The 55,177-nt window shown below is 55.6% G+C and carries 58 protein-coding genes and 1 other RNA gene (1 of these 59 running past the window's edge); 23 read left to right on the top strand and 36 right to left on the bottom strand.

Annotated features, from left to right (window positions below):
* Nucleotides 1–93 precede the first annotated feature (93 nt).
* From nifD to BJL95_RS02660, 8 genes are all read left to right on the top strand, one after another.
* Entirely contained in the window at nt 94–1,578 is a 1,485-nt protein-coding gene (gene nifD, locus BJL95_RS02695) for a nitrogenase molybdenum-iron protein alpha chain (RefSeq protein WP_064027246.1), read from the top strand.
* A gap of 154 nt (nt 1,579–1,732) precedes the next feature.
* A complete protein-coding gene (gene nifK / locus BJL95_RS02690; RefSeq protein ID WP_064027248.1) occupies nt 1,733–3,304 on the top strand; it encodes a nitrogenase molybdenum-iron protein subunit beta in 1,572 nt (523 codons plus the stop codon).
* Nucleotides 3,305–3,364: 60 nt separating this feature from the next.
* Entirely contained in the window at nt 3,365–3,586 is a 222-nt protein-coding gene (nifT, locus tag BJL95_RS02685; RefSeq protein ID WP_064027250.1) for a putative nitrogen fixation protein NifT, read from the top strand.
* 3 nt (nt 3,587–3,589) lie between these two features.
* Complete coding sequence (locus BJL95_RS02680; protein WP_064027252.1) at nt 3,590–3,790, top strand: 4Fe-4S binding protein; 201 nt, start codon at nt 3,590–3,592, stop codon at nt 3,788–3,790.
* 4 nt (nt 3,791–3,794) lie between these two features.
* On the top strand, nt 3,795–4,493 hold the full coding sequence (locus tag BJL95_RS02675; RefSeq protein ID WP_064027254.1) for a NifB/NifX family molybdenum-iron cluster-binding protein: 699 nt from the start codon (nt 3,795–3,797) through the stop codon (nt 4,491–4,493).
* Complete coding sequence (locus tag BJL95_RS02670; protein ID WP_064027256.1) at nt 4,490–4,756, top strand: DUF6129 family protein; 267 nt, start codon at nt 4,490–4,492, stop codon at nt 4,754–4,756. The genes BJL95_RS02675 and BJL95_RS02670 overlap by 4 nt, the downstream gene beginning before the upstream one ends.
* Nucleotides 4,757–4,763: 7 nt before the next feature.
* Nucleotides 4,764–5,528 carry a 4Fe4S-binding leucine-rich repeat protein gene (locus BJL95_RS02665; RefSeq protein WP_064027258.1) on the top strand — a complete coding sequence of 255 codons (765 nt, stop codon included), beginning with the start codon at nt 4,764–4,766 and terminating at the stop codon, nt 5,526–5,528.
* Nucleotides 5,521–6,483 (top strand): hypothetical protein, encoded by a 963-nt coding sequence (locus BJL95_RS02660; protein WP_064027260.1) that lies wholly within the window; start codon nt 5,521–5,523, stop codon nt 6,481–6,483. Before BJL95_RS02665 ends, BJL95_RS02660 begins: the two co-directional genes overlap by 8 nt.
* A 142-nt stretch (nt 6,484–6,625) precedes the next feature.
* Here BJL95_RS02660 and ssrS read toward each other — a convergent pair.
* From ssrS to BJL95_RS02645, 3 genes are all read right to left on the bottom strand, one after another.
* Nucleotides 6,626–6,805, bottom strand: a non-coding RNA gene (ssrS, locus tag BJL95_RS02655) — 6S RNA.
* Nucleotides 6,806–6,825: 20 nt separating this feature from the next.
* Nucleotides 6,826–7,122 (bottom strand): cell division protein ZapA, encoded by a 297-nt coding sequence (locus BJL95_RS02650; RefSeq protein ID WP_064027262.1) that lies wholly within the window; start codon nt 7,120–7,122, stop codon nt 6,826–6,828.
* Nucleotides 7,119–7,346 carry a TIGR02449 family protein gene (locus tag BJL95_RS02645; RefSeq protein ID WP_064027264.1) on the bottom strand — a complete coding sequence of 76 codons (228 nt, stop codon included), beginning with the start codon at nt 7,344–7,346 and terminating at the stop codon, nt 7,119–7,121. The genes BJL95_RS02650 and BJL95_RS02645 overlap by 4 nt, the downstream gene beginning before the upstream one ends.
* Before the next feature lie 107 nt (nt 7,347–7,453).
* Here BJL95_RS02645 and BJL95_RS02640 point away from each other — a divergent pair, with 107 nt between their 5' ends.
* Genes BJL95_RS02640 through ubiH form a run of 3 tightly spaced genes read left to right on the top strand, consistent with a single transcriptional unit; the run spans nt 7,454 to nt 10,514 of the window.
* A complete protein-coding gene (locus BJL95_RS02640; protein ID WP_071155264.1) occupies nt 7,454–7,981 on the top strand; it encodes a UPF0149 family protein in 528 nt (175 codons plus the stop codon).
* Between the two features lie 10 nt (nt 7,982–7,991).
* Nucleotides 7,992–9,299, top strand: coding sequence for a Xaa-Pro aminopeptidase (gene pepP, locus BJL95_RS02635; protein ID WP_071155262.1), 1,308 nt, complete (start codon nt 7,992–7,994; stop codon nt 9,297–9,299).
* Nucleotides 9,300–10,514, top strand: coding sequence for a 2-octaprenyl-6-methoxyphenyl hydroxylase (gene ubiH / locus BJL95_RS02630; RefSeq protein WP_064026837.1), 1,215 nt, complete (start codon nt 9,300–9,302; stop codon nt 10,512–10,514).
* A gap of 40 nt (nt 10,515–10,554) precedes the next feature.
* Here the strand turns inward: ubiH and yeiP are convergent, their stop codons facing one another.
* The 8 genes from yeiP to BJL95_RS02580 form a co-directional block, all read right to left on the bottom strand.
* The gene (yeiP, locus tag BJL95_RS02625) at nt 10,555–11,121 is read right to left on the bottom strand and encodes an elongation factor P-like protein YeiP (RefSeq protein ID WP_064026840.1); all 567 of its coding nucleotides are present in this window, start codon (nt 11,119–11,121) and stop codon (nt 10,555–10,557) included.
* 3 nt (nt 11,122–11,124) lie between these two features.
* Nucleotides 11,125–11,853 carry an arginyltransferase gene (locus BJL95_RS02620; protein WP_071155260.1) on the bottom strand — a complete coding sequence of 243 codons (729 nt, stop codon included), beginning with the start codon at nt 11,851–11,853 and terminating at the stop codon, nt 11,125–11,127.
* Nucleotides 11,841–12,533: a leucyl/phenylalanyl-tRNA--protein transferase gene (gene aat / locus BJL95_RS02615; protein WP_071155258.1), complete on the bottom strand. Its 693-nt coding sequence runs from the start codon at nt 12,531–12,533 to the stop codon at nt 11,841–11,843. The genes BJL95_RS02620 and aat overlap by 13 nt, the downstream gene beginning before the upstream one ends.
* 126 nt (nt 12,534–12,659) lie before the next feature.
* Nucleotides 12,660–13,001: a hypothetical protein gene (locus tag BJL95_RS02610; protein WP_064026847.1), complete on the bottom strand. Its 342-nt coding sequence runs from the start codon at nt 12,999–13,001 to the stop codon at nt 12,660–12,662.
* Between the two features lie 284 nt (nt 13,002–13,285).
* Entirely contained in the window at nt 13,286–13,906 is a 621-nt protein-coding gene (gene ureG / locus BJL95_RS02605; protein ID WP_064026849.1) for an urease accessory protein UreG, read from the bottom strand.
* Between the two features lie 117 nt (nt 13,907–14,023).
* Entirely contained in the window at nt 14,024–14,698 is a 675-nt protein-coding gene (locus tag BJL95_RS02600; RefSeq protein WP_071155256.1) for an urease accessory protein UreF, read from the bottom strand.
* Entirely contained in the window at nt 14,688–15,119 is a 432-nt protein-coding gene (ureE, locus tag BJL95_RS02595) for an urease accessory protein UreE (protein ID WP_064026853.1), read from the bottom strand. The genes BJL95_RS02600 and ureE overlap by 11 nt, the downstream gene beginning before the upstream one ends.
* A 1,138-nt stretch (nt 15,120–16,257) precedes the next feature.
* Nucleotides 16,258–17,163: a hypothetical protein gene (locus BJL95_RS02580; RefSeq protein ID WP_071155250.1), complete on the bottom strand. Its 906-nt coding sequence runs from the start codon at nt 17,161–17,163 to the stop codon at nt 16,258–16,260.
* Between the two features lie 429 nt (nt 17,164–17,592).
* On the opposite strand from BJL95_RS02580, the gene BJL95_RS24425 reads away from it, so the two are divergent.
* The 3 genes from BJL95_RS24425 to BJL95_RS02565 all read left to right on the top strand — a co-directional run bounded on the left by BJL95_RS24425 (nt 17,593) and on the right by BJL95_RS02565 (nt 19,547).
* Nucleotides 17,593–18,150: a hypothetical protein gene (locus BJL95_RS24425; RefSeq protein WP_139306097.1), complete on the top strand. Its 558-nt coding sequence runs from the start codon at nt 17,593–17,595 to the stop codon at nt 18,148–18,150.
* Nucleotides 18,151–18,538: 388 nt separating this feature from the next.
* Nucleotides 18,539–18,895 (top strand): hypothetical protein, encoded by a 357-nt coding sequence (locus BJL95_RS02570; RefSeq protein ID WP_064026868.1) that lies wholly within the window; start codon nt 18,539–18,541, stop codon nt 18,893–18,895.
* Nucleotides 18,896–18,980: 85 nt separating this feature from the next.
* Nucleotides 18,981–19,547, top strand: a complete 567-nt coding sequence (locus tag BJL95_RS02565) for a hypothetical protein (RefSeq protein ID WP_071155246.1) — start codon at nt 18,981–18,983, stop codon at nt 19,545–19,547.
* Nucleotides 19,548–19,640: 93 nt separating this feature from the next.
* Here BJL95_RS02565 and ureC read toward each other — a convergent pair whose 3' ends face one another.
* From ureC to ureA, 3 genes are all read right to left on the bottom strand, one after another.
* Nucleotides 19,641–21,422, bottom strand: a complete 1,782-nt coding sequence (gene ureC, locus BJL95_RS02560; protein WP_071155244.1) for an urease subunit alpha — start codon at nt 21,420–21,422, stop codon at nt 19,641–19,643.
* Complete coding sequence (locus BJL95_RS02555; protein WP_071155242.1) at nt 21,419–21,736, bottom strand: urease subunit beta; 318 nt, start codon at nt 21,734–21,736, stop codon at nt 21,419–21,421. The genes ureC and BJL95_RS02555 overlap by 4 nt, the downstream gene beginning before the upstream one ends.
* A 129-nt stretch (nt 21,737–21,865) precedes the next feature.
* Nucleotides 21,866–22,168 carry an urease subunit gamma gene (gene ureA / locus BJL95_RS02550; protein WP_020482653.1) on the bottom strand — a complete coding sequence of 101 codons (303 nt, stop codon included), beginning with the start codon at nt 22,166–22,168 and terminating at the stop codon, nt 21,866–21,868.
* Between the two features lie 132 nt (nt 22,169–22,300).
* On the opposite strand from ureA, the gene BJL95_RS02545 reads away from it, so the two are divergent.
* Nucleotides 22,301–22,552, top strand: a complete 252-nt coding sequence (locus BJL95_RS02545) for a type II toxin-antitoxin system Phd/YefM family antitoxin (protein ID WP_071155240.1) — start codon at nt 22,301–22,303, stop codon at nt 22,550–22,552.
* Nucleotides 22,549–22,809: a Txe/YoeB family addiction module toxin gene (locus BJL95_RS02540; RefSeq protein WP_071155238.1), complete on the top strand. Its 261-nt coding sequence runs from the start codon at nt 22,549–22,551 to the stop codon at nt 22,807–22,809. The genes BJL95_RS02545 and BJL95_RS02540 overlap by 4 nt, the downstream gene beginning before the upstream one ends.
* Nucleotides 22,810–23,253: 444 nt before the next feature.
* Here the strand turns inward: BJL95_RS02540 and BJL95_RS02530 are convergent, their stop codons facing one another.
* The 9 genes from BJL95_RS02530 to BJL95_RS02495 form a co-directional block, all read right to left on the bottom strand.
* Nucleotides 23,254–24,417: a HEPN domain-containing protein gene (locus tag BJL95_RS02530; RefSeq protein WP_071155234.1), complete on the bottom strand. Its 1,164-nt coding sequence runs from the start codon at nt 24,415–24,417 to the stop codon at nt 23,254–23,256.
* Nucleotides 24,418–25,094: 677 nt separating this feature from the next.
* Nucleotides 25,095–25,940, bottom strand: a complete 846-nt coding sequence (locus BJL95_RS02525; RefSeq protein WP_071155232.1) for an urease accessory protein UreD — start codon at nt 25,938–25,940, stop codon at nt 25,095–25,097.
* Between the two features lie 92 nt (nt 25,941–26,032).
* Nucleotides 26,033–26,344, bottom strand: coding sequence for a GIY-YIG nuclease family protein (locus BJL95_RS23550; RefSeq protein ID WP_083385576.1), 312 nt, complete (start codon nt 26,342–26,344; stop codon nt 26,033–26,035).
* A gap of 257 nt (nt 26,345–26,601) precedes the next feature.
* Complete coding sequence (locus BJL95_RS02520) at nt 26,602–27,375, bottom strand: ABC transporter ATP-binding protein (protein ID WP_071155230.1); 774 nt, start codon at nt 27,373–27,375, stop codon at nt 26,602–26,604.
* Complete coding sequence (gene urtD, locus BJL95_RS02515) at nt 27,375–28,094, bottom strand: urea ABC transporter ATP-binding protein UrtD (RefSeq protein WP_368086596.1); 720 nt, start codon at nt 28,092–28,094, stop codon at nt 27,375–27,377. The genes BJL95_RS02520 and urtD overlap by 1 nt, the downstream gene beginning before the upstream one ends.
* Nucleotides 28,095–28,180: 86 nt before the next feature.
* Entirely contained in the window at nt 28,181–29,299 is a 1,119-nt protein-coding gene (gene urtC / locus BJL95_RS02510; RefSeq protein WP_071155226.1) for an urea ABC transporter permease subunit UrtC, read from the bottom strand.
* A 1,017-nt stretch (nt 29,300–30,316) separates the two neighbouring features.
* Entirely contained in the window at nt 30,317–31,894 is a 1,578-nt protein-coding gene (urtB, locus tag BJL95_RS02505) for an urea ABC transporter permease subunit UrtB (protein WP_083385573.1), read from the bottom strand.
* Between the two features lie 321 nt (nt 31,895–32,215).
* Nucleotides 32,216–33,514: an urea ABC transporter substrate-binding protein gene (gene urtA / locus BJL95_RS02500; protein ID WP_064026572.1), complete on the bottom strand. Its 1,299-nt coding sequence runs from the start codon at nt 33,512–33,514 to the stop codon at nt 32,216–32,218.
* Nucleotides 33,515–33,640: 126 nt separating this feature from the next.
* A complete protein-coding gene (locus BJL95_RS02495; protein WP_071155224.1) occupies nt 33,641–34,894 on the bottom strand; it encodes a hypothetical protein in 1,254 nt (417 codons plus the stop codon).
* 239 nt (nt 34,895–35,133) lie between these two features.
* Between BJL95_RS02495 and BJL95_RS02490 the strand changes: the two genes are divergently transcribed.
* The 6 genes from BJL95_RS02490 to BJL95_RS02465 all read left to right on the top strand — a co-directional run bounded on the left by BJL95_RS02490 (nt 35,134) and on the right by BJL95_RS02465 (nt 43,258).
* Complete coding sequence (locus BJL95_RS02490) at nt 35,134–35,919, top strand: hypothetical protein (RefSeq protein ID WP_175463632.1); 786 nt, start codon at nt 35,134–35,136, stop codon at nt 35,917–35,919.
* A gap of 333 nt (nt 35,920–36,252) precedes the next feature.
* Entirely contained in the window at nt 36,253–36,681 is a 429-nt protein-coding gene (locus BJL95_RS02485; protein WP_071155222.1) for a DUF29 domain-containing protein, read from the top strand.
* Between the two features lie 510 nt (nt 36,682–37,191).
* Complete coding sequence (locus tag BJL95_RS02480; RefSeq protein WP_071155220.1) at nt 37,192–38,181, top strand: hypothetical protein; 990 nt, start codon at nt 37,192–37,194, stop codon at nt 38,179–38,181.
* An 88-nt stretch (nt 38,182–38,269) separates the two neighbouring features.
* Nucleotides 38,270–38,809, top strand: coding sequence for a transposase (locus tag BJL95_RS02475; RefSeq protein WP_083385571.1), 540 nt, complete (start codon nt 38,270–38,272; stop codon nt 38,807–38,809).
* A gap of 145 nt (nt 38,810–38,954) precedes the next feature.
* A complete protein-coding gene (locus tag BJL95_RS02470; RefSeq protein WP_071155218.1) occupies nt 38,955–42,332 on the top strand; it encodes a response regulator in 3,378 nt (1,125 codons plus the stop codon).
* On the top strand, nt 42,329–43,258 hold the full coding sequence (locus tag BJL95_RS02465; protein WP_064026086.1) for a response regulator transcription factor: 930 nt from the start codon (nt 42,329–42,331) through the stop codon (nt 43,256–43,258). The genes BJL95_RS02470 and BJL95_RS02465 overlap by 4 nt, the downstream gene beginning before the upstream one ends.
* Before the next feature lie 61 nt (nt 43,259–43,319).
* Here the strand turns inward: BJL95_RS02465 and fabG are convergent, their stop codons facing one another.
* The 6 genes from fabG to BJL95_RS02435 all read right to left on the bottom strand — a co-directional run bounded on the left by fabG (nt 43,320) and on the right by BJL95_RS02435 (nt 47,773).
* The gene (fabG, locus tag BJL95_RS02460) at nt 43,320–44,048 is read right to left on the bottom strand and encodes a 3-oxoacyl-ACP reductase FabG (protein WP_071155215.1); all 729 of its coding nucleotides are present in this window, start codon (nt 44,046–44,048) and stop codon (nt 43,320–43,322) included.
* A complete protein-coding gene (gene fabD, locus BJL95_RS02455; RefSeq protein ID WP_071155213.1) occupies nt 44,041–44,997 on the bottom strand; it encodes an ACP S-malonyltransferase in 957 nt (318 codons plus the stop codon). The genes fabG and fabD overlap by 8 nt, the downstream gene beginning before the upstream one ends.
* A 1-nt stretch (nt 44,998) precedes the next feature.
* Nucleotides 44,999–45,967 carry a beta-ketoacyl-ACP synthase III gene (locus BJL95_RS02450; RefSeq protein WP_071155211.1) on the bottom strand — a complete coding sequence of 323 codons (969 nt, stop codon included), beginning with the start codon at nt 45,965–45,967 and terminating at the stop codon, nt 44,999–45,001.
* On the bottom strand, nt 45,964–46,992 hold the full coding sequence (gene plsX, locus BJL95_RS02445) for a phosphate acyltransferase PlsX (RefSeq protein WP_082885389.1): 1,029 nt from the start codon (nt 46,990–46,992) through the stop codon (nt 45,964–45,966). Before plsX ends, BJL95_RS02450 begins: the two co-directional genes overlap by 4 nt.
* Before the next feature lie 84 nt (nt 46,993–47,076).
* Entirely contained in the window at nt 47,077–47,259 is a 183-nt protein-coding gene (rpmF, locus tag BJL95_RS02440) for a 50S ribosomal protein L32 (protein ID WP_064026096.1), read from the bottom strand.
* A gap of 1 nt (nt 47,260) precedes the next feature.
* Nucleotides 47,261–47,773: a DUF177 domain-containing protein gene (locus tag BJL95_RS02435; protein ID WP_064026098.1), complete on the bottom strand. Its 513-nt coding sequence runs from the start codon at nt 47,771–47,773 to the stop codon at nt 47,261–47,263.
* Nucleotides 47,774–47,841: 68 nt separating this feature from the next.
* Between BJL95_RS02435 and BJL95_RS02430 the strand changes: the two genes are divergently transcribed.
* Nucleotides 47,842–48,420: a nucleoside triphosphate pyrophosphatase gene (locus BJL95_RS02430; RefSeq protein WP_071155209.1), complete on the top strand. Its 579-nt coding sequence runs from the start codon at nt 47,842–47,844 to the stop codon at nt 48,418–48,420.
* A gap of 13 nt (nt 48,421–48,433) precedes the next feature.
* Here BJL95_RS02430 and BJL95_RS02425 read toward each other — a convergent pair whose 3' ends face one another.
* The 7 genes in view from BJL95_RS02425 to dusA are tightly spaced (at most 40 nt apart) and all read right to left on the bottom strand, a layout consistent with a single transcriptional unit that may run on beyond the window.
* A complete protein-coding gene (locus BJL95_RS02425) occupies nt 48,434–49,291 on the bottom strand; it encodes an HDOD domain-containing protein (protein WP_064026102.1) in 858 nt (285 codons plus the stop codon).
* 5 nt (nt 49,292–49,296) lie between these two features.
* Nucleotides 49,297–49,872, bottom strand: a complete 576-nt coding sequence (locus tag BJL95_RS02420; protein WP_139306094.1) for a lytic transglycosylase domain-containing protein — start codon at nt 49,870–49,872, stop codon at nt 49,297–49,299.
* 12 nt (nt 49,873–49,884) lie between these two features.
* The gene (gene purT, locus BJL95_RS02415; RefSeq protein ID WP_071155207.1) at nt 49,885–51,087 is read right to left on the bottom strand and encodes a formate-dependent phosphoribosylglycinamide formyltransferase; all 1,203 of its coding nucleotides are present in this window, start codon (nt 51,085–51,087) and stop codon (nt 49,885–49,887) included.
* Nucleotides 51,087–52,679: a DNA mismatch repair protein MutS gene (locus tag BJL95_RS02410; RefSeq protein WP_071155205.1), complete on the bottom strand. Its 1,593-nt coding sequence runs from the start codon at nt 52,677–52,679 to the stop codon at nt 51,087–51,089. Before BJL95_RS02410 ends, purT begins: the two co-directional genes overlap by 1 nt.
* A 36-nt stretch (nt 52,680–52,715) precedes the next feature.
* The gene (hemH, locus tag BJL95_RS02405) at nt 52,716–53,693 is read right to left on the bottom strand and encodes a ferrochelatase (RefSeq protein ID WP_071155203.1); all 978 of its coding nucleotides are present in this window, start codon (nt 53,691–53,693) and stop codon (nt 52,716–52,718) included.
* Nucleotide 53,694: 1 nt separating this feature from the next.
* Complete coding sequence (gene folE, locus BJL95_RS02400; RefSeq protein WP_071155201.1) at nt 53,695–54,240, bottom strand: GTP cyclohydrolase I FolE; 546 nt, start codon at nt 54,238–54,240, stop codon at nt 53,695–53,697.
* A gap of 40 nt (nt 54,241–54,280) precedes the next feature.
* A protein-coding gene (gene dusA, locus BJL95_RS02395) for a tRNA dihydrouridine(20/20a) synthase DusA (RefSeq protein WP_071155199.1) crosses the window boundary here: on the bottom strand, nt 54,281–55,177 show its 3' portion. Its footprint extends 90 nt past the window's final position; 897 of the gene's 987 nt are visible here — the last part of the coding sequence; the start codon falls outside the window, past its right edge — the gene reads right to left on this strand; its stop codon occupies nt 54,281–54,283.

Genomic DNA, 55,177 nt, shown 5'->3' with positions numbered 1-55,177 from the left:
TAGAAACCGGCGGGCGGCTTGCCGTCCGCCACCCTATCTGTTCCCAAAAACTGTCTGTTGGGGGATTGCCCACGACATTAGGAGGATAACATCATGGCAGCCATGACAAGAGAAGAGACCGAAGCGCTGATCGCAGAAGTGCTGGAAGTCTATCCCGAGAAAGCCAAAAAAGACCGCGCGAAACACTTGGCGGTCAACGACCACGAGTTGGAAAAATCCAACAAATGCATCACTTCAAACCGCAAATCGTTGCCGGGCGTAATGACCATTCGTGGTTGCGCGTATGCCGGTTCCAAAGGTGTGGTTTGGGGCCCGATCAAGGACATGATCCATATTTCCCACGGTCCAGTCGGTTGCGGTCAATATTCCCGCGCCGGCCGCCGTAACTATTATGTCGGTACCACTGGTGTCAACACCTTCGGTACGATGAACTTTACCTCCGATTTCCAAGAGAAAGACATCGTATTCGGCGGCGACAAAAAACTGGCCAAATGTATCGATGAAATCGAAGCTTTGTTCCCTTTGCACAAAGGCGTTTCGATTCAATCCGAGTGCCCGATCGGTCTGATCGGCGACGACATCGAAGCGGTTTCCAAGGTTAAATCCAAAGACATCGGCAAAACCGTTGTACCAGTGCGTTGCGAAGGCTTCCGCGGTGTTTCCCAATCTTTGGGTCACCACATCGCCAACGACGCCATCCGCGACTGGGTTTTGGATAAAAGCGACGGCAAACAACCCGCTTACGAGGTCGGTCCATACGACGTAGCCGTGATCGGCGACTACAACATCGGTGGCGACGCTTGGGCTTCGCGTACCCTGTTGGAAGAAATGGGCCTGAAAGTGGTCGCGCAATGGTCCGGCGACGGTACCATCGCTGAGATCGAAAACACCCCGAAAGTGAAATTGAACTTGATCCACTGCTACCGTTCGATGAACTACATCGCTCGGCATATGGAAGAAAAATATTCCATTCCCTGGATCGAGTACAACTTCTTCGGCCCGACCAAAATCGCCGAATCGTTGCGTAAAATCGCCGCTCACTTCGACGACAACATCAAACAAGGCGCGGAGCGCGTGATCGCTCGCTACAGCGCGGAATACGAAGCCGTTATCGCTAAATACAAACCGCGTCTGCAAGGCAAACGCGTGATGTTGTACATCGGCGGTTTGCGTCCTCGTCACGTGATTGGCGCCTACGAAGACTTGGGTATGGAAGTGGTTGGTACCGGTTACGAGTTCGGTCACAACGACGACTATGATCGTACCATCAAGGAAATCGGCAACGCCACGTTGTTATATGACGACGTTACCGGCTACGAATTCGAAGAGTTCGTCAAAAAAGTTCAACCTGACCTAATTGGCTCCGGTATTAAAGAAAAGTACATTTTCCAAAAAATGGGTATCCCATTCCGGCAAATGCACTCTTGGGATTACTCAGGCCCATACCACGGCTACGACGGCTTCGCCATCTTCGCCCGCGATATGGACATGACGCTGAATAACCCATGCTGGAAACAAATCAAGGCGCCTTGGAAAACCGAAGCGTCTGAGAGCGAAGCGGTAAAAGCGGTCGCTTAATAGCGAATGCGATGATGCCGTAGGGCACGCACCATCGCTCCTCGGGGCAATGGGCGTACCCTGCCTTTCGAAGATCGGGCTGCCTGGACAAAGCAGCCCGACTAAATCCAATCAACGCCGGACCACAGATTAGTGGCGCGTTTAGGAGATTATCATGAGCCAAAATGTCGACAAAATAGCCCCTAGTTATCCCTTGTTTCGAACCGACGAATACAAGGAAAATCTTGCCAACAAACGCGCGATGTACGAAGAGCGTCACCCGCAAGATACCATTGACGAAGTATTCGAATGGACGACGACTAAGGAATATCAAGAATTGAACTTCAGCCGCGAAGCGATCACGATCAATCCGGCTAAAGCTTGCCAACCGCTGGGTGCCGTGTTGTGCGCTCTGGGTTTCGAAAAAACCATGCCGTATGTCCACGGTTCGCAAGGTTGCGTGGCTTACTTCCGTACCTACTTCAACCGCCATTTCAAAGAGCCGGTTTCCTGCGTTTCCGACTCCATGACCGAAGACGCGGCGGTATTCGGTGGTCAGAAAAACATGTTCGCGGGTTTGGAAAACGCCAAAGCCCTGTATCAGCCGGACATCATCGCGGTATCCACCACTTGCATGGCGGAAGTTATCGGCGACGACTTGAACGCGTTTATCAACAACGCCAAGAAAGAAGGCCATGTTGATCAAGATTTCCCGGTGCCATTCGCTCATACCCCAAGCTTCGTCGGTAGCCACACCACCGGTTGGGACAACATGTTCGAAGGCATGGCGCGCTACTTCACGCTGAAAACGATGGAAGGCAAGGAGCCCGGCAAAAACGGCAAGATCAACTTCGTGCCCGGTTTCGAAACCTATTTGGGTAACTACCGCGTCATCCACCGGATGATGAAAGAAATGGGTGTCGATTACACGATGCTGAGCGATCCGACCGAAGTATTGGATACCCCGGCGGACGGTACTTTCCGGATGTACTCCGGCGGTACCACGATGGACGAAATCAAGGATGCGCCGAACGCGATCACCACCGTGTTGCTGCAACCTTGGCAGTTGGAAAAAACCAAGAAATTCGCCGAAACCACTTGGAACCACGATGTGCCGAAACTGAACATTCCGATGGGCTTGGAATGGACCGACGCGTTGCTGATGAAAGTTTCCGAACTGAGCGGCAAACCCATTTCGAAATCACTGGAAGTCGAACGCGGTCGTTTGGTGGATATGATGACCGACTCGCACGCTTGGTTGCACGGCAAAAAATTCGCATTGTACGGCGATGCCGACTTCGCGTTGGGTATGACCAAAATGCTGCTGGAGTTTGGCGCGGAAGTCACCGACGTGTTGGTTAACCACGCCAACAAACGCTGGAAAAAAGCTTGCGAAGAAATCTTGAAAGCGTCGCCTTACGGTCAAACCGCTACCGTGCACATCGGTCGCGACTTGTGGCACTTCCGTTCGTTGATGTTTACCAATAAACCGGACTTCATGATCGGCAATTCCTACGGTAAATTCATCCAACGGGATACCATGTACAAAGGCGAGGAGTTCGAAGTGCCGCTGATTCGGATCGGCTTCCCGATTTTCGACCGTCACCACTTGCACCGTATGACCACCTTGGGCTACGAAGGCGCGATGTACGTGCTGACTACGCTGGTTAACGCGGTACTGGAGCAGTTGGATAAGGAAACCCGCGGTATGGGAACGACCGACTACAATTACGATTTGATCCGTTAACAAATCGTTTATCCGCGGGGGCAAATGCGAGTTTGCCCCCGCTTTCGTTTGGAGAAATCTATGCCCAGCGTCATGCTCAGAAAACGCGAAGATGGTAAACTGCTGTTCTATGTTGCCAAAAAAGACTTGGAAGAAACCATAGAATCGTTAGAATTCGATGGCGAGGACAAATGGGGCGGCGAAGTCACGTTGGGTGATGGCTCAAAATATTACTTCGAACCGATGAGTCCTCCACCGAAGATCCCAACCACATTGCAAGCCAAGCGATTAGCGGAGGAATAAAGCATGACTCTCTACATTGTTGCCGAGGAATGTATTTCCTGTGGTGATTGCAAACCTGTGTGCCCAACCGACTCGATCAAGGAAGGCGCGGTGGTGTTCGAAATCAACAAAAAAACCTGCACCGAGTGCAATGGTGACTTCGACGAACCGCAATGCGTTAAGGTTTGCCCGATTGACAATTGCATATTGCCGTTAGTGGCATAGTGCCATGCGCCAGTCCGCCTTGACGAGGGAACTGGCTTTGCGTATCGGGTTGGCGTCTCGAGCCCTGCCCGATACCGCTCCCAAATTATTTGTGTCGATTTTGCATGCTTGCGTGGGGCCGGTATTGGACGGCAACACGCTGGCGGAGCTTGGCGAGGACCGCTTCCGTCAGGCGCTGAGCAATTTCGGGATCTCGGCGGACCCGCAAACCGTGCGTTTAACGCTGGGGATATTGCAAAGCATCGCCTTTCCCGATCCGCCCAAGCCGCAAACCTTGCCGGCCGATGCCGCCGGCTCGATATTGGTGGCCGTTGTCAGCGACGATCCGACTCGGATCGCCGGCCATTTCGGCTCTTGCCGCCAGTTTTTGATCTATCAGGTGTCCGCGGACGAAGCTCGGTTAATCGACATCCGCAGTGTGGACATGGATGCTCAGCGGCGTCATGCCGACAAGAATACTTACCGCGCGGAGTTAATCGCCGATTGCCGGGTGCTCTACACCGCGTCCATCGGTGGTCCGGCGGCGGCTAAAGTCGTTAAATTCGGCATACACCCGATCAAGACCGAACTGGGCGCCGTCGTCTCCGAATTACTCAATCAATTGCAAACCGTCCTCGCCGATGCGCCGCCGCCTTGGTTGGCCAAATCGATGGGCATCCGCGCGGGCCGCCGTATCAGTCTCGAACAGGAATCCACTTCATGATCAAACCCGAACAACTGCAAGAAATCGCCGGTAAAATTGGCAGCGAAGTCCTTAACGAAACGGTCGTCGGTATGCTACGCGAAGCCTACACCGACATCCATTTCACCTATTGCATGGACGACGACATTCCCAATAACGAACCTGTGCTCGAGGGGCGGGGTTTTAATTTGTATCTGGTGGATGGCCGTGAACACTGTTTATGCCTGACCCGCGACTACGATCATGCCACCGGCATCGTGATTGCCGAAGTCATCGAGGATTGAGTGCGGCATGGCGGAATCAGACGCTCCCGACTCTACACCGATAGGTGACTGCAGTATCTGTCCCTTCCGCGGCAAAACGCTATTGATGGGGCGTTGCATGCCTGGCGACACTTGCGTGTTCGTCGATAGCGGCCGCCAAATCGACCGGTTTTTCCGGGTCAATCCAGCCTACGCCACGCACTATTTGAACGATAAATTCTGGGAGCGGCGAGCAATCGCGGTACGCTATGCCCCGCAGAAAGCCTTGCAGGCGTTGATACACGACGAGGATGAGGTCGTGCGGCGGGCGGTCGCCTTCCGCTTGCCGGCTCAGCAGTTGCAGAGCTGGATAGACGACCCGGATCGGGAGGTGCGGATGACGGTTGCCGACCGCATCGACCTCGAACATCTCGAGTTATTGGCGAACGATCCGGATTATATCGTTCGCTTGACCGTCGCGAAGCGTTTGCCGCCCGGCCGCTTGTTCCGCTTTATCAAGGATGAGGATTTGCAGGTGCGCAAGCGGGTCGCCGAACGTTTGCCGGAAGTTAGCTTGGGACTGATGGCCGAGGATCCCGCGTCCGACGTGCGGCGTATCGTCGTCGAGCGCATGCCGGCCGACGATGCCGCGACGATGTTGCAAGACCCGGACTGGGTGGTGCGCTATACTGCGGCTGCCAAGGTCGATCCCGCCCGTTTGACGGTGCTCGCGGACGACCCGGAACCCGATGTGCGAGAATTGGTACATCAACGCTTGAATTCCACTAACAGCCCCAAAGCCGAACATGACTGAAGCCCGACTCGCGATTGCCGGACAAGACATTGCCGAATGCTGTAAAAAAATCATCCCTGGTCAAACCGACGAACTGTTGCAAAACAAGCTGCAACAACTGATTTCAGATTTCCCGCTCCGCCTGGCCATGATAGGCGACGAGTGGTACAAGCTTGGCGGTGTCGTCGACATGAACGGCACCCGGATCGCCAACGACATCACCGAATGGGTGGAGAGATCCTATATCGAGTGCGGGCAGAATCTGCAGACTCTGATCGAATATGCGCTTGAGCAAAAGCTGATCGCCACCAAACAGACCGGTAAAACGCTGTATTTTGTCGTGCAGACCGGCGATAGGGCCGAAGACTTTACGCTGATCGAAATCGATAAGACTCACGAAGTTTCGGATAGGATGTTGGTTGACGAAGCCAATCCGCCGGACGATTTGGAAGAGTTTATCGATCCGATTCATCCGTTTTGCATCGAGAGCTTCGGTTTCGGCCATTCGCGCTACGCTTATCGGCGCAAAACCGACGTGGCGTTGTTCATGGGCGTGATAGACGAGCGCCATCCCGGAGAGCACTCGGTGCGCCGCTTCATGGACGATTGGAATCGCAGCAGCGCCGGGCAGGTGGCTCGAATGTCGGAAGACTGGATCATTCGACCCTATTCGCATACCGGGCGTTTCGGGGAGCAAATCGTTAACGTCGAGTTGGTCAATACCCACAAACATCATCTGCCGCATCTGGAAGATTTCGCCGGTAAGAAAGGTAGCGCTCTCAGCAATGTGCTGACCCGCTTCGACCGGCAGGCCGGCCATCCGTTCGCCTGGTTTTTCTACATGTTGAAAGGCCGCTTGGTATCAACCCATATAGCCGAATCGGTATTTCGCGATATTTCCGGCGATTTTGCCTACTTGCCCAAGCGCGACGAAGCGGTGTTGCGCGATTGGATTGCCACGCCTTATAACGTTTAACGCAAGCGCCGTCGTTTCCGGGCTACACGGTTAACTTGAGCCGTGAAGCCTTGCGGGAAGGGTGTTACAGGTATTTGAGATGAGGACTTGGCCGGCGACATCGGTCATGGGATCGAGGTCGGGCAGAGTATGGCTAACAAGAAAATCTCCCGCCTGCGCCGTCTGATACTTTCGTCCTTGAACCGGAGGTTCAAGTGGAAACCAAATCCAGTCAATCAGGCTTCCTGAGTGAACAGGCGTGCACACCATGACGGGTAAAAAGCTTCCGGGGCAAATGCAGGTTCAGGAAACACCCAGTACTGCTCGAACGCCGCAGGAGATAGGGTCACTATTCTAAACGAATTAAGGGGTTTCCAAAACGTTTTCTATTTTGCGGCGTAAATCCGCCAATCGGCCGGCCATATCCGGGCTGGAGCTTGCGGCCTTATTGCCGGATGCCAAGTCGTGGGCAAGATTCAATGCCGCCAAGACCGCGATCCGATCGGCGCCGGTGACTTTGCCGGTATCGCGGATTTTGCGCATTTGCCGATCCAGTTCGCGGGCGGAATCGATCAGCGTGTCTTTTTCCTCGGCGGCGCAAGCGATTTTGTATTCCTTGCCCAAGATGTTTAACGATACGGCTTGCATCGTTTTACTCATGAATCGTGCTCCATCGCCTTCAAGCGGGCGATCATTGCCTCGACGCGAGCTTTGGCCAACGTGGTTTTTTCGAGTAGTCTGGCTTTTTCCTTGACCAGGGCATCCTGTTTGATTTTCAAAGACTTATTTTCGTTTTTGACTTGGTTGTATTGTGCTATCAGCGCATCCAGCTTGGCTTCCAACGCTTCGAGCTCGGTAGTTGGGTCTTTTTCGCTTTGAGACATAGCACGGAGAGGAGTTGAACCGATAAGGCGGTATAATCGTCGGGATTTCTTAACAATGTTAGCATAAGCCTCGTGATTAAACAGCCTATCCAGGCGCCAAGAGCCAGATGACTTATCAAACCTTAAATGCCATTTTGGAGCAACACGACGCCGATATGGGCGGCGCCGAAGCGCACGGTATCGCTACCGGTATGTTGTGTGTCGAAACCCGCGCGGACTTTGGCAATTGGTTGCACGAGCTCTTCGACGAAGACCTCGAATTGATCGACGAAGACCGCGAGTTTTTGGCGGGTTTGTTCGAAAAGACCCGGCAACTCCTGGAAAATCAGGATCAGAGTTTCGAGTTCGACTTGCTGATGCCCGACGAAGCCGAGCCGCTCGACGAACAAGTCGAGGCATTGCGTTGCTGGTGCCAGGGCTTTTTGTTCGGGGTTGGCTATGCCAAAACCGACGCGGACTGGCCCGGCGATACCGCCGAAGTGATGCGCGACATGATAGAACTGACCAAAATCGACAGCGATGTCGGTGGCGAAGACGACGAAAGCGCATTGACCGAAATCCGCGAATACGTGCGTGCCTCGGTGTTTACGGTTCGCGACCAATTCGCCGGCGACGGCGATCAACAAAGGCATTGATCTTTTTCTCATGAAACAAAGCGAATTCAAGAAGCGCCGGTCGGCGTTAATGAAACAAATCGGCAAGGGCAATATCGCGATTATCGCCAGCGCGCCGCAGCGCACCCGTAACCGCGACGTGCATTATCCGTTTCGGCAGGATAGCGATTTCTATTATTTAACCGGTTTCAACGAAGCCGAATCGATGGCGGTGTTCATTCCCGGCCGTGAGAAGGGCGAATACATACTGTTTTGCCGCGAATTCGACGAGAAAAAGGCCTTGTGGGAAGGCGCGCACGCCGGCCTGGAAGGCGCCACCCAGCATTACGAGGCCGACGACTCCTTCCCGATAGCCGATTTGGACGACATCCTGCCCGGTATGCTGGAGAACAAGGGCAAGGTGTACTATCCGATGGGCAAGGACAGCGATCTCGATCACAAGCTGATGGAATGGATCAACAACATCCGCAAGCAATCGCGTACCGGCGTCAGCGCGCCTGGCGAATTGGTCGCGTTGGAGCACATCCTGCACGAAATGCGTTTGTTCAAAAGCCCGGAAGAGCTGAAATTGATGCGCCGCGCCGCCGAAGTTTCCGCCAAGGCCCACGTTCGGGCAATGCAAGCTTGCCAACCGGGCTTGTACGAGTATCAGATCGAAGCGGAACTGATTCATGAATTCATTCAGGACGGATTGCGGGCGGTAGCCTATCCGTCCATCGTCGCCGGCGGTAAAAATGCCTGTGTGCTGCATTACGTCGAGAATAAGGACAAGCTGAATAAGGGCGATCTGTTGTTGATCGATGCCGGCGTCGAATGCGACCACTACGCCGCCGACATTACCCGCACGTTTCCGGTTTCGGGCAAGTTCAGCGAACCACAGCGGCTACTCTATCAATTGGTGCTGGATGCCCAAACCGCGGCATTGGCCGAAATCAAACCCGGCAATCCGTGGAACAAGGCCCACGACGCCTCGGTGGAAACGTTGACCAGGGGTTTGGTCGAGCTTGGCTTGTTAAAAGGCCGGGTCAAGAAATTGATCAAGGACGAAAAATACAAACAGTTTTACATGCACCGCATCGGTCATTGGCTAGGCATGGACGTGCACGATGTCGGCGATTACAAAATCAAGGACGAATGGCGCTTGCTGGAGCCCGGTATGGTATTGACCGTCGAACCCGGCTTGTACGTGCCGGCCCAGTGCGAAACTGTGGACAAACAGTGGCGCGGCATCGGCATTCGGATCGAGGACGACGTGCTGGTGACCAAGGACGGTCACGAGATTTTGACCGGTGGCGTGCCCAAACGCATTGCCGATATCGAAGCGTTGATGAATGCCTAAATGGCCCACGACTACGACCTGATCATCGTCGGCGCCGGCTTGGCGGGCAACTGCCTGGCGTTGGCGCTGAGGAACAGCGGCTTGAAAATCGCGCTGGTCGAAGCCAATAGCCGCGAGCAACTACGCCACTCGCCGGCCGGCGACCGGGCATTGGCCTTGGCGAAGGGTTCCGTCGAGTTGCTGGATCAGTTGGGCGCGTGGCGCGGCGTGGCCGCCAAGGCCACCGCGATCGCGGACATCCATATCTCCGACCGCGGTCATTTCGGCAAAACCCGGCTGTCGGCGGCGGAGCAGGGCGTCGATGCCTTGGGTTACGTGATTGTCGCCCGCGACATCGAACAGCATGCGGCCGACCTGGTCGAAAAAACCGACACTGATTGCCTATATCAAACGCGGGTTGCCGGCTTGATGGCGGGATACGATGCCGTCAACGTCAGCTTGAAGCAGGCCGACGGCCGCTCGTTGAATTTGAGTGCCCAAGTGCTGGTCGGTGCCGATGGCGGCAACTCGACGGTGCGCAAGTTACTGGAAATTCCCCAGCAAGTCAGCGAATACGGTCAAACCGCGCTGGTGACCACGGTGCAATCGGCCTTGCCTAATCGCCATGTCGCTTTCGAGCGTTTCACCGAATTCGGCCCGTTGGCCTTGCTGCCGGTGGCGGCCAAGCAGTCCGCGGTGGTGTGGACCCGCAGTCATGAGCAGGCCGAAGCCTTGTTGGCTGTTAACGATCGAGAGTTTCTCGCCGAACTGCAAAATTGTTTCGGTTATCGCTTGGGTGAACTGAAACTGGTCGCGCCGCGCCGCGCATTTCCGCTGAGTTTGATCCGCGCCGAAAGTATGGTGGCCGACCGGACCGTGATCATCGGCAACGCCGTCCACCAATTGCATCCGGTGGCGGGCCAGGGCTTCAATCTGGGCATTCGCGACGTCGCCTTGTTGGCGGAACTGTTGATGGACCAGCACGATCGCGGCGGCGATCTCGGTGCGGCCAGTCTATTGCGCGACTACAGCCGGCAACGCCGCCAGGATCACGACCGTACGATCGGTTTTACCGATACCGTGGTCCGACTGTTCTCGAACAACCGCTTGCCGGTGGCCGCGTTGCGTAACGCTGGTCTCGCGGTACTGGATCACCTGCCGTTCGCCAAATCGGCGCTGGCCAAGCATGCGATGGGCTTGGCCGGTAAATTGCCGAAATTGGGTAAAGACGAATAATCGCGGCCGCCGCTCCGGCGAGGCGGCCGGGCGGTATGGCTCAAGCTCTGGACGAGAATTCGCCGGTTTCGGTATTCACCTTGATGATCTCGCCGGTTTCGATGTATTCCGGGATCTGTACTTCCAGGCCGGTGGTCAGCTTCGCGGTTTTGGTGCGCTTGGTGGCGCTGGAGCCTTTCATCGCGGGCGGCGTTTCGACAATCTGCAACGTGACCGTCGTCGGCAATTGAATGCCCAGCGGCGCGTCGTCCATCAGCAACATGATGATGCCTTCCAGGCCGTCGCTCAAATACAGCGTCTGGCCTTCCAAATCCTCCGCCGCCAGCGCGTATTGCTCGTAAGTCTCGCTGTTCATGAAGTAATAGGTTTCGCCGTCCTGGTAGGAATACTGCACGTTGCAGCGCGAGCAATCCGCGGCCTTCAGCATGTCGTCGCTCTTGAAGGTTTCGTCCAGCTTTTGGCGGGTTTTCATGTGGGTGAAGCGGACTTTGTACAAGGTCGTCGCGCCGCGCGACGTCGGATTGCGCACATCGATGCTTTTGACGACATAGGGTTCGCCGTTGATTTCGATAGCGGTTCCTTGCTTGAGTTCGTTGGCTTTAGGCACTGCTTATTCCTCGTGGATTGAAGGGGGTAAAAGGGATTGCCATTGGCCGGCGATCAGGCCGGACAGCGGTTGATAGTCGATTTTGTAGCGCATTTTACGGCATTCGGCGATCCAAAAACCCAGATAAACGTAGGGTAGCTCCAATTGTTTGGCGTATTCGATCTGCCACAGCACCGCATACACGCCGGGACTGTAGGTCGCCAGGGTCGGGTCGAAAAAGGTATATACCGCCGACAGGCCGTGATCGACGACGTCGACGACCGCGACGGCCGCCAGCCGGCCTTCGATCAAGAATTCGACAAAATGGGTATCGCACCAACGGCTGCCGAGAAAACGCAAATAATCTTCCTCGCTCGGCGGCGCTTCGTCCGGTTTGTCGTGGCGAGCCCGCAGATAGGTTTGATAAAGCCGGAAATGGCGAGGATCGAATTCGGCGCCGCGTATGACGGTCCGGGTGGATGCGTTCCGCGTCAGGCAACGGCGTTGTTTGCGGTTCGGTTGGAATTCTCGCACCGGAACGCGGGTGGGTATGCAGGCTTGGCAGTAGTCGCAATGCGGCCGGTACACGTGATCGCCGCTGCGCCGGAAGCCCAGTTCGATCAGGCGCGAATAAACGGCGGGATCCAGTTCGGTATCGGGATGGACGAAGGCCGAGCGAGCGCGCCGATCGTCCAGATAGGCGCAATCCTGTTCGCCGCTCAGCCAAAGAGAAATCGATTTTAGATTTGCCACGCTTGCGGATGCGGTGCCTGTTTGCACAAGACGGCCAGTGCCGCCGCGAATTCGCGGCGCGGGATGTCCTCGGCGCCTAAACTGAGTAAATGATCGCTACTGACTTGGCAGTCGATCAACTGGTAACCCCAGCTATCCAAATGACGCACCAAATCCACGAACGCGACTTTCGACGCATCGGTGGCGCGATGGAACATCGATTCGCCGAAGAACACCCGGCCGATCGCCAGACCGTACAAGCCGCCGACCAGTTCGCCGTTTTGCCAGGTCTCCCAGGAATGCGCGACGCCGAGTTGATGTAGCGTTTGGTAAGCGGCGCGCATATCGTCGGTGATCCAGGTGCCGCCATCCTCCCGGCGCGGCGCGGCGCAGGCCTCGATGACCTCGGCGAAAGCCGTGTCGCGGCGGGTTTCGAAATGCCCTTTACGCAGAGTTTTCGCCAGGCTGCGCGATACGTTCAAACTCTGCGGAAACAATACCAGGCGTGGATCGGGCGACCACCACAAGATCGGTTCGCCGGGGTTAAACCACGGAAACGCGCCGTGCCGGTAAGCGTTAACCAGACGCCGAGGCGATAGACAACCGCCTATCGCCAGCAGGCCGTTAGGCTCGGTCAGCGCGCGTTCCAACGGCGGGAACGCTTGACCGGGGCGCAGGGGGTCGAGAACGCTGAGTTGCATGCTGGCCGGACGTGAATGAATGGAGTTGCCAACATTGTAAAGCAAACCGGCTTACGGCGGATTGCTGGCGGGCGGCGGCCGTTAAGGATTCGCGGTGGGCGGGTATCGGTCGGGCAGAAAACGGACTCACGTATTCAGCGACAGTCCCAACACGAAATCGACCAGATTGAACGTCAAGCCAAAAATCGCTAGTTCCAGTTTGGCGGGAGATTTAAACAGCGAGGTCGCGGCCAGCATCATGCCGCAAGCATTGGCGGCCAGGAAACCGTATTGCATCAAGCGTAATACCAACAGCGAATTGTGGACGGGACCGTCGCTGGCTTGCACCGCGAACGACAACGGTAGCAAGAACGTCAGCCAGACTATCAGCGCGATGCCGCCAATAATCAATGCCGATCTGGCATAGCCGTACGAGCGATAGCGTCGCTTGCGGAGATTAGTCTGGCGGGAGATTTTGTTGTGGGTCAAGATGGACGCGGGCGGGTTTGTAACGGATATTTAGTTCTAAACGCTTGGGTGGGCAAAGTCACGGATGATGGCTGAAAACTGTCGCGCGGTGCAAATAATATTTTGCACTCCAAACGGCGCGGACGAATACTGTTAAGTTGCGGCGCCGCGAATGCACGCAAAACATGCCCGATGCCGAATAGGCACTGTTTAGAACCAAATCAATACGGCGTTCGGCGGTAATGAAGAGCGGAGGGGGATTCGGCAACGAAGTCGTCGACAAACCCCAGAACGGCAAACCCGGTTTAAACCGGCGCGGCCAACATGCCTTGGGTGACGATGAATTGAGCGACGGCGTCCAGGCCAACGCCGGCCTTGATATTGGTAAACACGAACGGCCGCTCGCCGCGCATTTTCTTGGCGTCGCGGTCCATCACCTCCAACGACGCACCGACGTAAGGCGCCAGATCGATTTTATTGATCACCAATAAATCCGATTTGGTAATGCCGGGGCCGCCCTTGCGCGGAATCTTGTCGCCGGCCGAGACGTCGATTACGTAAATGGTCAAATCGGCCAGTTCCGGGCTGAAGGTGGCGCTGAGATTGTCGCCGCCGCTTTCGACCAACACGAAATCCAGCTCCGGAAAGCGCTCGCACAACTCGTCCACCGCCGCCAAGTTCATAGACGCATCTTCGCGGATCGCGGTATGCGGACAGCCGCCGGTTTCCACACCCAGGATGCGTTCTTCCGGCAAGGCCTGGCTCCGGATCAGAAATTGCTGATCCTCGCGGGTGTAGATGTCGTTGGTGACCACGCCGATTTGAAATTCTTCGCGCATGCGTTTGCACAGCGCATCCACCAAAGCGGTTTTGCCGGAACCTACCGGGCCGCCGACGCCGATTCTCAATACCTGTTTGTCGTTCATGTTGTCTCCAGTTGCCCGGATGCAATCCGGGATTTAAAAATGTCCAACCTCGATTCCGCTATGCTGCAGGGAGGCTACCTTGTTTATCAATCGGACACGCTGTGGTAGAGCGTAATCTCAAGAGCGAAACAGCCGCGAATACTGCATTTCATGCCGGCTACTGGCCAGCGCCAAACCGAAACAACTGCCGCCGATGTCGTCGTCCGTCAGTTGCAACGCTTGCTCCACCAAGCCCGGCAATTCGCCGGCCAGACTCTGCAACAATCGCTGCCCGGCCACTTGTCCCAGCGGCACCAATTTGATCGCGCCCAGCACTTGGTTTTCCAGCCAGCCCCACAAATAACCGGCAACCGCATCGGCTTTATCGATTTGCCAGCGGGTTGCCGCCAGCGCAAACAAGGCCGCCAAGGTCGCATCGGGCCGTTTTTGCCAAGTCTGGGCTTCCGGCATCTCCAACTTGATCAGCAAGCGCGCCAGGGCCTGGCCGGTCTGCTTGTCCTCGGCGCGCAATTCGGCGGTTTCCCGGCAGGCGCTCAGGGTTTGGCTCCAATGCGTGACAGCCGTAAGGTCATTGGTCCGCCAGGCATCGTACAACCTTGCCAACAACGGAGCATCGACCTTACCCAAGCCGTTGTGCAACAAGCCGCGCAGCCAGTCGCCGGTTTGTTCCGCGTTCGTCACCCAGCCGTCGTGCACCGCCGTTTCCAGCCCCTGGGAATAGCTGTACATGCCGATCGGCAGACTGGGGCTGACCAGTTGCAGCAGCCTTAACAGCGATAAATCAGTGACCATGGCTATGATAAGCGCCGGCTTCCGGTTCGAACGGCAGGGTTTGATGCTCGACGGTCAAACCCAATCCGACCAGCATTTGATCCAGCACATGATCGGTCAAAAACCGCAATTCGCCGGGTAAAATTTGCAAGGCCACGTGACGGTTGCCCAAATGGTAACAGGCGCGGGCGAACAACATCGGATCGGCGCATTTCACCACCGATAAGGCTTCCGGCGCGGCGTTGACCCGCACCTTGAAGCCCTGGGCGTTGGTTAGCACCGCGCCGTGCTTCAAGGTTTGCCCTCTGGGCAAAAACACCCCGACTTGAACGCCGCCTTGGGTAATGGCCGGTTGCCGGGACTTTTGCCGGGCCTCGAAGGGCAGGGTTAGGGTGTCGTCGGGAGATTCTTGGGATTCTGTGGTTTCGGTGAGTTTTAGCATTTGCTTATTTTGTGTAGGTCGGGTTAGCGAAGCGTAACCCGACACGTCGGCTTCCAGATTACTTGATGTCTTTTGGTCTTGTTGTGTCGCTGTCGCGACGGGTTTTTTACATGTCGGTTCGCGGACCGACAACCGCGTTACTTTCGCTACGAAAATCGTCCCTGGTTTTCGCCCTTTGGCCAACCTGTCGGTTGTTCAAATTCATTCCAAACGAATTTGTGCTTGGCCTCGGCAATTGCTCCATGCCTTGCTATACCTCCGGCATCCATATGGAAAAAGCCCCTCTCCCTTTGGGATAAGGTTGGGATGACGGAAACAAAATAAAGCTTTCTTGCCTATTTATCGCTCTCACCCTAGCTCTTCCTGAGGCAGAGGGGAGCATCCGTTCTTAACTAAATGGCAGTGGCGCAGCGCGTGGGGAAGCATAAAATTATCAGCAGCCACCGCCGCCTTCGTTTGAATGATTACTGGGGCCAATTTTCCGCCATTCGCTATACCCGCAGCGTTTGCAACGATAGAAATATTCCAATTCATACACGGCTTGTTTCAATTGCCGGCTTTGGCCGGTTTTTTTAAACGCCCTATATTCCTGGCAATGCGGGCATTGGTCAATGAAACATAAACCGATACAAACCACAAACAACAAAATCAGTATGAAAAATGCCATTTAATGACGCTTATTTATTTGGTGTCGCTGTTGCGACGAGTGGTTTAAATGTCGGGTCTTGGCCCGGCGGCCGAGTAACTTTTCTTTGCTTGGCCTCGGCAATTGCTCCTGCATTGCTCTACCTCCTGCATCCATGCAGTCGAAAAGAAAATATCCAAAGAAAAGGCCACCCGGCATTCCGCCTTAATCCTGCGCGTCTCGCTTTTGGTGAGGGTTTTCGGAAGGGCTATCCTTAGCCCTCCGAAAACGAGCGGCATCCCTGCCGCGCCCCTGCGGGCTATTCTCGCCAAAAGCTGCGATGCTCGGGGCGGAATAACGGGAGAAAAACCACCCCAATTTCAAAAGGGACTACAAAAATCTCGTTCGTAGATACCGTTATCCAAGTCAAGCCAAATATGTAGCGGAATCGAGGACGCCAGCTGTCTTGCGGGGTGAGGCTAGTTGCTTGAGAAAAATAAGCGGATTTAAAAATCAGCGAGTCAGTTTATATTCGCCAGTTAATAATCGAATAAAGCGCATTATATGTGCATCATCTACTTTGACCTCGTATTCGCCGGCTTTGCTATTTGAAATCTCTAACACGTCAAAGGATATGAGAAGATCAAATAAGCCTCGGAAATCTTCATCCCATTTACATGCATCAAAAAAGGCAGTTCTTTCAATAAACCTCTTGCCATTAACATCTCGTTCATGTTTTAGAATTATATTTAGACCGTCAACTAATTGTTGTTTGAATGGAAAACTTGTATAGATATTGACAATCCTTGGTCTATCAACCTCCGCCCATTCGAAACTTTCTTCCGGCATTTGCAGAGGAAGAAATAAACGCCCATGCTCAGCTATTTTAATTGCCTCATCGTTGTCAACGTTTGCTATCGCATAAAGATAAAGCGTAAACATATACTTTGCCCGATAGCGCAAATCATCTGAAAGCTGCCTATAATTCTTTAATGCCATTAACTCTCCATCCTGAAGCTTCTTTATCCTATCCTTAAGAGCATTTAGTTCGTCATCGAATTTCTTAAAATAATCATGCTGCATCTCTTTATCGACAAATTCCTTTCTTTGTGCTTTAAGAACAGCCCATTCTTTAAATATTGCGATCCATTCCCTAGTCCAGGAAATGATAATATCTAGAACTGGATAGCCAATTGCATAAATCAAAGCAATTTCAAAGGCAAGCCATACAGAATGGTAATCTAATAGCTCTGGATGCGCGTCGATATATTTTAGTTTTTCCTCAAATTTTCCTTGACTAATTAGAATAAGAATTAATCTAAAGTGGGCGCCTGCTAGTGCAAGTAAAAAAGACCCCATAAATGGACTGCTAAACCGACTAATAATCTCAGAATTAATTGCTTCAACTATTCTTTTCATAAACCTGAATCTGTGGCTTAAAAATCCACTCGCAACTGCAACTCAATGATTTAAAAGGCCCGTGTAGGGCGTATTAGCGGTAGCGTAATGCGCCGAATGATTAAAGACCGACATGCGGCGCAATACGGCTACGCCTATTGGCGCCCTACGATTTTGCACCTTCAGCAACCTAGGGTGAGCACGATTTAGTGCCCACGCGGAATTAACGTCAAATGGTGGGCAAAATTGCCCACCCTACGCCTCAAATTTAGCTTTCAAATTCATACAATACCTTATCCACCGCGGGAGGTTAATCCCCTGATGCCGCGCGTTTTCGGAGGGCTAGGAAAGCCCTTCCGAAAACCCCGCTCAAACCCGCAGGAGCGCAGGACAAATCGGCAGGATAGCCGATTTGCATGCGATAGCACCCGAAGGGCGAGGCACAAGGATGTGCCGAGTGAGCCAAGCGGCATGGGGCCGCCTTTCTTTTGGATACTTTTCTTTGGCGGACCAAAGAAAAGTATCGCGGTTGTCGGTCCGCGAACCGACATTAAAACCACCGTCGCTCCAGCGATACAAGAAATCAACACCCAACCCGTTTACACAAAATTCAGGACACCCTCTTCGTTTAATGCTCTGAGCTTCACGCGCAAGGCTTTTTGCCTTTCGTTTGATGCTCGGAGCCATGCACGCAAGTCTTTTTGTGTTGCGTTTATCGCTCGGAGCCTCGCACGCAAGTCTTTTTGCTTTTCGTTTAATGCTCCGAGCTTCACGCGCAAGGCTTTTTGCCTTTCGTTTATTGCTCGGAGTCTCGCGCGCAAGTCTTTTTGTGTTGCGTTTATCGCTCGGAGCCTTGCGCCCAAGTCTTTTTGTTTTGCGTTTATTGCTCGGAGCCTTGCTCGCCAGTCTTTTTGCGTTGCGTTTGCCGCCGGAGACAGCATCGACAAGACGGCTGGCGTTGTTGGCCCGGTTTCGAATCGCACAGCACCGGTTAAACGCTTTGAGTAGCGCAAGCCGTGCCTTGCATTTGCGGTTGCAAACTAGGCGTGCCTGGCTGGGCGCCGCAGTGCCGATGCAGCCTTGAGCCCCGGATGCCGCGCCGCGTATCGGGATATACCGAGTAAGTCATCCGCGTTTGCGCCAATGGCCGCTCGAAATAAAGCGTGGAAACCGTCACACTTTTCCAGTCTAAAACTTAACAGAGCGCCAAGGATAGTTTCCCTAAATTAACACCGTCCCAAACAGTTTCGCGGAGATTAAAAAAATGATCGCGAAGACCTACGGACACACTGCCCTTGCATTTGGATATTACCCATTTCCGAGTATGTGATATTCCAGATTTAAGCGCAGTGATCGCCAATTAATCCTTGTGTTTACTATCTTTTAGGTGAATCTCATGAAAACCATCAAAAATCTGTTGTTAATGTTGTCTGTAGTTGCTGCTTCCATGTTTGGCGCTAGTGCCGCCAATGCCGCGAGTTGTGGCGGAGGTTGGACTTATGTCTCCGGTGTCTACGAATATAATGTAAACGGCAACACATACGGTTATATTTACACGGTGCCTGAGCACACCGTGTTGCCGGGCTATACCAACTATTTCCTGACCTACAATAAAGAGGCTTTGATCCAGGCAAAAATGGCGCTGCAAAACCATCAAAGCTTGTATTTGTACGGTGATTCCGGCACTGCAGCCTGCCCAACTTCCGGATCTTTCCGCTACCTGGGTACTTTAACCTATCTGTACGAGTATTAATCGCTAAACCGGATCATGCGGAATCTTTGGCCTGATTCGTCCGACCGAGATTCCGCTCCGAGCAAACTCAAACTAGGTCAAGATCATGAACAAATTTGTCTCAATACTGGGTGTGGCTAGCATTTTTGCGAGCGGATATTTTGCCGGTCAGCAATTTCCGGATCGCGGCGAGAGCCATCCGGCGGCACCGGAACATGCCGCTTCAGCTTCCGCGCCGGTCATCGCGGCTGGCGCGAACAGAAGGCTGGATATTCCGCCGGCAAATACCGCAATGTCTCAGGATACTCAATTACCCCCGCACGAGCGCCAACGGCTGGCGCCAGCCAATAGCTTGTCGCCCGAGGATGAGGCTGCGCGTAACGAAGCCAATGCCGAGATGATTGCGTCGATGCGAGCTAACCATTTACCGGATGAGCATATTGCTCAAATGGAACAGACTTTGAAAGAACAGGAATCTGCTAGTCCCGTTCAGCCCGAAGAACCGGTCGCGGAACGAACCGGCGCGGAATTGAGCGCAGAGTTACGGGCAAGCCTCAAGCAATCCGGTGTTCCGCCGGAAATCATCGAAGCGATGGCTCAGCAAGTGGAAGCCGACACCGTCAGCATCGACGAACCGGTTCCGCCCCATAAAGCCCCCAGACCGGGTTCCTGAGCCAACGGCTGGCGAGTTTTCTTCCGCCATCCCTTTCTTGTTGTGGCTGGCCGATACCGGGCCGGACACGGGATAGGGATGGCTAAATCGTCCTCAAAACAAAAAATACCGCTGCGCCATCGGCAACACCACCGCCGGTTCGCAAATCAACAACTCTCCATCCGCCCGCACCTGATAAGTCTGCGGACAAACCTCCATCACCGGCTGGTAGTCGTTCAGTTTCAAATCGGCCTTGCCGATAGTTCGGGTGTTTTTCACCGCACCCACCCGTTTTTGTAGTCCCAATTGCTCCGCCAAACCCGATGCCACTGCCGCTTGCGGCAAAAAGATCATCGAATTGTTGGCGGCGGTGCGGCCAAAACTGCCGAACATGGGTCGGTAATGCACCGGTTGCGGGGTGGGTATCGAGGCATTGGCATCGCCCATCGGCGCGGCGGCGATCAGGCCGCCTTTAATGATCAGGCTGGGCTTAACCCCGAAGAAGGCCGGCTGCCAGAGCACTAGATCGGCCAGTTTGCCGGCTTCGATGGAGCCCACTTCGTGGCTGATGCCGTGGCTGATGGCCGGGTTGATGGTGTATTTGGCGATGTAGCGCTTGATACGGAAATTGTCGTTTTGCGCCCCCTCACCCCCAGCCCCTCTCCCGGTGGGAGAGGGGAGAGGTTTGTCTTTGTCCCCCTCGCCCTTAGGGAGAGGGGTTAGGGGTGAGGGTAAATGCCCACGTTGCGCTTTCATCTTGTGCGCAGTCTGCCAGGTACGGATCACTACTTCGCCGACCCGGCCCATGGCTTGCGAATCCGAGGAAATCATCGAAAACGCACCCAGGTCGTGCAGGATGTCTTCGGCGGCGATAGTTTCGCGGCGGATGCGTGATTCGGCAAAAGCCACGTCTTCCGGGATGCTCGGATCAAGATGATGGCAGACCATCAGCATGTCCAGATGCTCATCGACGGTGTTGACCGTGTAGGGCCGGGTCGGGTTAGTCGACGACGGCAGCACATTGTTCAAGCCGCAGGCTTTGATGATGTCCGGCGCATGGCCGCCACCGGCGCCTTCGGTGTGGTAGGTATGTATCGTGCGGCCCTTGAAGGCGGCGAAAGTATCTTCGACAAACCCGGATTCGTTCAAGGTATCGGTGTGAATTGCCACCTGCACGTCGTAATCGTCGGCCACGCCTAGGCAGCAGTCTATCGCCGCCGGGGTGGTGCCCCAATCTTCATGCAGTTTCAGGCCCATCGCTCCGGCTTTGATTTGTTCCTCCAATGCACCGGGCAGGCTGGCGTTGCCCTTGCCCAGCAAACCAAAGTTCATCGGCAAACCGTCCAGCGCGGTCAGCATTTGTTGCAGATGCCAAGGCCCCGGCGTACAAGTGGTGGCATTGGTGCCGGTGGCCGGACCGGTGCCGCCGCCTATCATCGTCGTCACGCCGGAGCACAGTGCTTCGTCGATCTGCTGCGGACAAATGAAATGGATGTGGGCGTCAATGCCGCCGGCGGTCAGAATCTGGCCTTCGCCGGCGATGACTTCGGTGCCGGGGCCGACAATGATGTCCACGCCGGGTTGAATGTCGGGATTGCCGGCTTTGCCGATTTTAAAAATCCGCCCCTGCTTGATGCCGACATCGGCTTTGACGATGCCCCAGTAATCGATGATCAGCGCGTTAGTGATCACCAAATCCACGGCCTGGTCGTTACCGAGCTGGCTTTGGCCCATGCCGTCGCGGATCACCTTACCGCCGCCGAATTTCACCTCGTCGCCGTAGACGGTGTAATCGGCTTCCACTTCCAGAATCAAATCGGTGTCGGCCAGCCGCAAGCGGTCGCCGGTGGTGGGGCCGAACATGTCGGCATAAGCCGCTCTCGAAATCTTGCTCATGCGGTTTTCTCCAATGCGCCCATCACCTCGCCGCGAAAGCCGTAGACTTTGCGCTCGCCGGCAAAAGCCACCAACTGCACCTCGCGTTGCTGGCCCGGCTCAAAACGCACCGCGGTGCCGGCCGGAATATCCAATCTAAAACCCAAGGCCACACTGCGGTCGAAGTGCAAAGCCGGGTTGGTTTCGTAAAAATGATAATGCGAGCCGACCTGAATTGGCCGGTCGCCGCTGTTGGCAACCAAGACTTTAACGGTGGCGCGGCCGGCATTGAGTTCGATGTCGCCAGCGGCTGGGAAGATTTCTCCGGGGATCATTTTGGGCTCCTTTTATTCATTTTTTCCGCGTGGGCACGATAAATCGTGTCCACCCTACATGTTGGATTTTCTTTGCTTTCTGACAGATTTGCGTAGGGTGGGCACGTGCTTTTTGTGCCCACGCGATGACTAAACAATCGGCTCATGCACCGTCACCAATTTGGTGCCATCAGGAAACGTCGCCTCCACCTGCACCTCGGTCAGCATCTCGGCGATGCCGTCCATCACATCGTCGATGCTTAACAACGTTCGACCATAAGCCATTAACTCGGCCACGGTCTGACCGTCGCGGGCGCCTTCCATGATCGCGGCGGAGATATAGGCCACGGCTTCCGGGTAGTTAAGTTTCAAGCCTCTGGCTTTGCGGCGCTCGGCGAGAAGGGCGGCAGTGAAGAGGAGGAGTTTGTCTTTTTCTCTAGGGGTTAGTTGCATGGCGTTATCGTCAGCTAAATAGTAGTGTTTGGAATGTTGGTAAGTTGTATCGCGGTTAAATGTTTCCCAACTTGCATAGGCCTATCTTCCGAGTTATTGTGTCGTACCGTTTTTTGTACAACAGGAGCATTAATGGACGCCATCAGTTACAGCGCCGCTCGCGCCAATTTAGCCAAAACCATGGACAAGGTTTGCGCCGACCATGCCCCCATCATCATCACCCGTAAAAGCGAATCCCCGGTGGTGATGCTGTCTTTGGAAGACTACCAAGCCATGGAGGAAACCGCCTATTTATTACGCTCGCCAGCCAACGCCCGCCGCTTGCTGGAGTCCATCGCCGAGCTGGAGTCCGGCCAAGGCACGGAGCGCGAATTAATCGAGTGAAAATCACGTTTTCTTCCGATGCCTGGGATAGCTATCTGTACTGGCAAACCACCGACAAGGCCATTCTTAAACGCATCAACCAATTGATCAAGGAAATCCAGCGCCAGCCGTTCGAGGGCATCGGTAAGCCGGAACCACTGCAACACGGTTTGTCCGGCTATTGGTCGCGGCGGATAAACGACGAGCATCGAATCGTTTATAAGGTTACTGGGGATACTTTGTTGATTGCGCAATTGCGGTATCACTATGAGTATTGACCTTAATTTGTGTCGCTACCGCGACGAGTTTATTTAATGTCGGGTCTCGGCCCGACAGCCGAGATACTTTCTTTTGTTTGGCCAAAAGAAAGTATCCAAAGAAAAAGCCACCCCATGCCGCTTTGATCCTGCGCTTCGAAGGGTTTGAACGGGGTTTTCGGAAGGGCTATCCATAGCCCTCCGAAAACGAGCGGCATCCTTGCCGCTCCCCTGCGGGCTGATCCGTCCAAACCCTCCGGTGCTCGGCGCGGCATCAGGGGAGAAAACCGTCCCGAATTTTGAAGTCAAAAAATGAAATTCGGTAGGTCCGATTAGCGAAGCGTAATCGGACGGATGTTTAAATAATAAATTTATTGAATGCCTTATAAAAATATATAATATCAAAAAGTCAAAATTAAACTATTCAATAAATTCATTCGTCCGATTACGCTTCGCTAATCGGACCTACGGCGCCTGAGCAGCCAGTAATAGACTTCGGGTTCGGGTTTCAAAGTCTTCAGAAAATTCAGATACTTTCAAATTTTCAATTAGTTTTATGACTTGTTTACATTCTGTATAATTGAAGTTTGATCGTAACCATAAAAAACTCAGTATTAGCCAAGAGGAGTATTTGCATAAGTCTCTTAGGTCATTGCAATTAATTTGAACTCCATGACCTTCATGAACGATTTTAGACCGAAGATCATAAAGGGCATTAATGCGCTTAGATAACCAGCGAACATTAGGTCTATCACTAAACTCGTGTCCACAATACCATATTAATATAGGCATACCGTCAACAAGATTTCTTGTTATTCCATTTTGAGAATGAAGTCCCGTTGTTAGTAAGCTTTCAATTGAAATCCAATACTTAACGAACGCAGAGTCTGGTTTAAAGTCGTTTTGAGCTTCTCCAATCCAATATATAGCAGATTTAACTGCCTTTTCATAGTTATTGTAAGGATGAAAAATAAAATCACTTATTTCATTTAAGTAGCCATTTTTCTTTATATCGGAAAAGTTTCTGCTATAAATGTCGAAGGCAAATAATGGAGCTGCGCCTCGATGATTAGATAAGGAAATGTGGTCGGATTCTACATAAAAAAAGTCCGAATTATTTTCAGGCCATTCGTTTTCAATAGAAATCTTAACTAAGCCTTCTTTTACACGATCATGGTGCAAGACACAAAATATGAATCTAAAATAAGAAATTACTGAATTTGCCTTCTCTCTGGCAACTAGTTCAGATAAATCTCTACAACCAAAAACACTTACTATTAGAGTAGTTTTGCCAATGAACTTTTTATACAAGGTTGAGTGTAAATATTCTGTCCATTGGTAATTGTTACTCTTGTTTTCATCAAGGAGTCGGTCAGCTAACGCCTTGTCAAATAAAACTATAGATACTTCGCCGAATTCCTCATGTAAACTATCCTTTAGCATCAAGCCGTGTACGGAAAAATAAAATCTATATTTATGTAGTTTTGAGTTAATTTTCTCAATCCACGTAGAAGTAAAAAAATCAAAATCAAATTTATTTTGCTCAATAAAATGCTCGTCAAGCGAATCTGAAAATGCCCAAAAAACAGTGTCTAGGCTAGCAACTCCAGCAATGTCATCCCAAGACATAAGCTTTTTGCAAAAATCTAAAAATAAATCGCATGTCTCGCGTGAATACGCGCGCCTAGATTTATGGAGATGGTTTGGGTAATTTTTGAGGTCGTCTAAACTGGTTGGTATTATAAAGTTTTTCTTGTCGGTAATAGATGAAAAAGAGCATTGTAGTTTTTTGCATAATTTCCTAGGTATATTTTTGAAGATAATTTTCATTGAATATCTTTGTTTTTATCTCATAGGGTTCACAATGTGAAACGCATTCTGCGCGATAGATGCGCCGCCTATTGTCAGCAGCATCCTACAATAGAACTTGAAACCCAAATTGCAAAATAATCCAACAACATTTCTTCTCGTGACGGGGTTATTGCCCCTGATGCCGCGCCGAGCACCGGAGGGTTTGAACGGATTAGTCCGCAGGGGCGATGCAGGGATGCATCGCGTTTTCGGAGGGCTATGGATAGCCCTTCCGAAAACCCCGTTCAAACCCTTCGGAGCGCAGGATATAAGCGGCATGGGGTGGCCTTTTCTTTGGATACTTTCTTTTGGCCAAACAAAAGAAAGTATCTCGGCTGTCGGGCCGAGACCCGACTTCTAAACAACCCCGTCGCGGCAGCGACACAAAATGGTTAATCCGTTCATGGTTCGACAAGCTCACCACGAACGGCTTAACCGGCACCGCAATCAAATTCTCATGTCGCCCAAATCCTCGGCAAACAAACCTCCTTCCCAATCACATCCCCCCGCACCAATCCCCAAACCCCCTCAAAAAAAACCTTCAAAAAATCCGCCCTAAGATCCAAGCCCCGACAAATCAACAAACCCTCAATCAAAGTCACCCCGCGATTAGTCTCTTCCCCAATCAATGCCTGCACTGCCGCCAACTGCAAAGGCGTAGCCGGATAAACGAACAGCGTCCCGCAAGCCGAATGCCCAAACAAACCCCAACGGGCCTTAAAGGCTTCCGCATCCAGATGCAAGCGTTCCATGTAAACCATGCGCCCGGCACGACTGATGCGCCAGCTTAAAGTGGCTGCCCCGTTATCGAAGCCTTCACCAGCAGCCGGGCGGCCCAAGGCTAATATTTCCCAGCCGATGAAGCGGGCGTGTTCGGCCAGATCGATATTCATGCTGGAATTTAAGCGCGCACCTTCGTAAACGATGGTTTCCTGCGGCAGCCATTCCAGGCTGGCGTTTTCAGCAACCGTGAGGTTGACGGTCTGCCGCGCTTCGCCGCCGCCGCTACGGTAGAACTTGCCGGCGGCCGGGGTGGTGATCAGCGCTTGGGCATCGGGTTCGACAGTGGCTGTAATACTTAGCTGATCGCCGGATACAACGCCGCCGGGCGGATGCAGCAAATAGACATGGCAGACGCCGCCTTCAGGGTAGAAGGGCCGCTGCACGGTCAAGGGGCCACGGTGGGTGCGGTTGACCAAGGCGGTTTTGGATCCACGTGGGGCGAAACCTAAAGTGAGTTCGGCTTCCCAGTGGCTGAACGATTGACTACAAAACTGTTTCTCCGCGAGCTCGTTACTCATTTGAATCTGTTAGTTGTTCAGGGTTCGAAACCTTATTTTGCGTGCCCTTCGACAAGCTCAGGACGACCGGTAATTAGAGGCGGGTAACAAAGTCAATCCGTTCGTCCTGAGCTTGTCGAAGGATGAACGGATTGACTTTTCGCAAGCCGGCTAACTTCAGCCCAATCACCTCTCATCATGGCTTCTTTCTTTTTCCGACTCGAGCCCTTGATTTGCCGTTCCGCCGATAGCGCTTCTTCTCGCGTGCTGGTTGCCTGAGACCAAATGCACTCTACCGGAAGACGCGATAAAGTGTAGCCACCGCATTCGCCAGCTTGATGTTGGGCTATTCGTTTTTCGAGATTATCGGTATGGCCGGTGTAATAGCTGCCGTCGGCGCAGCGAAGGATATAAACCCAGAACATTCTGCTTCCTTATCCTTGTTTGAGGTGTTGTAGGTCGCTGTTACGCCAATCAATTCCGCCGGGAAATAATCGCTACTCGCCAAACCGTTCGTGCTTCGACAAGGCTCTCCTGAGCGCCGCCGAAGGACTCAGCACGAACGGTTTGGCGCAGAGATGCACGGATTTTCCCGCCCATCCTTCGACGGGGCTCAGGACGAACGGGAAAATCCTAGCATGCAAACGGAAAAGTCGATTTTCGCCCCTAGAAAATCAAAATACTACACCGTCAAATACCGCTTCACCATGTCGTCCGCCAATTCGTTCATCTCCCCCACCGCCACATGCCGGCCACGGTCCAAGATGCAGAATTGATTGGCTACTTTGCGGGCGAACGGTAGCTTTTGTTCCACCAATAACACTGTCACCCCCAGTTCCTTATGAATACGGTCGATGGCTTGATGGATTTCGCCGGTTTCCGGTTTTGGGGCTGGCGTCGGCACTCCGCGCGATTTATTCAGACGAATAATCACGTCACCGATCTCGCTGACGATATTGGGTTGGATGCCTTCGGTCGGTTCGTCCAAGATCAGCAGGCGCGGGTTTAGCACTAGCGCGCGGCCGATGGCCAATTGCTGCTGCTGGCCGCCGGACAGATCGCCGCCCCGGCGCTTCAGCATTTGCTTCAGCACCGGAAAAATCTCGAAAATGCTGTCCGGCACTTTTTTGATGCCGTGTTTGTTGGCGGCGCGCAGGCCGGTTTTCAGGTTTTCTTCCACGGTTAATAAGGGAAAGATTTCTCGGCCTTGCGGCACGTAACCGATGCCTAGTTCGGCGCGGGATTCGGCCTTGGCTTTGGCCAATTCCACACCGTCGAATTGAATGCTGCCCTCGGCCACTGGGAGCAGGCCCATGATGGCTTTCAGGAGCGTGGTTTTGCCGACGCCGTTGCGGCCCATCAGGCAGACGCAGGCGCCGGCCGGCACGCTCAAATCCAGGTCCCACAAGGTGTGGCTGGCGCCGTAGTATTGTTGCAATGCGCTAATCGTTAACATCATCCCCCCAGGTAAACTTGGATCACGCGCGGATCGTTTTGGACTTCGTCCATGCTGCCTTCGGTGAGCACCGAGCCTTCGTGCAGTACCGTGACTTTACGGGCGATGCTACGGACGAATTCCATATCGTGCTCGACCACCACGATGGAATGCTTGCCTTGCAAGGACAGCAATAACTCGGCGGTGCGTTCGACTTCCTGATGGGTCATGCCGGCGATGGGTTCGTCGACCAGCATCACTTTCGGGTCCTGCATCAGCAGCATGCCGATTTCCAGCCATTGCTTCTGACCGTGCGACAGCGCGCCGGCCAGTTGCCGTTGTTGAGCGGGCAGGGCGATGGTTTGCAATACATCCTGGATGCGGTCGCGTTGCTCGCTGTTGAGTTTATGAAATAAAGTCGGCCAAGTGCGCTTGTCGGTCCGTAAGGCCAGTTCCAGATTTTCGAACACGGTCAAGGCGTCGAACACACTAGGTTTTTGAAACTTGCGGCAGATGCCGGCCTGGGCGATGGCCGGTTCGTCCAGTTCCAGCAAATCGATGGTCTGGCCGAAGAATACCGAGCCGCTGTCGGGTTTGGTTTTGCCGGTGATGACGTCCATCAAGGTGGTCTTGCCGGCACCATTGGGGCCGATCAGGCAGCGCAGTTCGCCGTCGTCGATGTACAGCGATAAATGGTTCAGCGCCCGGAAGCCGTCGAAGCTGACACTGACGTCTTCCATGTACAGAATCGGGCCGTGGCGGGCGTCGATTTCCCCGACCAGCGGTAGGCTGGCGCCGCCTTCGGTGGTAGTTGCAGCCGAGATCATCATGCCGGTTGTCCTCCGGTAGCGTTAAGAGTGGGTTTGGGTTTACTGCGACGGCGCAGCAGGCCGACGATGCCGTCGGGCATTAACAAGGTGACCAGGATGAAGGCGCCGCCCAGGCAAAACAGCCAAGCGTCCGGCATCAGGCCGGTCAATACGGTTTTGGCGTAGTTGACCAGCACCGCGCCGATGATCGCGCCGTACAAGGTGCCGCGCCCGCCGACCGCCACCCAGATGACGATCTCCAGGGAGTTGAGCGGTGAGAATTCGCTGGGGTTGATGATGCCGACCTGCGGCACGTACAGCGCTCCGGCCAAGCCGGCCAGCATCGCCGCGAACACGAATACCCATAGTTTGAACAATTCCACCCGGTAACCCAGGAAGCGTACCCGCGATTCCTGATCGCGAATCGCCGTGACCACCCGGCCCAGCTTGCTGTTCACGATCCAGCGGCACAATAACAAAGCGCCGATTAGGCTCAGGCCGGTCATCAATAGCAATACCGAGCGGACGGCTTCCGATTGAATGTTGAAACCGAGGATGTCTTTGAAATCGGTTAGGCCGTTATTGCCGCCGAAGCCCATTTCGTTACGGAAGAAGGCCAGTAATAAAGCGTAGGTTAGTGCCTGAGTGATGATGGATAAGTAGACGCCGGTGACCCTTGAGCGAAACGCCAGCCAGCCGAACACGAAGGCCAGCAAACCGGGCGCGAGGAACACCATCAGCATCGCGAAACCGAAGTTGCCGAAGCCGTACCAGTACCAGGGCAGTTCGGTCCAGTTCAGGAACACCATGAAGTCGGGTAACTCGGCATTGCCGTAGACGCCGCGGGTGCCGATTTGGCGCATCAGATACATGCCCATCGCATAGCCGCCCAACGCAAAGAACGCGCCTTGGCCGAGGACCAGAATCCCGGCGTAGCCCCAGACCATATCGAGTGATAGGCCGAGTAGGGCGAAGGTGAGGTATTTGCCGATTAGGGAGACTGAGTAAGCAGAGAAGTGCAAGGCCGAGTCTTCGGGGAAGATTAGGTTGCAGAGTGGGATTAGAATGGTGATTGCCGCCAGGGTGGTTAGGACTGTGCTGTAGGTCTTGTCTTGGCTTAGGTTGATTAGTTTCATACCGTCTTCCGTTTTAGTGTGTCGCTATCGCGACGGTTTTTTGTATGTCGGGTCTCGGCCCGACAGCCGAGATACTTTCTTTTGCTCCGCCAAAAGAAAGTATCCAAAGAAAAGGCGGCCCCATGCCGCTTTGATCCTGCGCGCCTACGGATTTGGCGAGGGTTTTCGGAAGGGCTGTCCTAGCCCTCCGAAAACGAGCGGCATCCCTGCCGCTCCCCTGCGGGCAACTTCTCACCAAACCCTCCGGTGCTCGGCGCGGCATCAGGGGAGAAAACCGTCCCGGAAGTTAACGTTGCGTAGGGTGGGCAACTTTGCCCACCGTTGGCGGTTGGTTCCGCGTGGGCACTCAACCGTGCCCACCCTACGACTGAGCAAATGCGAAGCGCATCGGTCGCGAGCGATGCGCCTCCTGTCGTCGGCACATCCTATAAATTCTTACCATCGTCAAACTATCCATCCACTTTAAATCCGCGACGGGTTTAATCCCCGCTCAAACCCGCAGTGCGTAGGATGTGCTGAGCAAATGCGAAGCGCATCGGTCGCGAGCGATGCGCCTCCTGTCGTCGGCACATCCTACAAATTCTTACCATCGTCAAGCTATCCATCCCCTCTAAATCTCGTGACGGGTTTCGTCCCCTGATGCCGCGCCGAGCACCGGAGGGTTTGAGCGGAGTTGCCCGTTAGGGGCGATGCAGGGATGCATCGCGTTTTTGGAGGGCTATGGATAGCCCTTCCAAAAACCCGTTCAAACCCGCAGGAGCGCAGGATATAAGAGGCATGGGGCGGCCTTTCTTTTGGATACTTTTCTTTCGACTGCACGGATGCAGGAGGTAGAGCAATGCAGGAGCAATTGCCGAGGCCAAGCAAAGAAAAGTATCGCGGTTGCCGGTCCGCGAACCGGCATTTAAAAAGCCGTCGCGATAGCGACACCAAACATTCCAGCCCGAGTCGCCGCAGTGCGGCTAGTCTGGGTTCCCACGCAGCGCGTGGGAACCAGCAAACGCAACCCCCAAAACCTCACGATTCCGCCGCCCGCCCTTTCTGCGGAAACAATCCCCTCGGCTTCTTCTGAATAAACAAAATAATGAACACCAGCACCAAAATCTTCGCCAACACCGCCCCGGCATAAGGCTCCAACACCTTATTGGCAATCCCTAGCGAAAACCCAGCGACTAAGGTACCGAACAAATTCCCCACGCCGCCGAACACCACCACCATGAAGGAATCGACGATGTAGGCCTGACCCAGATTCGGCCCGACGTTGGTGATTTGGCTCAAGGCCACCCCGGCCACCCCGGCAATTCCGGAACCCAAACCAAAGGTCATCGCATCGACCCGCGAGGTGGGAATACCCATCGCTCTGGCCATGCCGCGATTTTGCGCGACGGCGCGGACTTCCAGGCCCAGCTTGGTGCGCTTCAAGATTTGCAGCAGCGCGGTAAACACCAGCAGGCAGAAAATCAGGATGTAAAAACGATTCCAGGTCAGCGACAGAAAGTCGTTAATCTGCCAGGAGCCGCTCATCCACTCCGGCGTGGAGACGCTGCGGTTCAGCGGCGAAAAGATCGAGCGCACGGCTTGCTGCAGGAACAGGCTGACGCCGAAGGTGGCCAGCAGGGTTTCCAGCGGCCGGCCGTACAGAAAGCGGATGATGCCGCGTTCGATCGCTATACCTACTAGCGCGGCCACCAAAAAGGCCATCGGTATCGACAAAATCAACGCGGTACCCAGATTGTTCGGCAGCAGTTGCTGCATCACGTAAGTGGTGTAAGCGCCCAGCATCATCAGTTCGCCGTGGGCCATGTTGATCACGCCCATGACGCCAAAGGTAATCGCCAGGCCGATCGCGGCCAACACCAGCACCGCGCCCAGGCTCAGGCCGAAGAACACGGTTTCGACGACCGCATAGGTTTGCAAGCGGTTGTGGATGCTGACCAGCGCAGCTTCGGCCAGATTGCGGATGTCGCTGTCGGGTTCGATGAAATTGCCGTCGGCGTCTTTCTCGGTCAGGGCTTGCAGGCGATTGGCGGCGTCCTGGCTGGTACGGTCCTTCAAGGTGCCGATGGCGGCGATGCGCTTGGTCTTGTCGTCGCTGTCGATGTCTCGGAGCAGCAGAATTTCTTCGATCGCGGCGCGGACCTTGGGCGCGCTTTCTTGTTCCAAGCGGCCGCGCAGCAAGTCCAGGCCCTTGTCGTCGATCTCTTTTGCCATCGCCTTGACCGCCGCCAAGCGGGCGTCGGCGTCGGCCACGTTCAACTGCAACTGACCGATGGCCTTGCGCAAGCTGCCGCGCAGTTTGTTGGTGACGTTGATTTTGCCGACTGCCGAGCGGTCTACTTCCGCGAGTGCCGCGCCGCTGGCCGCGTCGGTCAGTTGATAGCCGGCCGCCGATTCCACGCCGATCACCAGTTTGCTCTCGGCTTTCAAATCGAACAATTTGCCGTCCAGTAAGGCTTGCAGCGCCGGCAAGGCGCGGCCGTCGGCGGCCAGGGTTTCGATCGCGGCTTCGCGCTCGGCCATGCTGCCGACGCGCAATTGCTCCAGATATTGGCTAAAGGTGTCCGGTTCTTGCGCCTGTACGGAAACCGCGAACATAAAAAGTAGGGTACGCACCGCGTACCAGGCGGTCACTCGAAAACCGGAACACAAGCTACGCAATGCGTAACCCACACACGAAAAAATCGCTTTGATAACGCCGCTCGGCTTGGCCCCGGCCCACAGAGGAGTACGAACTGAACACAGGGATAGGGAAAGAGCAACGGCAAGGGCGCGGCCGAGCGGCGTTATTAAAGCGGTTTGCGAACAATGAACAGACATGGCGATTCCTTCGAGGTGGGTTGCGCCGGCTTCCGTGCCGGCGCAACCCTTGGCTAAGCGTGAGGCGGATCTGATCGAGGACCCGCCGGGTTCATCCGATCAGTATTTTTGACCTGAACATTTCTTGGTTTTGGTGTTGTAGTTGCCGCAGCTGATCGGCGCGGTCCAGTCGGCGATGATCGGTTTGCTGTCCGGCAGGAAGTCGGACCAAGCGTCGCCGTCGACGACTTTATTGGTTTGCCAGACCGTGACGAACTGGCCGTCTTCCTGAATCTCGCCGATCAGCACCGGTTTGCTGATGTGGTGGTTGGGTAGCATTTTCGCCACGCCGCCGCTCAGGTTGGGGAACTCGACGCCGATCAGGGCTTTTTGTACCGCTTCGGGATCGGTGGTGCCGGCTTTCTCGACCGCTTTCACCCACATGTTGAAGCCGATGTAATGCGCTTCCATCGGGTCGTTGGTGACCCGTTTCGGATTTTTGATGTAGTCCTTCCATTGTTGGATGAAGGCCGCGTTTTTGGTGGTATCGACGCTCATGAAGTAGTTCCAGGCCGCCAAATGGCCGACCAGCGGTTTGGTATCCATGCCGGACAATTCTTCCTCGCCGACCGAGAAGGCGACGACCGGAATGTCCTCGGCTTTGATGCCTTGGTTGCCGAGCTCTTTATAGAACGGCACGTTGGCGTCGCCGTTGATCGTGGAAACCACTGCGGTTTTCTTACCGGCCGAGCCGAATTTTTTGATGTCGGCGACGATGCTTTGCCAGTCGGAATGGCCGAACGGCGTGTAGTTGATCATGATGTCCTTATCCTTGACGCCTTTGGCTTTCAGATAGGCTTCCAGGATTTTGTTGGTAGTACGCGGATAAACGTAGTCGGTGCCGGCCAAGACCCAGCGTTGCACTTTCAGGTCGTTCATCAGGTAGTCGACCGCCGGAATCGCTTGTTGGTTGGGCGCGGCGCCGGTGTAGAACACGTTTTTCGACGACTCTTCGCCTTCGTATTGCACCGGGTAGAACAGGATGCCGTTCAATTCCTCAATGACCGGCAACACAGATTTACGCGACACCGAGGTCCAGCAACCGAAGATTGCCGCCACTTTGTCCTTGGTCAGCAATTCGCGGGCTTTTTCGGCGAACAGCGGCCAGTTGGACGCCGGGTCTACGACGACCGCTTCCAGTTTCTTGCCGAGCAGACCGCCTTTCTTGTTTTGCTCGTCGATCAGCATCAGCATGGTGTCTTTCAGTGTGGTTTCGGAAATGGCCATCGTGCCGGACAGCGAATGCAGCACGCCGACCTTGATAGTGTCTTCGGCGCGGGCCGGCGAGGCGCCGAGCAGCGCGGCGGACAGAGCCGCGACGGTCGCCAGTTTGTGGAAGGAATTGCTCAGTAGTTTCATCGTTTAAGTCCTATGTCGGGAAGAAATCGTGGGCGAATCAATAGCCCGTTTTTGTAGGAATGGGCATGCAATGCCCACGCCTGGCGTTCGTTCCGCGTGGGCACACAAACCGTGCCCACCCTACTTTTAAATTTGCCATTGGAAGCCGACCATGACTTGGCTGGCGTTTGTACCCGAGTCGGTTGATTTAAAGTCGCTGGCGACGCCTTTGGTCAACAGATCGCCGTATTGGTAGGCGGCAAAAATTTTGGCGTTGTGGCCGTCGATGATGTAGTTGACGCCGCCTTCGTAGACTTCGCGGGTGCTGCTGGTGCTAGGAGCGACGTTGACGTAGCGCAGATAAGGTTGGAACTGGCCGATGCCGATTTTTTGCGGGAACAGATACATGCCGCTGACATCGTAGGCATTGCCCTCAAACATGCCGAAGGTATTGCTGGAAAAAGGCACGTCGGCATCACGGCTCGCCTGGCTGAAGCCATTGGAAATGCCGTAGTTTTTGTATTCGCCGTTCAGAGTAACGACGCCGCCGCCGGGTAAGACTTTTTCCATCAACACGTCGGCGGTGGTGCCGCGAAAGTTGCCCGGATCAGCCGCCGTGCCGGCGCCGCCTTCTTGATATTGATTGGAGACGCCGACCGTCAAGATATCGCCGCCTTTACCGTAATAAGTGCCCGAGGTGTAGTAGCCGGGGTTTTTTTCGACGTCCCAGAAGTTGTAGGCGAAGCGCTGTGCGTAGAGAATGTTGTGGTTTACGTTGGCGCCGCCGCGCAAGCCTCGGAAAAAGCCTGCCGCGTATTGGAAACGGCCGTCGAGTACCGCACCCCAGAAGGTGACACCGTCGTCGCGGCCGAATGAGCCGGCCGAGTTGCCGTTGGAACCGATGGTCAGGTTGTAGTCTGCCGGCTCGAACGGCGTGCCGGCGGAGAAGATGTTATACACCGCACTGTAGAACGGACCGTTCATCTCGCGGCGTTCGGCCGGGACCAGCATCCGGCCTACCCACAAGTTGGCGTAAGGGGTGACCTCGAACTTGCCGATGGCGTCCAGCACCCGGACTTCACCGCCGTTGCCGCAGGTTTGGCAGTCGGTGTTGAATTCCACTTTCAGGTACTTATGGATCTGACCGTTGATGTACAAACGGATATTGTCCAGGTTGAAATCGTTGTTCCATTTTTCGCCATTGGCCCCGGCGCCGCTTTCCTGGGCGCGGAAACTGGTTCTTAAACCGGCGCCGACGCTGACCCATTTGGTGTCGTCGATTTTAAACGTCGCTCCGGCCAGCGCATCCGGCGCTTGGCTCAGGCCGAGGGCGCTTAGCGCCACGCTACCGAGCATCTTGGCGGCCCGGCGACTGTGTTTGGGTGGATTGATGCCTGTCATTACATTCCCCTGGTTTGGATTGAAAACTGCCGGGATTGGCGGTCCGGCGTTCGAAGACTTCGGGGAGATTTTTGAATTTTGTCGCTACCCGCCACAATCGGGTAAATGACTCATCAGTTATTTGACGTATGGCTGTAAAAGAACGGCTTCCCGTAGAGTAAGCCCCCAAGAACCGAGGGAAATTTATGAATTCGACACTAGAAATTGGGCCTGAACGGCCGGCCGGTAATTCGTTGGTCATGAAATATACGAGCGGCTTCAGCCGCGATCGATATATGGATTCGGCTCGAAAACCGCTAATGTACCGGATGGCCGGTTTGGCGCTGGCCGCCGCCGCATGGTTGGCCGCGCCGACGCCAGCGCTCGCCGTCGACGCCGTCAAACCCTTGCAAGCCGTGGCGTTTAGCGTGGCCGACGACAATCTGCGCCAGTTCGGCTTTGCATTGGAATCGGCGGCATTGGCCGATCGGGTCAGGGCCAATCTGGCCGAATGGGAATTTCCGTTGCCGGGGCAAGGGCCGTTCAGCCACGCGTTACAAGCCAAATTGGGTAAGGTCGCCCGCCGGGAAACCCCGGTCGGCTTCTCGTTTTCGTCCGGCAATTCCGACCCGCGCGCCGCCGAGTTTCAAAAAGCCGACGTGTTGCCGATCACCTGCACGCTACGCGATGCCGGCAATCAGGCGGTGTTGATCGAACGCGAGTCCACCTTCAGCGCCCATGCCTTCGGCAAGGATGTCGCGCAAAGTTACGTGACCGACAAATTGGTCGATCAAATCAGCACCGCCTGTCTGGACGTGCTGGAACACGCGCCGTTGCCGAAAACCGAAGGCCGAGTGAAGACCGCGTTGTTCAAACCCAAGTGGATGCCGGACGTGCGGGTGGAGGTTCGGGAGATTCCGGCGGCCGCCAGTGGTGGCGAAGGTTCCGGCACGCCGGCGGCAATCGGCGACGAGCCGAAGAAGGAGGTGATTATTCACAACCAAGGCAATCCGGTGATTTTTACGTTTGGGCATGAAAGGAAGTAACGCTTGTCTTGCTCGCAGGGATGCGGGACGTCCAAAACACCGTCGAGCGTTAGACTCGGTCGTTGCCGGCTGAAGCGTTCGCTAAGAGGGGAACATTTACTGAGTGGAGTCGGTCGCTGAGCGGAGCTGAATCGTTCGCCGAGCCGAGCCGAGCCGAGCCGAGCCGAGCCGAGCCGAGCCGAGCCGAGCCGAGCCGAGCCGAGCCGAGCCGAGCCGAGCCGAGCCGAGCCGAGCCGGTCGCTGAGCGGAGTCGAAGCGTTAAGCCCGAGGCGCGAACGGCCGCCGCCGACGATCAGTTATAATCCGGGCCGTCAGATAGGATGAGGATTAGCCATGAGTACCTACGAAACCGACTTCTACCGTTGGACCCACGAACAGGCCGCGGCAATCCGAGCGGGGCGTTTCAACGAATTGGATCTACAAAACATCGCCGAGGAGTTGGAAAGCATGGGCCGAAGCGAAAAACGGGCATTGGATAGCCGCTTGACGGTTTTATTGGCGCATTTGCTGAAGTGGCGGCATCAACCGGCACGGCGCGGTAAAAGCTGGCAACTGACGATTAAGGGGCAACGTCTCGCGGTGGTCGATGTGCTCGACGATAATTCGGGGCTTGCCGCTAAATTGCCGGAAATCCTAGCCCATGCCTATCGGCGAGCCGTCATCGACGCGTCCAGCGAAACCGGACTTGACGAGGAATTGTTTGCCGGCGATTGTCCGTGGACCTTCGATCAAATCGTCGATGCCGGGTTTTTTCCGGAGTGAATTGTCGTGGTGCGGCGTTGGTTTTGTTGTAAGGGTTTTGATGGTTTTGATGATTTGTGTCGCTGGCGCGACGGGTTTTTAAATGCCGGTTCGCGGACCGGCAACCGCGATACTTTTCTTTGCTTGGCCTCGGCAATCGCTCCTGCATTGCTCTACCTCCTGCATCCATGCAGTCGAAAGAAAAGTATCCAAAAGAAAGGCGGCCCCATGCCGCTTATATCCTGCGCTCCTACGGGTTTGAGCGGGGTTTTTGGAAGGGCTATCCATAGCCCTCCAAAAACGCGCGGCATCCCTGCCGCGCCCCTGTCGGGCACCACCGCTCAAACCCTCCGGTGCTCGGCGCGGCATCAGGGGATTAACCCCGTCGCGAGATGAAAGGTCGGCGGGTAGTTTTGCAAATTTGGATAAATGGTTCTGATGTAGGATGTCACAGAAATGGGAGGCGAAAGAATCCCAAACAACGCCCGTCTCGCTCAGTTTATTCTCTGGACCTAACAAATTATATTTTTTATGAAAAAACCGGCCGCTATTAATTGGGTTGTATCGCTTTTGTATCGGGTGGCTTTATTGCTTTGGGGGCCCACTATAAAAAGCTACATCAATTGTCAGTTTAAGCATTTTTTGTCGGAATATTATAGGCACTCGCAGAAAGAATGTTTATCTGATTATATTCAAACAATTATAAGTTCCTATAAAGAAGGCATCATTGTTCTAGGTTGGAGTGATGTTTGTGCCTTAAGAGTCGCTATTATTGATAAATTAAATGTTAGTGAACTAAAAATTGAGGAGAAACATTTAAAGCTGAGATTTAAGTCAATAGCTGATGATGATCAATATCATGCGTACGAGGAGTTTGTTAATAGCTCTGATGCCTCGGATGAAGTCTTTTTGCGCAGTCAAGTTGTTTATTTAGCAAATCGCTTGTATTGGGCCTATGCGCTTGCCACTAAAGGTCATGAGATTCGATCTTGCGTTAGCGTTGTAGTGTCAATCATATTTATTTTGTTGCTTTTTTTTATGTTTGCATATTCTCATGTTTATGCGGCACCTGAAAAACATGATCTTCTAGTTTCTGTTGCGTGCTTTGGCGCGTTTGGCGCATTTATTAGTTTCCATAGAAGGATGTCTCGTCTAAAAATCCATAGTGAAACTTTTTTATCATTTCTTCAGCTACGAAGTGGCTATTTTGATGGGGTATCTGCACTTTTTTCAGGAGCTTTATTTGCATTATTGGTATTGATATTGTGGGAGTCCGGTGTTTTAAGTTATATTTTGCATGGTGTTTTTAGTAAGGAGCTATTAGGGGTTATTTTGCCTGAAAAAACGCCATATGAATTAGGTTGTCCCACGAATATACCAAGTTTGTTTCTATGTATGAGCACCAATAGTTCACAAGATTTTGCAAAGCTACTCGCTATTTCTTTTTTGGCTGGGTTTGCTGAGAAATTGATTCCTGATGCTATTGATGGAATTGTTGACAGAGCAAAGCCTAAACAATAGTTCTAGTAACGTAGGGTGGGCACACGCTTTTTGTGCCCACGCGGAAACGCCAAAACCCTGATTTAAGCGCCGAAAATTAACAATCGAAATGTCCCGCTACCGCCGCTCGCAAAATCCGGGTGCAACGTATTTTTTCACGGTGGTGACGTATCGGCGGCAGGCGATTTTATGTGATGAACCGATACGGGAGGCTTTGCGCAAGGCGATTGCAAGCGCTCGCGTGAAACGACCGTTTTTCATCGACGCCTGGGTTTTATTGCCGGATCATTTGCATTGTATTTGGACATTGCCGGCGGACGACGGAGATTTTGCAACCTGCTGGAGCGTGATCAAGCGGCAGGTGAGCTTGGCATGTGTCGAAGCGTACCGGCGGGCCGAATGGATTAGCGTATCCAAACAAAAACACCGAGAATCGACCTTATGGCAACGTCGGTATTGGGAGCATCAAATTCGCGATGACACCGATTTTGCCCGACATATGGATTACGTTCATTTTAATCCGGTGAAACATGGCTATTGCCGACGAGTCAGCGAATGGCCTTATTCGACGTTTCATCGGTATGTTAACGAAGGCGTTTATCCGATGGATTGGGGAGATGGCGTTGATGTTACGGTTGCGGGGGAATGAAAGGTTTGTCCGCGTGGGCACGTAAACCGTGCCCACCCTACGAAATCGGGATGGTTTTTATCCCCTGATGTCGCGTTTTTAAAGTATCGCGGCTGTCGGTCCGCGAACCAGCATTAAATCACCCGTCGCGTCAGCGACACAACATATGAAAGCCATCCACCAAAACATCACCAAAATCCGCCGCGACTACAACTTGCTGGTCGCCAACGAAACCCTGGAAGACTATGCGCTCCGCTATGCGCCGCGCAGCTTCCGTAAATGGTCGGAGTTCGAAGTCGCCAATACCGCCTTCGGCTCGACCTCGTTTCTGGTGCTGGAAGCGATCGGCGGGTTTTTGTCGATCAACTACGGCTTCACCAACGCCTTTTGGGCGATCATCGCGGTGGGCGTGGTGATCTTCATCACCTCATTGCCGATCAGCTATTACGCGGCCCGCTTTCATATCGACATCGATTTGCTGACCCGCGCCGCCGGCTTTGGCTACATCGGTTCGACGGTGACCTCGCTGATTTACGCTTCGTTCACCTTCACGCTGTTTGCGTTGGAGGCCTCGATCATGTCGCTGGCGCTGGAGTTGTATTTTCAAATACCACTGGCCTATGCCCACGTGATCAGCGCGCTGATCGTGATTCCGCTGGTGACCTTCGGGATTACCACGATCAGCCGGATGCAGTTGTGGACCCAACCGGTGTGGCTGGCCTTGCTGATCGCGCCGTATATCGCGGTGGCGCGGACCGAGCCGGAAGCGTTGATGACGTTGGAGACCTATTTTTGGATCGCCGGCAGCGGCCAGGGCTTCGATTGGCTGCTGTTCGGCAGCGCGGCGACGGTGGCCTGTTCGATGGTGGCGCAGATCGGCGAACAGGTGGATTTTCTGCGCTTCTTGCCGGACAAGACCGCCGAGAACAAATGGCGCTGGTGGGCGGCGATGCTGAGCGCCGGGCCGGGCTGGGTGGTATTCGGCGTGCTCAGGCAGTTGCTTGGTGCCTTGTTGGCCCATTTGGCGATACGCCACGGCATCGCCCCGGAACATGCCCACGAGCCGACCCAGATGTATCTGGTGGCGTACAACGAACTATTCGAAGATCCGCGCTGGGCCTTGGCCGCGACGGCCTTGTTCGTGGTGTTGAGCCAAATCAAGATCAACGTCACCAATGCCTATGCCGGGTCGCTGGCCTGGTCCAATTTCTTCTCGCGGCTGACTCATAGCCATCCCGGCCGGGTGGTGTGGTTGTTGTTTAACGTGATGATCGCGCTGCTGTTGATGGAATTCGGCGTGTTCGGCGCGCTGGAAAAGGTGCTGGGGCTGTTTTCGAATATGTCGATCGCCTGGATCAGCACGGTCGCGGCCGAGTTGATGATTAACAAGCCGCTGGGCTTAAGTCCCAAGGAAGTCGAGTTCAAGCGGGCCTATTTGTCCGATCTGAATCCGGTCGGCATGGTGGCGACCTTCGTCGCGTCGGTGGTGTCGATACTGGCTTACGTCGGTTTGTTCGGCGAATGGCCCAAAGCCTTTTCGGCGTTCATCGCGCTGGGCCTCGCGTTCGCGCTGGCGCCGTTGCTGGCGTGGTGGAGCAAGGGCCAACATTATCTGGCGCGCGATCGCGACGAACACAACCGCTACGCCCGCAACACTTGTTCGATTTGCGAGAATGAGTTCGAACACGACGACGTGGCCTATTGTCCGGCCTACGCCGGCAGCATTTGTTCGTTGTGCTGCACGTTGGACGCGCGCTGTTTGGACGCCTGCAAGGTCGGCTATCGCTTCGACGATTATTTGGAACGCCTCGCCAAACGCGGCTTGCCGAATTTTCTGAGTCTGTACGTGCGCCTGCGGCTGTTGCGCTTCGGTTTGTTGTTTGTGTTTCTGTCAGTGTTGACCGGGATTTTCGTCAGCATCATTTACTACCAGGATTTGTTGAGCATTCGCCAGGATTGGCCGGCCTTCCAGTTATTGCTGAACAATTTCCTGAAAATATACGCCTCGTTGCTGGTGTTCATCGGCCTATGCACTTGGTGGCTGATCTTGAATGCCGAAAGCCGCAAGGTGGCGCAAGAGGAAACCGCCAAACAGACCCAGCTGTTGTTGCAGGAAATCGAGGAGCATCAGAAAACCGACTTGAAATTGCAACAAGCGCTGAAAATGGCCGACGCCGCCAATCAGGCCAAGAGCCGTTTTCTGAGCAGCATGAGTCATGAAATCCGCTCGCCGCTGAACAGCATCATCGGTTACGCCCATATCTTGAACCAAGACCCCAGTATTCCGGAACACCGGCGCCAGGCCGTCGATACCGTCAAGCGGAGCGGCGAGCATTTGTGCGCGTTGATCGAGGACATTCTGGATATTGCCCGGATCGAGGCGCGCAAATTCGATCTGAAGCAGGAAGCCTTTAACTTTCCGTTGTTTATCGAGCACTTGGTGCATACCTACCAGGCACAGGCCGAGGACAAGGGCTTGCGCTTCGTTTGCCAGATCGGCAACACCTTGCCGCAGCGAGTGCGCGGCGACGAGAAGCGGGTGGGGCAGATCTTGATCAACTTGCTCGGCAACGCGGTCAAATTTACCGACAGCGGCGAAATCGTGCTGCGGATAGGCTATAGCGGCGGCGTCGTCAATTTTCAGGTGATCGATACCGGCGCCGGCATAGCGGATGAGCAATTGCAAAATATCTTTCAGCCCTTTACCCGGCTCAATCAGCCGACCGGCAACGCGGTGGCCGGCAGCGGCTTGGGTTTGACGATCAGCAAGATCTTGACCGAAGTGATGGGCGGCGAAATAACGGTGAAAAGCCGACTCGGCGAGGGCTCGACCTTCAGCGTGCGCCTGCTGTTGCCGAGTTTGAACGTCGATGCCGAGCCGGAACCGCGCGCGGACATCGTCGGCTATCACGGCGTCCGCCGCAAGATTTTGGCGGTGGACGATCAGCGCGAGCATCGCGATTTGCTGCGGGCTTTGTTGGAGCCCTTGGGCTTCGAGGTTTGCGAAGCGGATTCGGGCGAGGAATGCCTGGTTCGGGTAGCCGAGCAATGTCCCGATCTGGTGATGTTGGACATTTCGATGACCGGTATCGACGGCATCGAAACCGCGATCCGGCTGCGCGAGCAGGGTTGGGCGATGCCGATCATCGTACTGAGCGCCAATGCCTATCCCAGCGACCGGCTGGCGGCGCTGAATGCCGGCTGCAACGACTTTCTGGCCAAGCCGGTCCGGGTGGGCGATTTGATGGACAAATTGAAATTGTATTTGGCGCTGAGCTGGCTGTACCGCGACGAGGTCGCGGCGGTCGAACCGGGCGTTCGGGCGGCGTTGGCGGTGCCGCCGGAACCTCTGTTGCAGGGCTGTGTCGATTGCGTAAGGATCGGCGATCTGCTGGCCCTGAAAAAACAATTGGACGAACTGGCCGCGGCGCATCCGGACTATGCCGGCTATTTTGCCAAACTGAAAACACTGGCCGGCGAATTCCGGGTCGGCGAACTACGCAAATTGTTGAACATGAACCCGAAAACGCAGGAGGCACGATGAACGGCACCTATGGCAGTAGTGGCACGGTCTTGATCGTCGACGATACGCCGGGCAATCTGGCTCTGTTGTCAGATACCTTGTCGGAAGCCAATTACCGGGTCTTGGTCGCCACCGACGGTTGCTCGGCGATCGAACAAATTCAATACGTCAAACCCGACATCATTTTGTTGGATGTGATGATGCCCGGCATCGACGGCTTCGAAACCTGTAGCCGGCTGAAAGCCGATCCGGCCACCGCCGCGATTCCGGTGTTGTTCATGACCGGCCTTAGCGAGCTGGATCATTTGTTGCGCGGTTTCGGCGAAGGCGCGCTGGATTACATCGTCAAACCGATTCGGCCGGCAGAAGTGCTGGCGCGCATCGAAGTGCATCTGACTCAAACCCGCAATCTGCTGCGGGCCGAAGGAGTGCTGGACGACGGCGAATTCGCCGCGCTGGCGGTCGATGCCGGCGGCCGGATCGTCTGGTTAACGACGGCCGCCGCCGCCTGGCTGGCGGATTTTAAGCGCGGGCAGGGCGAGGCGGGGGCGTGCGGACTCGGCGACGCGTTGCCGGGCCGTTTATTGGCCTGGTTCGCCAACTGGCGCGGCGACGGCGCCAAGGCGCCGGACGGGGAAAGCTTTGGCGCGGCGGCCGGCTTCAGCGTTGAGATCGGCGTGTGCCACCACCCGGACGAATATTTGTTGCTGCTCAGGCGCGAGGACGACGGGGCCTGGAATCCGGAACAATTGCGCGAGCGCTTGAAATTGACCTTCCGCGAAGCCGAAATTCTGATGTGGATTGCTCGCGGTAAAACCAACAAGGAAATCGGCATCATCCTCGGCAGCAGCCCGCGCACAATCAACAAGCATCTGGAACACATCTTCGAAAAGCTCGGCGTCTCGACCCGCGCGGCGGCGGTGGCGGCGGCGTTGCAGAGCGGTTGAGCCATAAAAAAAGCCCGCGGCCGGATCGGCGGCGGGCTCTTCGGCGCGGGCGATCGCCGGCTTAGGGCATGTACATGCCGCCGTTGACGTGCAGGGTCTCGCCGGTGATGTAGGAGGCTTGCTCCGAGGCTAGGAAGGATACCGCGTGGGCGATTTCTTCCGGCTGACCGAGGCGGCCCAGCGCGATCGCGCCCAACAGGCTGTTTTTGATGTCGGCACCCAATTCCTTGGTCATGTCGGTATCGATGAAACCCGGCGCGACGGTGTTGACGGTGATGCCGCGCGAGCCGACTTCCTTGGCCATCGACTTGGCGAAACCGACCATGCCGGCCTTGGCGGCGGCGTAGTTGGTTTGGCCGGCGTTGCCGGTCGAGCCGACCACCGAGGAAATATTGATGATGCGGCCGTACCGGGCCTTCATCATGCCGCGCGAGACGGCTTTACACATTCTGAACACCGAGGTCAGATTGGTGGCGATGATGTCGTCCCATTCCTCGTCTTTCATCCGCATCAGCAAGTTGTCGCGGGTAATGCCGGCGTTGTTGACCAGCACGGCCGGCGTGCCGAATTCGTCGCCGCTGATTTTGACGAAGTGCTCGATATCGGCGGCGTCGGCCACGTTCAGCTTGTAGCCCTTGCCGTTGTCGCCCAAATACGCGGAAATGGCGTCGGCGCCGGCGGCGGAGGTGGCGGTGCCCAGCACGTGGAAGCCGTCGGCGGCCAGTCTTTCGGCAATGGCCCGGCCGATACCCCGGCTGGCGCCGGTGACGATGGCGATTTTTTTATCCATTCAATTGCTCCACAACGTTGGCTAGGGTGTCCGGATCGTAGACCGCCAAGTGGGCGGCGTCCGGGGCGATGCGTTTGTTCAGGCCCAGCAGCACTTTGCCGGGGCCGCATTCGACAAAGGCGGTCACGCCTTGTTCGTGCATGAATTTGACGCTCTCGACCCAGCGCACCGGTTTGAATAGTTGTTCTTTCAGCGCATAGCGGATGACTTCCGGCGAGCCGTGCGATTTGACGTCCGCGTTGTGGATCAACGTCATCGCCGGCATGTCCAGCGCGGTGTTTTCCAGCAACGCCGCCAGTTGGCCGGACGCGGCTTCCATCAAACCGCAGTGCGAGGGCACGCTGACCGGCAGTTTTAACGCGCGCTTGGCGCCCAGTCCTTTCAGAGCGTCGATGGCTCTATCGACCGCGGCGGCGGCGCCGGCAATCACGACTTGGCCGGGGGCGTTGAAATTGGCGGCCGCGACGATTTCACCGTTGGCTACTTCGGCGCAGGTGTTAACTACTTGGTGGTCTTCCAGGCCGAGGATGGCCGCCATCGCGCCATCGCCGGCCGGCACGGCTTCCTGCATTAGCCGGCCGCGTTCGGCGACCAGTTTGATCGCGTCTTGGAAATTCAGCGCGCCGGAGCAAACCAAGGCGGTGTATTCGCCCAAGCTATGGCCGGCCATCCAGGCTGGACGGATCGTGGTGGTTTCGCACCAAACCCGCCAAGCCGCGACGCCCGCCGCCAGCATGGCCGGCTGGGTGTTGCGGGTTTGATTCAGGTCGGTTTCCGGACCGTTGGCGACCAGATTCCACAGATCGAATCCCAGTGCTTCGGAGGCTTGGGCGAAGGTGTGTTCGACGGTCGGGTGGGTTTCGGCCAGCGCGGCCAGCATGCCGATGCTTTGCGAGCCTTGGCCGGGGAAAACGAAGGCCAGATTGTAGCTTTGTGCGTTTGGATTCATTTCAGTACCGAATTAAAGCGGAACCCCAGGTAAAACCGGCGCCGAAGGCTTCCATCAGCACGGTTTGGCCGCGTTGAATGCGGCCGTCGCGCACGCCTTCGTTGAAGGCCAGCAGCACGGAGGCGGAGGAGGTATTGCCTTGGTTTTCCAACGTGAGGATGACTTGGTCCATCGACATGCCCAGCTTTTTGGCGGTGGCGGCGATGATGCGGGTGTTGGCCTGATGCGGTACCAGCCAGTCGATATCGCTTTGGGCCAAACCGCTGGCTTCCAGGGTTTCGTCGACGATACGGCCCAATGTGTTGACCGCGACCTTGAAGACTTCGTTGCCGCGCATGCTGATATAGGGCGCTTCGTCCTGCTTGGCGGTCGCCGCGACTTGCGGGTTGGGGCAATACAACAGGTCTTCGTAGCCGCCGTCGGAATGAATATGGGTGGACAGGATGCCGGGCCGGTCGCCGGCGCTCAGCAACACCGCGCCGGCGCCGTCGCCGAACAGGATGCAGGTACCGCGGTCGCTCCAATCGACGATACGTGAGCAGATTTCGCTGCCGACCACCAATACGGTTTTGGCGAAGCCGCTTTTGATGTATTGGTCGGCGATGCTGAGGGCGTAGACGGTGCCGGAACAGGCGGCTTGAATGTCGAAACCCACGCCGCGCTTGATACCCAGGCGTTCCTGCAATAGGCAGGCGGTGCTGGGGTAGACTCGCTCCGGCGTGCCGGTGGCGACGATGATCATGTCGATGGCGTCGGCCGGCAGATCGGCCATCTCCAGCGCCTGACGGGCGGCGATCTCGGCCATGCTGGACGCGGTTTCGTCCGGTCCGGCGATCCGCCGGCTTTTGATGCCGGTGCGTTCCTGGATCCAACTATCCGACGTATCGACCATCGTCGAAATGTCGTCGTTGGTTCGGACGGTTTCGGGCAAGTAGCCGCCGGTGCCGATCACTTGAGACCAGATTGTCATGCCACAACCTTTTGGGCTAGCGCGATTTCCAATTTTTCGCTGATTTTACGGATGACGCCTTGCGCCACTTCGACTTCGGCCAGATGGATCGCGGTTTCGAAGGCCAACGCGTCGGCGCCGCCGTGACTTTTGATGACCAAGCCGCGCAAACCGATGAAACTGGCGCCGTTGTAAAGACGCGGGTCGATGCTGTCCTTGAAGCGTTTCAGCACCGGATAGGCCACCAGGCCAGCCAGCTTGGTCAGCCAGTTTTGCGAAAAGCTGTCCTTGAGTTTGGAACTGATCATTTTCGCGGCACCTTCGATCGATTTTAACGCCACGTTACCGACAAAGCCATCGGTGACGATTAGATCGACCTTGGTATGGCCGGCGTTGATCGAATTGCCTTCGACGTAACCGATGTAGTTGAGCTCGGAATTTTCCAGCAATTTCGCGGCCGCCTTGACCTGCTCGTTGCCTTTCATGTCTTCTTCGCCGATGTTCAACAGGCCGACGCGGGGGCGTTCGATGTTTTCGACCGCCTTGACCACTTCCTCGCCCATCACCGCGAATTGGTACAGGTGCTCGGCGCTGGAATCGACGTTCGCGCCCAGATCCAGCACATGGGTGTGGCCGAAGGTGGAGGGCAGCGTGGAAATGATGGCCGGCCGGTCGATACCGGGGATCATTTTCAACACGAAACGGGCGGTCGCCATCAACGCGCCGGTATTGCCGGCGCTGACGCAGGCGTCGGCCCGGCCTTCCTGAACCAGATTGATCGCGACCCGCATCGACGAATCTTTCTTGTTTTTCAGAGCCTTTTGCGGCGGTTCGTCCATTTCCACCACCTGCGATGCATGTTCAATGCTAAGCCGGCCGGCGAATTCGGTCAGGGCCGAGCCGAGTTTGTCCTTCAGCAAGGTTTCGTCGCCGACCAGGATCAAATTCAGTTTCGGGTTTTTTCTTAGACAAACCAGCGATGCGGGTATCGTGACTTGCGGTCCGAAATCCCCGCCCATGGCATCGATAGAGAGAGTTACGCTCACGCTTGGGATTAACTCCTGTGGTCGGAAGAAGCCGACAACAGCAGAAATACCCGTCGGCTTTACGTGATGGTGAATTTGCGAAGATTAATCTTCGTCTCTGCCGGCAACGATCTGGCGGCCTTTGTAAAAACCGTCCGGGGTCATGTGGTGACGCAGATGGGTTTCGCCGGTCAGGGTGTCCTGAGACAGGGTTTTGCCGACCAATGCATCGTGTGAACGACGTTGACCGCGTCTGGAACGCGATACTTTGCTCTTTTGTACTGCCATTTCAATCTCCAGTTTTTTTAAGTTTTGCTAACACGGAAAAAGGATTGTCTGCCTTAGTCCGGCTATCGGTGTAGTCGTTGTCCGAGGAGCTGTTGCGCTCAAGACAGCGGTGCTCGTGTCTGGGAAAATCCGGAATCGCCAGCAGGATTTCGTCCTCGACAACCGCATGTAGCGAGATTTTGTCGTCGTCCAGCACTATCGGTTCGTAATCTTCCAATCGTTCGGCCTCGGTCGGCGTGGCGACGACGGCCAATTTGAAGCGAATGTCCAGTGGCCAGGCCACGCCTTGCAGGCAGGACTGGCATTCCAGTTGCACCGTGCCGACGATTTGGCCGCTCAACACGACACGCTTGCCTTCCTTGTCGAATTCCAGCCTGACGTCCACCGCGCCGTCGCGCTCGACAAGGTAATCCGACAAGCGTTCGAATTGGGCTAGCGCGAGCTGGCCCGCCACGGTGCCGCGCCTTTCGGCGAACACCAGAGGATCGATACGGTCGGGAAACTTGTCTGACATAACTGTACAATGATACAGACTACTCGCGGCCGCGTCAAACAAACACTCGATTAAACAATCACCTAGCCATGTCCGCTCTCGTTCTCGCTTCCGGCTCGTCTTACCGTCGGCAACTGCTGGCGCGCTTGCAACTCGAATTTACCGCCGCCGCCAGCGATGTCGACGAGACGCCGCTGGTCGGCGAAACACCGGCCGACCTGACGGCTCGCTTGGCGCTGGCCAAGGCTCAGGCTTTGCGCGCCGTGTATCCAGAGCACTTGATTATCGGCTCGGATCAAGCGGCGGCAATAGACGGTGCTACCCTGGGCAAACCCGGTGGTCGGGAGGGGGCGATTCGGCAGCTCGCCCTGCAAGCCGGTCGGGTCGTGACATTTTACACTGCGGTTTGTTTGCTTGACGCCGGTTCCGGCCGCTGCTGGTGCGATCTCGATGTCTGCCAAGTGCATTTCCGGCCACTGACGCCGGCGCAAATCGAGCGTTACGTCGATCGCGAACAGCCGTTCGATTGTGCGGGTAGTTTCAAGTCCGAGGGATTGGGAATCGCGCTGTTCGAAAAAATCGTCGGCGACGATCCGAATGCCTTGATCGGCTTGCCGCTGATCAAACTGACCAGGTTACTGGAACAGGCCGGCGTTTCGGTTTTGTAGGGTAGCGCGAACTTTAGTGAAAGCGCTTGCCCGGCGACAGCAATTCGAACATGTGCATGAATTCGCCTTCCACCTGTCCCATCAAGGCGATGATTTGTTCGCGGCTCAGCCGGGTCAGCGACAGCGATTGTTCCGACAGCATCGCCGCCGTGGCCTCGACGCCGTCCGCGTAGCGACCGCTATCGGCCAGCAGGGCCGAGATGTGTAGCAAGTGAGCGTCCAGCTTGTGGACCAAGGCGCGATTCGGTTCCAGGTAGCAGCCGACGGTTTCGTATAGGGATTCCGGTAGGCCCCAGCTTTTCAGTAGTTCCTGACCGACGTCGGCGTGGGTAAAGCCGATAATCTGGTATTCGAAGCCGGGTACCAAGCCGCGGTCGTGGTTGGCCGCCAGCAATACGGTCCGTGCCGCGTCGGGCATCCGTATATACAAGACCAGCGAGCCGATGTCGTGCAGTAGGCCGGCCAGAAACAGCCGCTCGGCGTGTAACACGCCGCTGCGTTTGGCGAGCAGCCGAGCGATGACGCCGCAGTGCACGCTGCGCATCCAGTAGGCGGTCATATCCACCAGCTCGCAGGGAATCCGGCTGAATTCGTCGACGACCGACGTTGCCAGGATCAGGTTGTTCAGATCGTCGACGCCGATGATGGTGATGGCGCGCGAAATTGTGTCTACCTTGGACTGAAAACCGTAAAACGGGCTGTTGACGATGCGCAGCAGCCGGGCGCTCAGCGCCGGGTCCTTGGAAATCACCTTGCCGAAATCCGTCATCGTGTAACGCGGATCGCGCACCATTTCGTTGAGTTGGAAATAGATGTCCGGCAGCGAGAACAGCTTGGTCGTGTCGTTGACCAGACTTTGTAGCGAGGACACGGGCGCTAGCCTTTTCCGTAGAGCGACATCACATGCTGGACATAATTTTGAGTCTCGGGGTAGGGCGGAATCGTGTAGTTATACTTCATCACCGCGCCTTCGCCGGCGTTATAACCGGCCACGGCCAATTTTAGGTTGGAATTGAACATCGCTAATAGATCCTTCAGGTAGCGGGTGCCGCCGTCCACGTTTTGTTCGGCGTCGCGTCGGTCGCTGACGCCGTAACGCCGCGCGGTGTCCGGCATCAGCTGCATCAAGCCGACGGCTCCGGCGGACGACACGGCATTGGGGTTGTAGGCCGATTCGGCCTGAATCACCGCATGCAACAATTTGGGGTCCATCTGATGCTTGGCGGCGGCTTTGGCGATCAAGTCGTTGAACTTGCTTTTGTTCGCCGACAAATATTTTAGATCGTGATTGTAAGTTTTGGGGCGGGTGCGGATGATCAGCCGGTAATCGAAACCTTTTTTCGGCTCGTCGGTGTAATACACCCGGCCGTCAGGCGCGACGTATTTGTAGATATCGGCCTGAACCGACCCGACGGCGAACAGCAGAAACCAAGCGGCGGGCAAGCGTTTCATCGCCATATTCGGCTAATCCGCTGCTAAGATCCTGATCGCGGCGGCGGCCCGCACCGCGTTGGCGGTGGCTTCCTCGACATCGGCGGCGGTTGCCAGCGCGACCCCCATCCGCCGGGCCGCGAAGGCTTCCGGTTTGCCGAACAGTCGCACTTCGCTGTCCGGCACCGCCAATGCTTGCGCCAAGCCGTGATAGACCACGTTTTTCGCATCGATGCCGCCCAAAATGACCGCGCTGGCCGCGACTTTGTCCAAGCCGGTGTCGACCGGCAGACCTAAAATCGCTCTGGCGTGCAAATCGAATTCACTCTGACGTTGGCTTACCATCGTTACCATGCCGGTATCGTGCGGGCGCGGGCTGACTTCGCTGAACCAGACCCGGTCGCCGCTGACGAATAATTCGACGCCGAACAAGCCCAAGCCGCCCAAGGCTTCGGTGACGCTGCCGGCGATCTGCCGGGCCAGTGCCAGCGCCGCGTCGCTCATGGCTTGCGGTTGCCAGCTTTCCCGGTAGTCGCCGTTTTCCTGGCGGTGGCCGATCGGCGCGCAAAAATGGGTTTGGACGGCGCCGTCGGCGTCCAACGCGCGCACCGTCAGCAGGGTAATCTCGAAATCGAAATCGATTTTGGCCTCGACGATGACCTTGCCGGTATCGGTTCGGCCGCCGGCCTTGGCGTAATCCCAGGCGGTCTGGAGTTGATCGGCGGATTTAACCATCGATTGGCCCTTGCCCGACGACGACATGGTCGGTTTGATGAAGCAGGGATAGCCGATACCGTTTTCGACCGCGGATTTTAACTGTTCGAAGGTTTCGGCGAAGGCGTATCGGGACGTGGGCAAGCCCAGTTGCTCGGCGGCCAGTTGGCGGATGCCTTCGCGGTTCATCGTTAGTTGGATCGCCCTGGCGTTGGGTACCACGGTTGCCGAGCCTTGCGCTTCGATGTCGGCCAGGGCGCTGGTGGCGATGGCTTCCAGTTCCGGAATGATGTAGCGCGGCTGCTCGCGGGAGATCAAGGTTTTCACCGCGTCGCCGTCGGTCATGTCGATGACGTGGCTGCGATGGGCGACCTGCATCGCCGGGGCATTGGCGTAGCGGTCCACCGCGATGACTTCGACGCCGTAACGTTGCAGCGAAATTGCGATTTCCTTGCCCAATTCGCCGCTGCCCAGTAACAGGGCTTTAGTGGCGGCGGCGCTGATGGGGGTTCCTAGTGTCATCACGATTGGGCTAAATAGTGGTCGATGTCTTGTTTGGAAAAGCCGATTTTCTTGGCGACCCGGTCGGCATGGCTGATCCGGGAAATGCCGGCTACCAACTTGAAGGTCGGTAAATCGTCGGCGAATTCGACTTGTTTGGGATCGGCGATTTTGCGTTTGACGAATTCGTCCACCAGTTGATGGTTGTGGGTAATTAGGATCGTACTGTTGCCTTTGCGGTAAAAACCGTCCAAGACATCGATCGACGATTGCATCTTCTCTTCAAAAGTAGTGCCTTCCGCCATTTCGTCAAGCACGACCAAGCTTTTCGCACTGCTGGCCAGGAAAATGTCCCGGGTGCGTTTCAGCTCGGTGCCGAAGCGGCCCTCGCCGTCGTCGAGGTGGCTGATTTCCGGTGCCTGGTAGAAAATTCGGTCGGCGACGCTGAGTTTGGCCGACTTGGCCGGTACGAAACAGCCCACCTGAGCCAACAACTGGATTTGGGTAACGGTCTTGCAAAAAGCGGTCTTGCCGCCGCTGTTCGGTCCGGTGACGCAGACCAGACGGGCTTGATCCATCGTAAAATCGTTGCCGACATAGTCCGGGTTTTTATTGCCGAGTACCGGATTTTTAGCGTCGGTCAATACCATGTCGTGGCGCTCGCCGCCGTGCAGTTCCGGCAGCACCATATCGCTGCCGTAATGTTCGGCGTATTTGATGAAGGCCAGCAATTCGTCGAGTTGGCCCAAGGCGTCCAGCAAATCGCCCAGCGCCTTGGATTGGCGGAAGATATTGCGCAACGGAATGATGCAGTTGTCGCGGTCGTAACCGCCGACCACCGGAATATACACCAAGGCCAGCGGCAAAAAGAATACCGAGGCGATCGACAGGCCGTCGCGGGTCACTTCGAATATATTGGACGGGAAGACTTTGGTGATGCCCCAGATCACCGCGACGACCAGAGCGATCAGTAGCGGCTTGAACAAGGTTGGTCGGAATATCGTCGCCGGCGCGAACGAGTGCTTGCGCTCTTCCTTGCTTTGGATGCCTTTTTCGCTGTTGTACACCGGGCCGACCATCAACGAGTATTCGTTGCTGTCGGCGAACGCGGCGATTTTGTCGAAGATGGCTTGCAAGTACGGTGTTTTCGGCTTTCCGGAATTGTGGATCGCGCCGACCAACTCCAGAGGCAGACGGATGCCGCGACTATAGGGTTTGTAGCCGTAGCCTTCGATTTGATGGTCTTGGCGGGCGGTGCCGAAACTACCCAGAAACTCGCCGAACAACAATACGTAGAGGCGTTTTTCGGTTTCGGCGGCGCGGGCCACGATGTTTTCGATGTTGTCGCGTACCGCCGGATTGTCCTGAATTTCCCGCACCGCCGCTTGTTTGGCGGCAATCGCGTCGGCGTCGGCCAACGGCTGGGTCAGCGAGCGGTACAGCACCGATTGGCCGGCGGTCGTCGCGGCGTAATTGACGTGGTCGAACAATTCGTCCACTTCGATGGTGTTGAACGCGCCTTGGTCGATGACGCCGGCGCCGGTCGGCGGCGGGGTGCTGGATCGCACCGTGGGCCATTGGTCATTCCAGCTTTCTAAGATATTCGCTTGCATGCTGCCTCCCCGGTTTTATTTTATGGTTCCGCGTTTCTAACGCGCGGTTTCGATCAAAGCTTGCATCACCTCGACGTGGGCGTCGCTGTCGTTCAAGGCCGGAATATAGCGGTAGGTTTCGCCGCCGGCTTCCAGAAAAATCTCCCGGTTGGCGATGGCGATTTCTTCCAAGGTTTCCAAACAGTCTACCGAGAATCCGGGGCACAGCACATCGATGTTGCGTATTCCCTGGGTCGGCAGTTCCGCCAAGACTTCCACGCAATAAGGTTTCAGCCATTCGGCGCGACCGAAACGCGATTGGAATACCAGACGCCATTGGCCGTCGGCCAGTTCCAATTGCTCGGCAATCCGTTTAGCGGTGGCTTGGCATTGGTAAAAATACGGGTCGCCGAGTTCGGTCAGTTTAGCCGGCAGGCCGTGGAAGGACATTAGCAGACAGTCGGCCCGGCCGTGCTCGGCCCAATGCGCGCGTACCGAATCGGCCACGGCTTTAATATAAATTGGGTGTTGGTGGAATTCGCCGATAAAACGTAGCGACGGCAGATGCCGCCAGCCGATGAAAACGTCGGCGACCACGTCGAAAATCGACGCAGTGGTGGTCGAGGAATATTGCGGATACAGCGGCACGACGACGATGTCTTCGACGCCGTTTTGCTTGAATTCGGCCAGTTTCTCGGCCAGCGCGGGTTTGCCGTAACGCATCGCATAATCGACTTGAGTGTCGGAGCCGGTCAGGCGCGCGGCCAGTTTTTCGGCCAGCCGCCGGGTGAACACGATCAGCGGCGAGCCTTGCTCGGTCCAGATCGCGCGATAGGCGTGGGCCGATTTTTTCGGGCGGAACGGCAGAATGAACAAATTCAGGATCAGCCACCACAACGGCCGAGGCAGATTGACGACGCGCGGGTCGCCCAGAAACTCGCGCAGAAAGCGGCGCACGTCGCCGATCTTGGTCGAGGCCGGCGAGCCCAGATTGACCAGCAGAACGCCGGTTTTGCGTAGCGCTTGCCGGCTCATGCTATTTGCGGTTTATCAGATTGAGGAATTCGGAACGGGTGCTGATTTCCTGACGGAAAATCCCGGTCATTACCGACGTGGTCATTACCGAGTTTTGCTTTTCGACACCGCGCATCATCATGCACAAATGCTTGGCTTCGACAACCACCGCCACGCCGCGCGCGCCGATCGCGGTTTCCACCGCCGTGGCGATCTGCCGGGTCAGTTGTTCCTGGATTTGCAGGCGGCGGCCATACATGTCGACGATCCGCGCCAGTTTGGACAGTCCCAGCACCCGGCCCTGCGGCAGATAACCGATGTGGCATTTGCCGATGAAGGGCAGTAAGTGGTGCTCGCACAGCGAATACAGTTCGATGTCCTTGACGATGACCATGTCCTCGGTGTCGGCCTGAAAAATCGCATCGTTCAGCACGTCTTCCAGCGTTTGCTGGTAGCCCTTGTTCAGGAATTTGAAGGCTTCGGCGGCGCGTTTGGGCGTGTCGCGCAAACCTTCGCGGTTGACGTCTTCGCCTATCGCTTGAATGATTTTGGAAAAGTATTCTTCCATTGCCGTCCCCCAGGTAAAAAAATGCGGTGAGTATACCGTATCACCGGGTAAATTCTAAGGCGTCCAGCAAGACCCCGGCGCCGGCGCCGGGTTTGTTGGCATTCTCGCTGAGATGGCGCCGCCAGGCGCGCGCGCCGTCGACCCCGTGGAACAAGCCCAGGATATGCTTGGTGATCGCGTGCGGGCGAATGCCCAGCCCGGCCTGTTGTTCGAGATAGGGCAGCATGGCTATCGCAATCTCGCGGCGGCTGGGAATCGGATCGCCGCTCCCGAACAGTTTTCGGTCGACTTCGGCCAGAATATAAGGGTTGTGATAGGCCTCGCGGCCCACCATCACGCCGTCGAGTTGTCGCAGCAAACTCGCCGCGCTGTCCAGCGATGTCACGCCGCCGTTGATAGCGATCGTCAGATGCGGAAAATCCTGTTTCAGGCGAAACACCACGTCGTATTGCAGTGGCGGAATCTCGCGGTTTTCCTTAGGCGATAGGCCCGACAGCCAGGCCTTGCGGGCGTGGACGATGAAGGTTTCGCAACCGGCAGCCGCCACCGTCGCGACGAACTGCGCGAGCTCTTCATAGGAGTCCCGGTCGTCGATGCCGATGCGCGACTTGACCGTTACCGGTATCGTCACCGCCGCGCGCATCGCCGCGACGCAATCGGCCACCAGTCCCGGCTCGGCCATCAGACAAGCGCCGAATCGGCCGTTTTGGACCCGGTCGCTCGGACAACCGACGTTCAGATTGACTTCGTCGTAGCCGTAGTCTTCGGCGATTTTTGCGCACAGCGCCAAATCGGCCGGATCGCTGCCGCCCAGTTGCAGGGCCAGCGGATGTTCCTCGGCGTTATAACGCAAATGCCGCTCCCGCCCGCCCTGCAAAATCGCTCCGGTGGTGACCATTTCGGTATACAGCAAGGCCTCGCGGGTCAGCAGACGATG

The sequence above is a fragment of the Methylomonas sp. LWB genome (assembly GCF_001856095.1).
In the GTDB taxonomy this organism is placed as follows: Bacteria; Pseudomonadota; Gammaproteobacteria; order Methylococcales; family Methylomonadaceae; genus Methylomonas; species Methylomonas koyamae_A.
Note: the sequence above shows the minus strand (reverse complement) of the source record. Positions and strands in the feature narration are given on the sequence as shown.

What these genes read in the sequence shown, in the direction of transcription:
- nifD (WP_064027246.1), top strand. Translation starts at nt 94, where the DNA reads ATGGCAGCCATGACAAGAGAAGAGACCGAAGCGCTGATCGCAGAAGTG.
- nifK (WP_064027248.1), top strand. Translation starts at nt 1,733, where the DNA reads ATGAGCCAAAATGTCGACAAAATAGCCCCTAGTTATCCCTTGTTTCGA.
- nifT (WP_064027250.1), top strand. Translation starts at nt 3,365, where the DNA reads ATGCCCAGCGTCATGCTCAGAAAACGCGAAGATGGTAAACTGCTGTTC.
- BJL95_RS02680 (WP_064027252.1), top strand. Translation starts at nt 3,590, where the DNA reads ATGACTCTCTACATTGTTGCCGAGGAATGTATTTCCTGTGGTGATTGC.
- BJL95_RS02675 (WP_064027254.1), top strand. Translation starts at nt 3,795, where the DNA reads ATGCGCCAGTCCGCCTTGACGAGGGAACTGGCTTTGCGTATCGGGTTG.
- BJL95_RS02670 (WP_064027256.1), top strand. Translation starts at nt 4,490, where the DNA reads ATGATCAAACCCGAACAACTGCAAGAAATCGCCGGTAAAATTGGCAGC.
- BJL95_RS02665 (WP_064027258.1), top strand. Translation starts at nt 4,764, where the DNA reads ATGGCGGAATCAGACGCTCCCGACTCTACACCGATAGGTGACTGCAGT.
- BJL95_RS02660 (WP_064027260.1), top strand. Translation starts at nt 5,521, where the DNA reads ATGACTGAAGCCCGACTCGCGATTGCCGGACAAGACATTGCCGAATGC.
- BJL95_RS02650 (WP_064027262.1), bottom strand. Translation starts at nt 7,122, where the DNA reads ATGAGTAAAACGATGCAAGCCGTATCGTTAAACATCTTGGGCAAGGAA.
- BJL95_RS02645 (WP_064027264.1), bottom strand. Translation starts at nt 7,346, where the DNA reads ATGTCTCAAAGCGAAAAAGACCCAACTACCGAGCTCGAAGCGTTGGAA.
- BJL95_RS02640 (WP_071155264.1), top strand. Translation starts at nt 7,454, where the DNA reads ATGACTTATCAAACCTTAAATGCCATTTTGGAGCAACACGACGCCGAT.
- pepP (WP_071155262.1), top strand. Translation starts at nt 7,992, where the DNA reads ATGAAACAAAGCGAATTCAAGAAGCGCCGGTCGGCGTTAATGAAACAA.
- ubiH (WP_064026837.1), top strand. Translation starts at nt 9,300, where the DNA reads ATGGCCCACGACTACGACCTGATCATCGTCGGCGCCGGCTTGGCGGGC.
- aat (WP_071155258.1), bottom strand. Translation starts at nt 12,533, where the DNA reads ATGCAACTCAGCGTTCTCGACCCCCTGCGCCCCGGTCAAGCGTTCCCG.
- ureG (WP_064026849.1), bottom strand. Translation starts at nt 13,906, where the DNA reads ATGAACGACAAACAGGTATTGAGAATCGGCGTCGGCGGCCCGGTAGGT.
- BJL95_RS02600 (WP_071155256.1), bottom strand. Translation starts at nt 14,698, where the DNA reads ATGGTCACTGATTTATCGCTGTTAAGGCTGCTGCAACTGGTCAGCCCC.
- ureE (WP_064026853.1), bottom strand. Translation starts at nt 15,119, where the DNA reads ATGCTAAAACTCACCGAAACCACAGAATCCCAAGAATCTCCCGACGAC.
- BJL95_RS02580 (WP_071155250.1), bottom strand. Translation starts at nt 17,163, where the DNA reads ATGAAAAGAATAGTTGAAGCAATTAATTCTGAGATTATTAGTCGGTTT.
- BJL95_RS02570 (WP_064026868.1), top strand. Translation starts at nt 18,539, where the DNA reads ATGAAAACCATCAAAAATCTGTTGTTAATGTTGTCTGTAGTTGCTGCT.
- BJL95_RS02565 (WP_071155246.1), top strand. Translation starts at nt 18,981, where the DNA reads ATGAACAAATTTGTCTCAATACTGGGTGTGGCTAGCATTTTTGCGAGC.
- ureC (WP_071155244.1), bottom strand. Translation starts at nt 21,422, where the DNA reads ATGAGCAAGATTTCGAGAGCGGCTTATGCCGACATGTTCGGCCCCACC.
- BJL95_RS02555 (WP_071155242.1), bottom strand. Translation starts at nt 21,736, where the DNA reads ATGATCCCCGGAGAAATCTTCCCAGCCGCTGGCGACATCGAACTCAAT.
- ureA (WP_020482653.1), bottom strand. Translation starts at nt 22,168, where the DNA reads ATGCAACTAACCCCTAGAGAAAAAGACAAACTCCTCCTCTTCACTGCC.
- BJL95_RS02545 (WP_071155240.1), top strand. Translation starts at nt 22,301, where the DNA reads ATGGACGCCATCAGTTACAGCGCCGCTCGCGCCAATTTAGCCAAAACC.
- BJL95_RS02530 (WP_071155234.1), bottom strand. Translation starts at nt 24,417, where the DNA reads ATGTCTTGGGATGACATTGCTGGAGTTGCTAGCCTAGACACTGTTTTT.
- BJL95_RS02525 (WP_071155232.1), bottom strand. Translation starts at nt 25,940, where the DNA reads ATGAGTAACGAGCTCGCGGAGAAACAGTTTTGTAGTCAATCGTTCAGC.
- BJL95_RS23550 (WP_083385576.1), bottom strand. Translation starts at nt 26,344, where the DNA reads ATGTTCTGGGTTTATATCCTTCGCTGCGCCGACGGCAGCTATTACACC.
- BJL95_RS02520 (WP_071155230.1), bottom strand. Translation starts at nt 27,375, where the DNA reads ATGTTAACGATTAGCGCATTGCAACAATACTACGGCGCCAGCCACACC.
- urtD (WP_368086596.1), bottom strand. Translation starts at nt 28,094, where the DNA reads ATGGAAGACGTCAGTGTCAGCTTCGACGGCTTCCGGGCGCTGAACCAT.
- urtC (WP_071155226.1), bottom strand. Translation starts at nt 29,299, where the DNA reads ATGAAACTAATCAACCTAAGCCAAGACAAGACCTACAGCACAGTCCTA.
- urtB (WP_083385573.1), bottom strand. Translation starts at nt 31,894, where the DNA reads ATGTTCGCGGTTTCCGTACAGGCGCAAGAACCGGACACCTTTAGCCAA.
- urtA (WP_064026572.1), bottom strand. Translation starts at nt 33,514, where the DNA reads ATGAAACTACTGAGCAATTCCTTCCACAAACTGGCGACCGTCGCGGCT.
- BJL95_RS02495 (WP_071155224.1), bottom strand. Translation starts at nt 34,894, where the DNA reads ATGACAGGCATCAATCCACCCAAACACAGTCGCCGGGCCGCCAAGATG.
- BJL95_RS02490 (WP_175463632.1), top strand. Translation starts at nt 35,134, where the DNA reads ATGAAATATACGAGCGGCTTCAGCCGCGATCGATATATGGATTCGGCT.
- BJL95_RS02485 (WP_071155222.1), top strand. Translation starts at nt 36,253, where the DNA reads ATGAGTACCTACGAAACCGACTTCTACCGTTGGACCCACGAACAGGCC.
- BJL95_RS02480 (WP_071155220.1), top strand. Translation starts at nt 37,192, where the DNA reads ATGAAAAAACCGGCCGCTATTAATTGGGTTGTATCGCTTTTGTATCGG.
- BJL95_RS02475 (WP_083385571.1), top strand. Translation starts at nt 38,270, where the DNA reads ATGTCCCGCTACCGCCGCTCGCAAAATCCGGGTGCAACGTATTTTTTC.
- BJL95_RS02470 (WP_071155218.1), top strand. Translation starts at nt 38,955, where the DNA reads ATGAAAGCCATCCACCAAAACATCACCAAAATCCGCCGCGACTACAAC.
- BJL95_RS02465 (WP_064026086.1), top strand. Translation starts at nt 42,329, where the DNA reads ATGAACGGCACCTATGGCAGTAGTGGCACGGTCTTGATCGTCGACGAT.
- fabG (WP_071155215.1), bottom strand. Translation starts at nt 44,048, where the DNA reads ATGGATAAAAAAATCGCCATCGTCACCGGCGCCAGCCGGGGTATCGGC.
- fabD (WP_071155213.1), bottom strand. Translation starts at nt 44,997, where the DNA reads ATGAATCCAAACGCACAAAGCTACAATCTGGCCTTCGTTTTCCCCGGC.
- BJL95_RS02450 (WP_071155211.1), bottom strand. Translation starts at nt 45,967, where the DNA reads ATGACAATCTGGTCTCAAGTGATCGGCACCGGCGGCTACTTGCCCGAA.
- rpmF (WP_064026096.1), bottom strand. Translation starts at nt 47,259, where the DNA reads ATGGCAGTACAAAAGAGCAAAGTATCGCGTTCCAGACGCGGTCAACGT.
- BJL95_RS02435 (WP_064026098.1), bottom strand. Translation starts at nt 47,773, where the DNA reads ATGTCAGACAAGTTTCCCGACCGTATCGATCCTCTGGTGTTCGCCGAA.
- BJL95_RS02430 (WP_071155209.1), top strand. Translation starts at nt 47,842, where the DNA reads ATGTCCGCTCTCGTTCTCGCTTCCGGCTCGTCTTACCGTCGGCAACTG.
- BJL95_RS02420 (WP_139306094.1), bottom strand. Translation starts at nt 49,872, where the DNA reads ATGAAACGCTTGCCCGCCGCTTGGTTTCTGCTGTTCGCCGTCGGGTCG.
- purT (WP_071155207.1), bottom strand. Translation starts at nt 51,087, where the DNA reads ATGACACTAGGAACCCCCATCAGCGCCGCCGCCACTAAAGCCCTGTTA.
- BJL95_RS02410 (WP_071155205.1), bottom strand. Translation starts at nt 52,679, where the DNA reads ATGCAAGCGAATATCTTAGAAAGCTGGAATGACCAATGGCCCACGGTG.
- hemH (WP_071155203.1), bottom strand. Translation starts at nt 53,693, where the DNA reads ATGAGCCGGCAAGCGCTACGCAAAACCGGCGTTCTGCTGGTCAATCTG.
- folE (WP_071155201.1), bottom strand. Translation starts at nt 54,240, where the DNA reads ATGGAAGAATACTTTTCCAAAATCATTCAAGCGATAGGCGAAGACGTC.